The sequence below is a fragment of the Streptomyces sp. CoH27 genome (assembly GCF_020181035.1).
Taxonomy (GTDB): Bacteria; Actinomycetota; Actinomycetes; order Streptomycetales; family Streptomycetaceae; genus Streptomyces; species Streptomyces camelliae.
This window is the reverse complement of record NZ_JAIQYY010000009.1, coordinates 111,741-169,411: the sequence shown is the minus strand read 5'-3', so window position 1 is coordinate 169,411 and position 57,671 is coordinate 111,741. Positions and strand designations below refer to the sequence as shown.

Below are 57,671 nucleotides of genomic sequence, written 5' to 3'. Positions count from 1 at the left end.
GTGGCCGCCGCCCTCGCCCTGACCGTCGCCGGACCGGCGACGGCCGCCTCCGCCGCCACGGCCGCCGACGACGGCCTGCGCGAGGTGATGTTCGTCGGCAACAACTGGGACGGCACCGCCGATGTCATCAAGTCCTCCGGCGACTTCGCGAAGATCGGCCGGATCAACGTCGTCCCCGACAAGGCGGAGCGGCTCGCCGAGATCAACGCCGATCCGATCAAGTGGATCTACTACACGTCCATCCGCGACCAGGTCGGCCAGGGGCACGACCAGTACGCGGACGACATGTACTCCACGCCCGACGGCCGGTCCGTGGTCGTCTCCCGGCCGAGCTTCGCCGACGTCGTCTCCATCGACCTGGCCACCGACAAGGTCAACTGGCGCTTCCCGGTGGCCGGTTACCGCGCCGACCACATGGCGGTCTCGCCCGACGGCACCCGGGTCGCGGTGTCGGCCTCGACCGCGAACAAGGTGCAGGTGCTGGACATCGGCACCGGCAAGGAACTGGGCGAGTTCGACACCGGGGACAAGCCGCACGAGAACTTCTTCACCAATGGCGGCAAGTACATCTGGAACATGTCCATCGGCGAGGTCACCACGTCCCTCGACACGCCGGGGTGGGACTGGACCAAGGGTGACCGCCACATCACGATCGTCGACGCGACCACGTTCAAGCAGGTCAAGACCATCGACATGCGGCAGCGGCTGGACGCGATCGGGCTGAAGGACTTCTCGGACGCGGTCCGGCCCGCCGCCTTCACGCCCGACTGGTCCAAGCTGTACTTCCAGGTGTCCTTCTTCAACGGCTTCCTGGAGTACGACGTGGCCGCCGACAAGATCACCCGGGTGAAGACACTGCCGGAGAACCCGGCGACCAACCCGGACCGCACCACCTGGCTGCTGGACTCACGCCACCACGGCATCTCCATGAACCCCGAGGGCACCAAGCTGTGTGTCGCCGGGACCATGGACAACTATGCCACCGTGGTCGACCGGGCCTCCTTCGACGTCGGCCCGCTCATCACCGCATCGACGCCGTACTGGGCGACCGTCAGCGGCGACGGCAAGGACTGCATCATCTCCGAGGCCGGCGCCGACCAGGTCACGGCCATCGACTTCGCGACGGGTCAGAAGGTGCTGTCCGTTCCGGTCGGCGACCATCCGCAGCGCGTCCGGCTGGGGCACGTCCAGGCCGACTGGACGAGTCCGAGCGGGAGTTGAGCGCCGGCGGTCTCCGGGGTGCCCCCAACCCCCATCCCACCCCGGAGGCCGTACGGCTTCTTTCCGTTCAGGCGTCTTCAGAAGTGGGCCGCCGCCCACGCGGCCAGCTCCGACCGGGCCGCGCTCAGCAGGTCCGCCGAGGGCGCCGTGGCCCCGTTGGTCACCAGCGCGTAGTGCAGGGTCCCGGAGTCCGGGTCGGTGAGCAGCAGCCGGCGGCTGCCCGTGCCGCCCGGTTCGGGGGCGACGGCGACCGGTGTGGACGTGGTGTAGGCGGGCGGACCGCAGACCGTGCCCAGGTCGGAGACGACGGTGGTGGACGCGGTCGGGAAGGACGCCGGCAGGTGCAGCTCGGTGGGCGCGGTGCCGTCCCCGGAGCGCCACACCAGCAGCCCGTACTGCCCGGAGCCCACCAGCCGGGCCACGTTCGGCAGCGAGCTCGGCACCGGGTTCCAGGTGAGGGTGGTGGAGCCGTCACGGGAGCGGTCCTCGTAGGTGAAGGCCAGCGTCGTGCCGGCCGTGGCGCTCGGGTAGAGGCGGTCGAGCAGCCGGGCGTCCTGACGGAGGGTCACCTGGCCGGAACCGTCGAGGTTCACGGCGGAGAGGTCCTCGTCGTTCCAGGCGTCGCCGGCGGTGCGGACCTTGTCGGGGTTGCCGTTCATCAGCTCGTGGTGCCGGCCGTTGTACATGTCCCACTGCCACTGGGTGCCGGAGAGCACCGGGCCGGAGGCGGCCGGGTTCGACCACCAACTCGCGCCCGGCAGGCGGGAGTCGAGGGCCTGGTACATCGCCTTCAGGACGGTCGGCGCCTTGTCGGACACCGTGCCGGACAGCGGGTGCCCGAACTCGCTGACCACGGCCGCGGTACCGGCGGAGGCGGCGCGGTCGCGGACGCCGGCGAAGTCGGAGGCGTACTGGCCGTCGGCGGCCTTGCCCCACATCAGGATCCCGGAGATGGCCTTCTGGTCGTAGAAGTGGGTGTTGAAGACATAGCCCGGACCGAGGGTGCCCGCGTCCAGCAGGCCGCCCTCCTGCTTCTGGGTGGAGATGTTGGCGTTCCAGAAGAGGTTGGGCTCCACGAAGGCGGGCTTGCCCTGCCAGCCGGCCGCGTCCATCCGGGCGCGGAACTTCACGTAGAACGGCCACAGCAGATCGTGTTCCCAGGTGCGGGAGGTCTGCCCGGAGTCGTAACTGCCCGCGTACGGCTCGTTGTACGGGTCGAAGCCGGTGATGCCCGCGAACTCGGCGCTGCTCAGGTGCTGTTGGAGATAGGCCATGGTCGCCTGGGCGGTGGTGAGAAAGGCGTCCTGGAGGCCGTGGTTGTTGTGCCAGAAGTCGTACTGCGCCTGCTGCACGGCCGCGTTCTGGGTGATGTTCTGGCCCCAGAAGAGGCAGATCCCGCAGGACTCGGCAGGGTAACTCCCCGCGTCCACAGCCCACTTGGGGGCGCCGTCGCCGGTGTACCAGCTGCCCGTGTTGAACAGGTGGCGGGAGTAGAGGTCCTGGTGGAAGTCGGGGAAGACGCGGATGCCCTCGTCCAGGAAGGCGCGCATCTGCTCGGTGACGGCGGCCAGATAGGCGGTGTCCACCTGGCCTCGTACGGGTTCGGCGTGGGCCCAGGAGAGCAGGAAGCGGACCGCGTCGCCGCCGCCGAGGGCGCGTAGCGCGGTCGCGGACGTACGGGCGTCGGCGACGGAGGCGAACGGCAGCCCGCTGTTCTCCTCCAGTTTGGTCTCGCCGGAGACGTTGTAGCCGCGCAGGACGATCTCGCGCCCCTGGCCGTCGGTGAAGCGGCCGTTCTGGACTGTGAGGGAGGAGCCGTCGAACCAGAGGGAGTCGGAAGGGGTGGCGGCGGTGGCGGGCGGGGCACCCGCCACCGTCAGGAATCCGCTGAGGATGACCAGGACAACCAGCAGACGCGCCCGGATGTTCGGCATGTCCACCACAGTCCGGCCCGCCGAAAGCCACGTCAATACCACCTGACTCACAAGTAAGTTGACTCTCAGTCAGTTCTACGCATCACGTTCAGCAGATACTCCTTGCGGTTCAGCGGATTGCGGTCGGTGCGCGGCCGCTCGGGGACGGTGCCCCGGGTGACCGGCGCATAGTGGTCGAAGGCCGTCTCCAGCTCACCCTCGCCCCGGGTGAGGCCGGGCAGCCGCTGCTCCAGCTCGTGCACCCGCGCGGCGGGCACCGTGCCCTCCAGCACGGCACTCGCGCCGGGCGCGCCGGTGGTCTCCGGGACGGCGCCCAGCCGAGCGAGCACCGGCAGCAGCGCGCCCAGCGTGTCCGCCGGGGCCTGGAGGGTGAAGCGGTGCACCGGCTCGTGCACGACGGTGCCCGCGCGGCGCAGCGCCGCGGTCAGGACCAGCGGGGTCAGGCCCCGGAAGTCGTAGCCGGTGCTCGACATGCTCTTGTCGAAGCCCTGGTGGGCGTGGCTCTGCCGGGGCGAGTAGCCGCAGTGGGTCATGGTGACCGTGCAGTCGGGAATCCGCCAGCCGTGCAGCCCCTGGCCGAGCGTCTCGCAGACGGTGTCCTCGACGGCCTTGAAGAAGGCGTACGGCATCGAGCCCAGCTCCACCTCCAGCCGGAACGCGACGCCCGCGCCCGGCGGTGCGGGCTCGACGCGCAGGCCGACCGTGGCCAGGAACGGATTGGCGTCCTTCTTGTTGAACTCCACGGCGTGCCCGGTGCCCGCCGGCCGTTCGATGCACAGGGTCGTCGTCTCGCGGAAGGTGACATCCAGGCCGTACTCCTCGGCGAGGGTGGCCTGCACGACCTCCTTCTGCACCTCGCCGTAGAGCGAGACGGAGGTCTCCCCGCGCAGCTCGTCGTGGCGGACGTCGATGAGCGGGTCCTGTTCGGCGAGCTGGGTGAGCGCGAGATGCAGCGAGCGCCGGTCCGTACCGGGGCCGGGGACGACGACGGTCTCCAGGGTCGGCGGCGCGAAGTGGTGCTCGTACGCCCGTCCCGGCGCCCCGAGCGGGTCCCCGATCCGGATGCCGCCGAGGCCCTGGACCTTGACGATCCGCCCGGCGCCCGCACTGTCCCGCCGGACGTCGGCGGCGCCGCCGAAGACGCTGAGCGCGGTGACGCGGCCCTCCGGCCGGTCCGCACCGCGAGCCGCGTGCCCGAACGGGATCCGGTCGCGGACGCGCAGGGTGCCCGAGAAGACACGGGCATAGGCGATCTTCTCCCCCGCCGGGCCCCGCTCGACCTTGAAGACCGTGGCCGACAGGGTTCCGGCGGGGTCGCCGCCTGCTGCCGGCAGCAGGCGTTCGATGCCGGCGACGAGCTCCGGTACGCCCGCCCCCGTGACGGCGGAGCCGAAGTACACCGGGTGGACCTGGGACCGCCGGGCCTGGATGGCGAGGGCCGCGTGCAGCCGGCCGCGCTCGACCCGGTCGTCGACGTAGGCGGCGAGCAAGTCGTCGTCGCGGTCGGCGAGCACCTCCGCGGCGGCCGGACCGAGGCCGGGCACGAAGCGGGCGGCGCGGGTGCCGGACGCGGCGGGGCTGCCCATCGGGACGAGCGGCACGGCCAGCCTGCGGGCCATCTGGTCGAGCACGGCGGAGCCGTTCGCGCCGCGCCGGTCGATCTTGTTGACGAAGATCAGGGTGGGGATGCCCAGCCGGCGCAGGGTGCGCATCAGCACCCGGGTCTGCGCCTGGACCCCCTCGACGGCCGAGACGACCAGGACGGCGCCGTCGAGGACGCCGAGCACGCGCTCGACCTCGGCGATGAAGTCCGGGTGACCGGGGGTGTCGATGAGGTTGACGGTCACCCCGTCGAGTGGGAACGACACGACGGCGGACTTGATGGTGATGCCGCGCCGGCGCTCCAGCGCGAGGGTGTCGGTCCGGGTGTTTCCGTCGTCGACACTGCCGGCCTCGTCGATGACCCCGGCCATATGCAGCAGCCGTTCGGTCAGGCTGGTCTTACCGGCGTCGACATGCGCGAGAATTCCGAGATTGAGCAGATGCACTGAGCGTGATGTCCTTCGGCACGGGGTGGATTCCTTCCTGGGTGGACATGCACGCAGCGCGCATCGCTGGTCCTCTCTGAGTGACGTCGGATCGCCCAGCAGTGCAGCAGGGACAGCCCGGCAACGGCAATGGATTAACGTTCAACAAGCGTGCGGTCGCAGCGTTCGCCACCCCCACAGCGCGGCCATAGAGTGACGTACGTCACGATGGTGGCGGTCGGGAGGTCCCATGACCCGCATCAAGGTGAACGTGGACGGCACGGCGTACGAGGACGACGTCGAGCCCCGGCTTCTCCTGGCCCACTACCTGCGTGACCGCCTCGGTCTGACCGGCACCCCGATCGGCTGCGACACGTCCAACTGCGGGGCGTGCACAGTCGACCTGGACGGGCAGAGCGTGAAGAGCTGCGCGGTGCTGGCCGTGCAGGCCGACGGCGGCGCCGTGACCACCGTCCAGGGGCTGGCGCGGAACGGCGCGTGGACGGCGCTGCAGCGCGCCTTCCACGAGCGGCACGGCCTCCAGTGCGGTTACTGCACCCCCGGCATGATCATGGCGGCCCGGGACCTGCTGCGCGAGAACCCGCACCCCACCTCCGACGAGATCCGGCAGGCCCTGGAGGGCAACCTCTGCCGGTGCACCGGATACCAGAACATCGTCCGCGCGGTGCTCGCCGCCGCCGAGGAGGAGGACACCTCCGCCCGGCCTGAGACCCACCAGGTCACCGAGGAGGCCACGGCATGACCGGTCAGGCGGTCGAACCCGAGGTCGGGCGCGCAAGGACCCGCAAGGAGGACGCGCGGCTGATCACCGGCCAGACCACCTGGACCGACAACATCCAGATGGCCGGACTGCTGCACCTGGCCGTCCTGCGCAGCCCGATGGCCCACGCCCGCGTCACCCGCGTCGACGTCACCCCGGCGCTCCGGTGCCCCGGTGTGGTCGCCGCGTTCAGCGGCGCCGACCTCGCCGAGGGGCTCGGCTCGCTGCCCTGCGCCTGGCCGGTGACCGAGGACATCGTGCTGCCCGACCACCCGCCGATCGCCGTCGACGAGGTCCGCCACGCCGGCGATCCGGTCGCCGTGGTGGCGGCCCGCGACCGGTACGCGGCCGCCGACGCCCTGGAGGCGATCGAGGTCGACTACGACCCGCTGCCCCCGGTCCTGGACCTGGAGGCCGCGCTGGCGCCGGACGCCCCGCTGGTCCACGCGGACAAGGGCACCAACCGCTGCTACACCTGGCCGCTCGCCACCGGCGAGAGCTTCGAGGCGGTGCGCGCACGCGCCGACGTCGTCCTCAGGCGCCGCTACCACCAGCAGCGGCTGATCCCCAACGCGATGGAGCCGCGCGCGGTCGTCGTCACCCCGCTCGCCGCCTCCGGCGAGTACACGGTGTACTCGGCGACCCAGATCCCGCACATCCTGCGCATCATGCTCGCGACGATCACCGGGATCCCCGAGCAGAAGCTGCGCGTGATCGCCCCGGACGTGGGCGGCGGCTTCGGCTCCAAACTCCAGGTGTACGGCGAGGAGGCCCTCGCGCTCGCGATCGCCCGCAGGCTCGGCCGGCCGGTGAAGTGGACCGAGTCCCGCTCCGAGGGCTACCTCGCCACCCACCACGGCCGCGGGATGATCCAGGACGTCGAGGTCGCCGCCACTCGCGAGGGCAGGCTGCTCGGCCTGAAGGTCGATCTGCTCGCCGACATGGGCGCCTACCTGATGCTCGTCACCCCCGGCATCCCGATCCTCGGCGCCTTCATGTACCCGGCGATCTACAAGATGGACGCCTACGAGTTCAGCTGCACCGGCGTGTTCACCACCCGGACGCCCACCGACGCCTACCGGGGTGCCGGGCGCCCGGAGGCGACGTACGCCATCGAGCGGGTCATGGACGAGCTGGCCGCCGAACTCGGCCTGGACCCGGTCGAGTTGCGGCGCCGCAACTGGATCCGGCACGAGGAGTTCCCGTACACCACGATCGCCGGACTGACCTACGACAGCGGCGACTACGAGGCGGCGACGGCGAAGGCGCTCGAACTCTTCGGCTACGACGCCCTGCGCGCCGAACAGCGGGAGCGGAACGAGCGGGGCGATCCCGTACGGCTCGGCATCGGCGTGTCGACCTACACCGAGATGTGCGGTCTGGCGCCGAGCCGGGTCCTGCGCGATCTGCGGTACTCCGCCGGCGGCTGGGAAGCGGCGAGCATCCGCATGCTGCCCACCGGCAAGGTCGAGGTGGTCACCGGCACCAGCCCGCACGGGCAGGGCCACGAGACCTGCTGGAGCCAGATCGCGGCCGACGTGCTCGGCGTGCCCTTCGAGGACGTCGAGGTGGTGCACGGCGACACCAGGACGGCCCCGCAGGGCATGGACACCTACGGCTCGCGGTCGCTGGCCGTCGGCGGCGAGGCCGTGCACCGCGCCGCGACGACGGTCGTGGCGAAGGCCCGCAAGGTCGCCGCCCACCTGCTGGAGGCCGGCGAGCAGGACCTGGAGTTCAGCGGCGGGGTGTTCTCGGTGAAGGGCTCCCCGGAAGCCCGTAAGACCATCCAGGAGATCGCCTTCGAAGCATTCACCCACCACGACCTGCCCGACGGCGTCGAGCCCGGCATCAACGCCGAACACGTCGTGGACCCGGAGAACTTCTCCTACCCGCACGGCACCCATCTGTGCGCGGTCGAGGTCGACACCGAGACCGGGCGGACCCGGATCCGGCGTTACGTGTGCGTGGACGACGTCGGCCGGGTCGTCAACCCGATGATCGTGGAGGGGCAGGTGCACGGCGGACTGGCGCAGGGCATCGCACAGGCGCTGTACGAGGAGGCCGTGTACGACGACGAGGGCAACCTCGTCTCCGGCACCATGGCCGACTATCTCGTACCGTCGGCGGCCGACCTGCCGGACTTCGTCACCGACCGGACCGAGACACCGGCCACCTCGAACGCCCTGGGTGTCAAGGGCGTCGGGGAGGCAGGCACGATCGCCTCGACGCCCGCCGTGGTCAACGCCGTCGTGGACGCGCTGCGCCCGCTCGGTGTGCACGACGTCCGGATGCCCTGCACGCCCGAACGCGTGTGGCGCGCGCTGAAGGAGGCGTCGGGATGATTCCCCCGGCATTCGAGTACGCCCGTCCGGAGAGTGTGGAGGAGGCGGTGCGGCTGCTCGCCGACGCGGGCGAGGAGGCGAAGGTGCTGGCCGGCGGGCAGAGCCTGCTGCCGCTGCTCAGGCTCCGGCTGGCCTTCCCGGAACTGGTCGTGGACGTCGGCCGGATCCCTCGGCTGCGCGGGGTCCGCGAGGACGGCGACACGCTCGTCATCGGCGCCCTGACCACCCACCACGACGTGATCCGTGACCCGCTGGTGCGCCGGCACGCCGGTCTGCTGGCCGAGGCCACGGCCACGGTCGCCGATCCCGCCGTACGGCACCGGGGCACCCTCGGCGGGTCCCTGGCACACGCCGATCCGGCCGGGGACCTGCCCGCGGTGGTGCTGGCCCTGGACGCGGAGCTGATCGCCGCGGGGCGGGACGGCCGGCGCGCCATCCCGGCCCGGGAGTTCTTCGTGGACTACCTCCAGTCGGCGCTCGCGCCCGACGAGGTACTGGTGGAAGTACGGGTCCCCAAGACGGACGGCTGGGGCTTCCACTACGAGAAGTTCCACCGGGTCGCGCAGGCGTGGGCGATCGTCGGCGTCGCGGCGCTGGTACGGCGCGACGACGGGCAGGTGGCCGAGGCCCGCATCGGGCTGACCAACATGGGCACGACCCCGCTGCGCGCGTCGGCGGCCGAGGCGGCGCTGGCCGGTGCCGACGGTCCCGAGGCCGTGGCCCGGGCGGCCGAGCGGGCGGCCGAGGGCACCCGGCCCGCGCAGGACCTGTCCGCCACGCCCGAGTACCGGGCGCATCTGGCCCGGGTGCTGACCCGGCGGGCGGTGCTGGCCGCCGGCGGAGCGGGGTGAGCGCCGATCAACACGATGGACGACCCGGAGCGGGTGCGGGCCCGCCTGGAGGAGACGGGGTACCTCGTCGACGAAGGGCTGGCCGTCACCTGCTTCCTGGCCCTGAGGCTGCACCGGCCGCTGTTCTGCGAGGGCGACGCGGGCGTGGGCAAGACCGCGCTCGCCGCCGCCCTCGCCGAGGCGCTCGGCGCGCCGCTGATCCGGCTCCAGTGCCACGAGGGCATCGACGCCTCGCAGGCCCTGTACGACTGGGACTTCCCGCGCCAGCTGCTGCATCTGCGTGCCGCCGAGGCGGCCGGGGTGACGGACGCGGAGCGGCTGGAGAGCGAGCTGTACGACCGCCGCTTCCTCATCGCCCGGCCGCTGCTGCGGGCACTGCAGACCCAGCCGTCGGTGCTGCTGGTGGACGAGATCGACCGGGCCGACGACGAGTTCGAGGCGTTCCTGCTGGAACTGCTGTCGGAGCACTCCGTCACCATCCCCGAGCTGGGAACACTGCGCGCCGAGGAGCCGCCGGTGGCCGTCCTGACCTCGAACCGGACCCGGGAGGTGCACGACGCGCTGAAGCGGCGCTGTCTCTACCACTGGTTCGACCATCCGTCCTTCGCCCGTGAACTAGCCATCGTGCGGCGCCGGTTGCCCCGGGTGTCGGCGCGGCTGGCCGAACAGGTCACCGCGCTGGTGCAGGCCCTGCGCGGCGCGGACCTGGTCAAACCGCCCGGCGTGGCCGAGACCCTCGACTGGGCCGAGGCACTGGACGCCCTCGGCGCGAACGAGCTCGACGCCGACCTGGCGCTGGCCACGCTGGGCTCGGTCCTGAAGTACCGCGAGGACACGGAGCGCGCCCGGGGTCTGGACATCACGGCGGTCCTCGCGGCACGGGGCGGGTGAGCGGGATGGGTACGGCGGGGAGGGGGGCGGGGGCTTCCTCGGGAGGGGAGCGGGCCGGGAACGGGTGGCTGGGGGCCGATGCCGTGTTGCTCGGTTTTGTGCGGGCGTTGCGGGCGGCCGGGGTCGAGGCGAGTACCGAGCGGCTGCACGCGTTTCTGCGGGCCGTGGCCGCGCTGCGGCCCGGGGTGCGTGCGGATGTGTTCTGGGCGGGGCGGGCGACGCTGTGCGGCGGGCACGACGACCTGGAGCGGTACGAGCGAGTGTTCGCCGCGTACTTCGGGTCCGCCGGGGAGCGGGCGCCGCGCCCGGTCCGTGCCGCTGCCCCGTCCCGGCTGCGGCTCGTCGCCCGTAAGGCGCCCGTGGTTGCGGGTACGCCGGGCGACGGTGAACCGCAGGGGCCGCCCGCCGCCGTGCTCGCAAGCTCCGCCGAGGTGCTGCGGCACCGCGACGTCGCCACGCTCGACGCCGCCGAACGGGCCCAACTGCGGTGCCTGCTGGCCGCGTTCGCGCTGGAGGGTCGGACACGGCGCTCGGCCCGGCGCCGGCCCGCCCGGCGCGGCGAGGTCGATCCGCGGCGCACCGTACGGGAGTTGCTGCGCCGCGTCGGGGAACCGGCCCGGCTGCGGCGGCACGCACGGGTCGAGCGGCCCCGCCGGGTGGTGCTGCTGGTGGACGTGAGCGGCTCGATGGCGCCGTACGCCGACGCACTGCTGCGGTTCGCGCACGCGGCGGTGCGCGCGGGGCGTACGGAGGCGTTCACCATCGGCACCCGGCTGACCCGGGTGACCCGTGAACTCTCGCACCGCGACCCGGACGTGGCGATGGCGGCGGTCGCGGCGGCCGTGCCCGACTGGCGCGGCGGCACCCGGCTCGGCGAGCTGGTGCGGGAGTTCCTGAATCGGTGGGGGCAACGCGGGATGGCGCGCGGCGCGATCGTCGTCCTGCTCTCCGACGGCTGGGAGCGCGGCGATCCGGAGCTGCTCGGCCGGCAGATGCGCCGCCTGCACGCCCTGGCGCACCAGGTCATCTGGGCCAACCCCCGCAAGGCCCGCCCCGGTTACGCCCCGCTGGCCGCCGGCATGGCGGCCGCGCTGCCCAGCGTGGACGCCTTCGTCGAGGGGCACAGCCTGGCGGCACTGGAACGGCTGGCGGCGGTGGTGCGGGGCGCGGACGCCGGTGCGGAACGGGTGACGGGTGCGGGCCGGACGGCCGGCCCGGACCCGGTGAGAGGAGCCGAGCGTGCGTGAGATTCTGCCGGTGCTGGCCCGGTGGCATGGGGCCGGGGTGCCGTTCGGGCTGGCCACGGTCGTCGCGGTCAGCCGTAGCGCCCCGCGCGGGCCCGGCGCCGCCATGGCGGTGGGCCCGGACGACGAGGTCGTGGGGAGCGTGTCCGGCGGCTGTGTGGAGGGCGCGGTGTTCGAGCTGGCGCAGGAGGTCGTGGCCGGCGGTGAGGCGCGTCTGGAGACGTTCGGGTACAGCGATGCGGACGCCTTCGCGGTCGGGCTCACCTGCGGCGGCGAGATCACCCTGCTGGTACGGCCGGTGACCCCGGATTCCGACCCGGCGTTCGGCGCGGTCGCCGCGTCGGTCGCGGCGGGCGAGCCGGTGACCGTGGCCACGGTGGTGGACGGACCCGCGCCGCGCGGCGCCACGCTCGCCGTCTGGCCGGACGGGACGGACGGCACCCTCGGCGCATCCGGCCTCGACGTCGCGGTCACCGCCGACGCGCGCGGCGAACTCGCCCTCGGCGCCTCGGTGGTACGGCACTACGGGCCGCACGGCGAGCGCCGCGAGGACGCCGTGACGGTGTTCCTCCAGTCGTTCGCGCCGCCGCCGCGCATGCTGGTCTTCGGCGCCATCGACTACGCGGCCGCGGTGGCCCGCATCGGCGACTTCCTCGGCTACCGGGTGACCGTGTGCGACGCCCGCCCGGTCTTCGCCACGCCCAAGCGCTTCCCGGCGGCCGTCGAGGTCGTGGTCGACTGGCCGCACCGCTACCTCGCCGGCACCGAGACCGACGACCGCACGGTGATCTGCGTCCTCACCCACGACCCGAAGTTCGACGTGCCCCTGCTTCAGGAGGCCCTGCGCCGCCCGGCCGCCTACATCGGGGCGATGGGCAGCCGAAAGACCCACGACGAGCGGCGTGCACGGCTCACCGAGTCCGGTCTGACCGATGCCGAGCTGTCCCGGTTGCGCTCACCGCTCGGGCTCGATCTCGGTGCCCGTACCCCGGAGGAGGTCGCGGTGTCCGTCGCCGCCGAGATCGTCGCCCTGCGCTGGGGCGGCAGCGGAGCACCCCTGACCACGACCGCCGGAGCCATCCACCCGCCCGCCGTCTGACGAAGCCCGGCGTGTCCGAGAGGAGCAGGTCATGGAGCTGCACCACGAGTTCACCGTCCCCCTCCCGGTCGACGACGCCTGGCAGGCGCTGCTCGACATCGAAGGGGTCGCGCCCTGTCTGCCGGGCGCGGTGGTGGAGGACTACGACGGCACGACCGTGACCGGCTCGGTGAAGGTGAAGGTCGGCCCGGTCACCGTCACCTACCGGGGCACGGCGGTCTTCGAGGAGCAGGACGCCTCGGCCCACCGGATGGTGCTCGTGGCGAGCGGCCGGGAGACGCGGGGCCAGGGCACTGCGCGGGCGACGGTCACCGGCACGCTCAGCGAACACGACGACGGCGGCACCGCGGTGTCCGTACACACCGAACTGACGGTGACCGGGCGACCAGCACAGTTCGGGCGGGGTGTGCTGGCGGAGGTGGGCGACCGGCTGGCCAGCCAGTTCGCGGCCTGCCTGGCGGACCGGCTGACCACGCTTCCCGAACCCACTGCCGAGGAACCGGCCGCCCTCACCGACGAACAGCCCCAACCGCTGGACCTCCTGCGCACGGCCGGAGTCCCGGTGGCCAAGCGTGCGGCCCTCGCCGTAGCGGCGCTGGCCGCACTGGCGTACGCGGCGAGACGGCTGCTACGACGCGGGCGGAAGGGCCGCACCTGTCAACACCGGTGAAGAGGTGAACGCACCGATCCCGGCAGCCGGCTGGGCCATGTTTCCGAAGTGTGCTTCGCACCTTGCCCTACGCCCTGATCATCTTGGCGTGGGGCGAGGGGATCTTGCTGACGAGCAGTGGTCGGTGTCGGAGCCATTGCTGCCGGTCGCGGTGTCGGGCAGGCCGACCGTGGGCCGCCGGAGACTGATGGACGACCGGGCCTGCCTGCGAAAGCGCGGGATCCGCTGCACGATTCCGGAGTCGGCCGACCAGGCCAGGAACCGCAAGCGGCGCGGGAAGACAGACGGGCGGCCTCCGGCCTTCGACCGGGATGATGACAAGGCCCGGCATGCGGTCACGGTGCGGACGGCGGGCCGGGCCGCGCGATGCAGGAGTGTTGCCGGTGAGAAGGCCGTGCATCACGCGTACCACCCGGCACTGACAATCCCCGCGGATCCCCCGCACCCGCTCCTCGGCTACCCGGCGTCGCCCGCCACGCGCGCGTGCAGATGCTGGTCGTGCCAGCCGTCGCTGTGCAGGAGGGCGCTGCGCTGCGTGCCCTCGTAGGTGTATCCGGCCTTCTCGGCGACCCGGCAGGACGCCGGGTTTGCGACCGAGTGGCACAGGCGCAGGCGGTGCAGGCCCAGGTCGTCGAAGGCCCACTGGGTGAGCCTTCGCGTGGCCTCGACTGCGATGCCGGCGCCGCGCGCCGCGGGCAGGAGCCAGTAGAGGATCTCGGCGCTGCCGCCGTGCAGGTCGATGTCGCCCCATCCGCAGAGTCCGACGGCCGGGCCGTCCGGCCTGGCGATGGCCCATATCGCGGCGATCTCGGCCCGCCAGCGGGCGTGCATGCGCTCGATCCTGGCGCACGCCTCCTCACGGCTGCCGACGGTGAAGCGGTTCCACGTGCGGATGGCGGGATCCTGGCCGGCGGTCAGCAGCGTCTCGGCGTCGTCGGAGCGCCAGGGCCGTAGCTGGAGTCCGCCGGGCAGAGCGAGTACGGGCTGCTCGCCGCCGGCCATGCGACCCGCCGGAACGACGTCACCCGGTATGCCGTTGTCAGAGATCATCTCGGCATCCTGGCACACGGCCGCTACCGCTGCGGCAGCCGGTGCAGGGTGATCTCGGTGAGCGCGCCGCCGGTGAGGGTTGCCGTCAGGTAGGTGCAGTGGGGCTGGCGGCGCCGGTCGGTCGGGGAGCCGGGGTTGAGCAGGCGCAGGCCGTTCGGGGCGGTGGTGTCCCAGGGGATGTGGCTGTGGCCGAAGACCAGCACGTCGAGATCGGGGAAGCGGGCGGCGCAGCGGGCCTCGCGGCCCTGGGCGGGGCCGGTCTCGTGCACCACGCCGAAGCGCAGGCCGTCCAGCTCGGCGTACGCCACCTCGGGGAGCCGGGCGCGCAGTTCGGGGCCGTCGTTGTTGCCGTACACCCCGATCAGGCGGCGGCTGCGGCTCTCCAGCAGGTCCAGGGTGGCGGTGTCGACCCAGTCGCCGGCGTGGAACACCACGTTCGCGCGCGGGAGTTCGGCCAGCAGCTGCTCCGGGAGCCGCTTGGCGCGCTTGGGCAGGTGGGTGTCGGACAGCATCAGCAGACGCACAGGGTCAACGTAACCGAGAGACCGCCCCGGAACTCATCGGGCAATTAATCAGGTGAGACTGAACAGGTTGGATTGAACAGGTTGGACTGGACAGTTTCAGCTGTCGGTCCTACGCTGACCGCATGGCTGACATCTCCGACACCGCCACCCGTGCCGCGCGCGATCTGCGCGTGGTCTTCAGCAGGCTGCGGCGGCGGCTGCGCGAGGTCGCGCAGGACACCGACCTCAGTCCGTCCCAGGAGTCGGCGCTCACCCTGGTCGGCAAGCACGGCGCCGCCACGGCCAGCGCCCTCGCCGCCACCGAGGGCGTGCGCCCGCAGTCGATGGCGACCACGCTCACCGCTCTGGAGCAGCACGGCCTGATCCGGCGCGCCCCCGACCCGGCCGACGGCCGCCGCCAGCTGGTCACGCTCACCGACACCGGCAGGGCCCGCATCGAGGGCAACCGGCAGGCGCGGGAGGAGTGGCTGGCCCGCGCTTTCCAGGACCGGTACACCGAGGAGGAGCGACAGACCGTCCTCACGGCGCTGGAGCTGATGGAACGGCTGTCGCAGCCGTGATACCCAGGCTGAAGGGACGCACCGCCCGGGAGGTCGGCCGCCCCGCCCCGGCCGGATTCGACCGCCGGCTCATCGCGCCGATGGCCCTCGGCTCGGTCCTGAACCCCGTCAACTCCTCCATGATCGCCGTGGCGCTGGTGCCGATCGGCGTCGCCTTCGGTGCCCCGCCCGCCGAGACGGTGTGGCTGGTCTCGGCGCTGTACCTGGCCACGGCCGTCGGCCAGCCCGTGATCGGCCGCCTGGTCGACATGTACGGCCCGCGCAGGCTCTACCTCACGGGTACGGCCCTGGTCGGCGCCGCCGGTCTGCTGGGCGCGCTCGCGCCCTCGCTGGGCGTGCTGATCGCGGCCCGGGTCCTGCTCGGGTTCGGCACGTCGGCGGCGTACCCGGCAGCCATGCGGCTGACCCGCAGCGAGGCCGAGCGCACGGGGCGGGACAGCCCCGCCGGGGTGCTGGCCGTGCTGGCCGTCGCCAACCAGACGGTGGCCGTCGTCGGGCCCGCGCTCGGCGGCCTGCTGATCGGGGCCGGCGGCTGGCGTGCCGTGTTCACCGTCAACGTGCCGCTGTCGGCGGCCTGTCTGGTGCTCGGCGCGCTCCGGCTGCCCCGGACCGAGACCCGGCGGCGCAGCGTGGACCTGCCCGGCATGGCGCTGTTCGCGCTGATGCTGGTCGCGCTGATGCTGTTCCTGATGGACCCGCGCGCCGACCGCTGGTATCTGCCGGTACTGTCGGCCGCCGCGGCCGCCGGCTTCGCGCTGCGCGAGCTGCGGGTGCCGGACCCGTTCGTCGACCTGCGCGTCCTCGGCGGCAACGGCCCGCTGCTCGCCACCTATCTGCGCCAGCTGCTCGCCTACACCACGTCGTACACCTTCATGTACGGCTACACGCAGTGGCTGGAGCAGGGGCGCGGGCTCAGTGCCTCCACCGCCGGGCTCCTGCTGCTGCCCCAGTCGGCGGCCGCGCTGGTCGTGTCCGCGCTCAGCGGACGCCGCGAGGCGGTGCGGAGCAAGCTGCTCGTCGGCTCGGTGCTCCAGGTCGCCGGCTGCGCCCTGCTGCTCCTCGTGCGCGCCGGCAGTCCGCTGTGGCTGCTGCTCGTGGCCGGCGCGGTGCTCGGCGTCCCGCAGGGGCTGCTCGGCCTGGCCACGCAGAACGCCCTGTACCGGCAGGCCGCCCCGGAGCGGATCGCCTCCGCGGCCGGGCTCCTGCGGACCTTCGGCTATCTCGGCGCGCTGGCCGCGTCCGCCGCCACCGCGGGGTTCTACCCGCACCGCGCCGACACCGCCGGGCTGCACGGCCTGGCCCTGTTCATGCTCGCCGGCTCCGCCCTGTTGCTGGCGACGACCCTGCCCGACCGTTCCCTCGGCCGGCTCACCCCCACACCCACCAGCACCCCTGGAAAGGACTGACCGACTCATGTCGCTCACCACGCTCGACCCCCGTACCGCCCTCGTCGCGATCGACCTGCAGAACGCCATCGTGGCCATGCCGACCCAGCCGTACCCCGGCTCCGAGGTGGTGGCGCGCACGGCGGAACTCGCCGACGCCTTCCGCGCCCGGAACCTGCCGGTCGTCCTGGTCCGCGTCTCCTTCGCCGCCGACGGCGGAGACGTCGTACCCGGCCGCACCGAGCGCCAGGCCCGCGGCCTCGCCTTCCCCGAGGGCTGGGACGTCATCGTCGACGAACTGTCCGGCCACGCCGGCGACATCCGTGTCACCAAGCACAACTGGAGCGCCTTCCACGGCACCGACCTGGACGTCCAGCTGCGCCGGCGCGGCATCACGCAGATCGTGCTGACCGGCATCGCCACCAGCATCGGCGTGGAGTCCACCGCCCGGGACGCCTACGCGCACGGCTACCACGTCACCCTCGCCACCGACGCCATGGCCGACGCCGACGGCGAGGCGCACGCGGGCAGCGTCGAGCGGATCTTCCCGCGGCTCGGCGAGAGCGGTACGACCGCGGACGTCCTGGAGCTGCTGGCGAAGACCCACGCCTGACCGACGTCCTGCCGGGACATCGCCTCGCGGATGCGGGCCAGTGCCGCCCGCAGGGCCGAGCACCGGTCCCGCAACGGCGGAAGGGCGACGGCCGCCCACCGCTCGTGGCCGAGGACGCCACAGGCGGGCCGGCGCGCGCCGACCGGGCGAAGGACCGGCCATCGGCGGAGCGCACCCGGTCCGGGTCGGCGCCCGCCGGCCGGAACACCCCGACCGCCGGCTCGTACCGGCCGGCGTAGCGGAGCCGGTGGCGTGGCGCACGCCGTGCGCGCCCGTGCGGGCGGTGGCCGAGTCCGTCACGGGCCGTGCCCCGGTCGACCGAGTGGCACAGGTCGTGCCCCTTGCGCTTCTCGGGGAACTGGTGCGGGCCGTAGTTGTCGGAGCAGCGGTGACGCGGACGCCCAGGCCGTGGGTGCTGTGGCAGATGTCGCCCTGCACGAAGCCGAGGCGGGGGTGGCCGGCCGGGAGGTTGGTCACGGTGCCGGCGTAGGTGAGCTTGTCCAGCACGGTGACGCGGAGCGCGTCGACGGCGAGCGGCGCGCGCACGTGCGCGGATCCGATGAACCCGGCGCCGCCCGTGACGAGGAGATGCGCCAGAACTCCGGTTCACGGTCGGTGATCAGCCTGTCCAGCTTACGGAGTGGAGTGCGCAGGGCGTGGCGCGGACCCGCCCCCGGCCACCGCGAGTAGCTTCGCCAGGGATGACCGAACCACCCCGGATGCCCGACTCCCCCGAAGCCATCGGCGCCCCCGAGGCCGTCGGTGCTCGCGAGGCCCTCGACGCGCGTGCGGCCGCCGAGCGCTACACGGTCCCGGCCCCACGCCCCGGCCGGACCCTGCTGCGCTGGGCCGCCACGACCGACCACAAGGTGATCGGCCGGCTGTACATGGTCACGGCGTTCTGTTTCTTCCTGTTCGCCGGGCTGCTGGCCCTCGGCATGCGCGCGGAACTGGCCCGGCCGGGGCTGCAGTTCCTCAGCGAGCACGGCTACAACCAGTTCTTCACCATCCACGGCACGATCATGATGCTGCTGTTCGCGACGCCCATGTTCGCGGGCTTCGCCAACGCCGTGATGCCGTTGCAGATCGGCGCGCCGGACCTGGCGCTGCCCCGGCTGAACGCGATGTCGTACTGGATGTACCTGTTCGGGGCGCTGATGGTGGTGTCCGGCTTTGTCGTTCCGGGCGGGGCCGCCTCGTTCGGCTGGTTCGCGTACGCGCCGCTGAACAGCGCCTACTTCTCGCCTGGCGCGGGCGGTGATCTGTGGGCGATGGGCCTGGTGGTGACCGGTGTGTCGACGACACTGACCGCGGTCAACTTCATCACCACGATTCTGTGCCTGCGCGCTCCGGGCATGACCATGTTCCGGATGCCCATGTTCACCTGGAACGTGCTGTTCACCTCGATCCTGGTCCTGCCCGCGTTCCCCGTGTTCGCGGCCGCGCTGCTGGCGCTGGAGGCGGGCCGCAAGTTCGGGGCGCACGTCTTCGACGCGGCGAACGGGGGCGCGATCCTCTGGCAGCACCTGTTCTGGTTCTTCGGGCATCCGGAGGTCTACATCGTGGCGCTGCCCTTCTTCGGGATCATCTCGGAGGTCATCCCGGTGTTCTCCCGCAAGCCGCAGTTCGGCTATCTGCCGATGATCGGCGCGACCATCTCGATCACGATGCTGTCGGCGGTGGTGTGGGCGCACCACATGTTCGCCACGGGCGCGGTGCTGCTGCCGTTCTTCTCCCTGATGTCGTTCCTGATCGCGGTGCCCACCGGGATCAAGTTCTTCGCGTGGATCGGGACGATGGTCAACGGGTCGGTGTCGTTCGAGACCCCGATGCTGTGGGCCCTGGGCTTTCTGATGTCGTTCCTGCTCGGCGGGCTGAGCGGGGTGCTGATCGCCTCCCCGCCGCTGGACTTCCACGTGACCGACAGCTACTTCATCGTGGCGCACCTTCACTACGTGCTGTTCGGCACCGTCGTGTTCGCGATGTTCTCCGGGTTCTACTTCTGGTGGCCGAAGTTCACCGGGAAGATGCTGGACGAGCGGCTCGGCAAGCTGCACTTCTGGCTGCTGTTCCCGGCGTTCCAGCTGACCTTCCTGGTGCAGCACTGGCTCGGCGCGGCCGGCATGCCGCGCCGGTACGCGGACTATCTCCCGGCGGACGGCTTCACCCTGCTCAACACCCTGTCCTCGGCGGGCGCGTTCCTGCTGGGCGTCTCCACCTTGCCGTTCCTCTACAACGTCTGGCGCACCGCCGCCAAGGGCGAGAAGGTCACCCTCGACGATCCGTGGGGCTGGGGCCGGGGCCTGGAGTGGGCCACCTCCTGCCCGCCGCCCCGGCACAACTTCGTCGCCCTGCCCCGGATCCGCTCGGAGTCGCCCGCGTTCGATCTGCACCATCCGGAGGCCGGACAGACCGGGGCGGAGGCCGCGCGATGAAGACCGAGGCGATGCTGTTCGGCGGGGTGGCGCTGTTCTTCGGGGGATCCGCCGCGCTGTACGGGGTGTGGTCCGGGGACGAGACGGGCACGGTCGCGCTGGTCGTCGCGTGCGGGATGGCGGCGCTGGTGGCGTTCTTCTGCCTGATCCAGTACCGGCGCCGGGGCACCCGCGCCCAGGACCGTACGGCCGCGGAGGTGGCCGACGGAGCGGGGCCGGTGGCGTTCTTCCCGGACGAGAGCATGTTCCCGATCGTCACCGCGCTGGGCTGCGCGGTGACGGCGACCGGTGTCGTCTACGGTCTGTGGCTGTTCCTCATCGGTCTGGGCGTTCTGGCTCGTGGGGTGTTCGGGATGGCGTTCCAGTACGCGCAGCGGTGAGCTGCCGGCGCGGGGCGCCGGGCCGGAACGAGGTCACGGGTTCGTGGTCGGACTCGTAGCCGCCGGTGACGTTCTGCCGGATCTCACCGGTGGACACCCCCTCCGCCAGCCGGTGCCGTTCGGCCTCGGTGAGGGCCCGGCACAGCCACCGGGTCACCACGAACGCCAGCACGGGCGCCACGATCAGGGCGACGCGCAGCACCCAGGTGAGCGCGTTGACGGAGATACGGAAGGTCTGGGCGATGACGTCGTTGCCGCCGGCCAGCAGCAGCACGCCGTACCAGACGGTGCCCGCGACGCCTAGGCCGGTGCGGACGGGGCGTTCGCGCGGCCGGTCGCAGAAGTGCTGTTCGTCGCGCCACTCTCCCGTGATGCGCTGCTCCACGAACGGATAGGCGTAGAGCACGGCGAACAGCAGGGCGGGCAGGACCACGGCAGGCAGCAGGACGTTCCACATCAGGGTGTGCCCGGCGACGTTCGTCTCCCACGCCGGCACCAGTCGCAGCGCGCCCTCCAGGAAGCCGACGTACCAGTCGGGCTGGGAGCCGGTGGAGACCAGGTCGGGACGGTAGGGGCCGTAGTTCCAGACCGGATTGACCTGGGCGAGCGCGGACAGCAGCACCAGGACGCCGGCGACGGCGACGGACAGGCCGCCCGAGGAGGCGGTGAACTGCGGGAAGAAGGGCTTGCCGACGGCGTTGCCCACGGTGTGGCCCGGGCCGCGCCACTGGGTGTGCTTGAGGTGGAACACCAGGATCAGATGCACGGTGAGCAGGGCGATCAGGGCGCCCGGGAGCAGCAGGACGTGCACCGGGTACAGGCGGGTGATGATGTCGTGTCCCGGGAACGCGCCGCCGAAGACGAGGAAGGCGACGTAGGTACCGACCACCGGGATCGACGTCATGATGCCCTGGGCGATGCGCAGCCCGGTGCCGGAGAGCAGATCGTCGGGGAGGGAGTAGCCGGCGAAGCCTTCGGCGAGGGTGACCACGAACAGGGTCAGCCCGATCACCCAGTTCAGCTCGCGGGGGCGGCGGAAGGCCCCGGTGAAGAAGATCCGCAGCAGGTGCACGCCGATGGCGGCGACGAAGACCAGCGCGGCCCAGTGGTGGGCCTGCCGCATGAGCAGTCCGCCGCGTACGTCGAAGCTGATGCGCAGGGTGGAGTCGAACGCGGCCGACATGCGTACCCCGCGCAGCGGTGCGTAGGGGCCGGTGTAGACGACCTCGCGCATCTCGGGCGTGAAGAACAGGGTCAGCCAGACCCCGGTGAGGATGAGCACCAGCAGGCTGTACAGCGCCAGTTCGCCGAGCAGGAAGGACCAGTGGTCTGGAAACGCCTTGCGCAACAGCGGACCGCCCTCCAGCACGGGCAGCCGGGCGTCCGCGGCGCCCACGAGCCGTTCGCCACGGCGGCCGGCCCGGCCCGTGGACCCTGCGCCGCCGCTCCCGTGCCCGACGCCACCGCTCCCCTGTCCCGCGCTCCACGCCCCAGGCACTGCGGGCCCGCTCCCCTGTCCCGCGCTCCGGGGCCCCTGCCCTGCGCCGCCGCTCCCGTGCCCTGCCGTCCGGCTCCCGTGCCCTGCCGGTCCGCTCATGTGTCCTGCGGTTCCGCCGCCGCCCGGGTCACCTCGGCCTCGATGTCCCCGCGGGGCCGGCCGCTCTCCCTGGCGAACTCGCTGAGCGCGGTCTGCACCTCGCGGGCCAGGTCCTGGGAGGCGCGCAGGGCGGTCTCGTAGGTCTCCGACTGAGCGCCCGTCATCCCCCGCTCGGCCGGCGGGCCGTAGGCCTCCCGCAGCTCATCGACCGTGCGCTGCGCCGCATCGGCGGCGCGCTGCTTCTCCACCAGTTCTGCGAAGGTGTGTGCCACGCCGACCGACCCTAGGCACGCCCGGCGGGCGAACCCCTCCGACCTGCCGTGTCCGGCCGCACCCGTACCCGAGTGGCGGGTCAGCCCTCGGGGACGATGTCCGCCCACACCTGTTTGCCGCCGCTGACCGGGACCGTCCCCCAGGCCGCCGACACCGCCTCCACCAGCAGGATGCCGCGCCCGCCGGTGGCCTCCCAGCCGATGCTGGTGGGCTTGACGGGGCTGCGCGGCGAGGCGTCGGTGACCGACAGGCGCAGCCGGTGGTTGACCAGGCTGAGGTCGAGGCGGACCTGACCGTCGGTGTGCACGAGGGCGTTGGTGACGAGCTCGGAGACCACCAGCAGGGCCGTGTCCAGGATGTCCTGCGAGACGCCCCAGGTGCGCAGGGTGCGCCGGGTGAAGCGGCGGGCGTGTCCGACCGCCTGCGGGACCCGCCACACCGTCCAGCTCTCCCGCAGCGGGCGTACGGCCATCCCGTCGTAGCGCATCAGCAACAGGGCGACGTCGTCGGTGCGGTGGGCGCCGGCGAGCAGGGCGTCGGCGACCTGGCCGAGGTGCTCGGGGTCGGCGGCGGACAGCTCGCGCACGAGCCGCTCCATGCCCTCGTCGAGGTCGCAGTCCACCGACTCCACCAGGCCGTCGGTGGTCAGCGCGAGCACCGTGCCGGGCTGGAGCCTGAGCGGGGTCATCGGGAAGTCCGCCTGCCCGACAACGCCCAGCGGCGGGCCGCCCTCGGCGGCCACGATCTCGGTGCTGCCGTCCGGGTGGCGCAGCACCGGCTCGAGATGGCCGGCGCGTACGCACCAGGCGGTGCCCTCCTCCATGTCGACGTCGACGTAGGCGCAGGTGGCGAAGAGGTCGGTCTCCATGTCCAGCAGCAGCCGGTTGGCGTGCGCGACGACCACGTCCGGGGTGTGGCCCTCGGCGGCGTAGGCACGCAGGGCGGTACGCATCTGGCCCATCAGGGTGGCGGCGCCCGCGTTGTGGCCCTGGACGTCGCCGATGACGAAGGCCACGTGGTGGTCGGCGAGCGGGATCACGTCGTACCAGTCGCCGCCGACCTCCAGCCCGGCGACGGTGGGCAGATAGCGGGCGACGGCGACCGCGCCGGGCAGCCGGGGCAGCCGGCGCGGCAGCAGGGTGCGCTGGAGCATGCCGACGAGTTCGTGCTCGGCGTCGAAGGCGTGGGCGCGCAGCAGGGCCTGGCCGGTCAGACCGGCGCAGGCGGTGAGCAGGGCCCGTTCTTCGGGGCCGAAGTCGTGCGGCCGGTCCCAGCCGATCAGGCAGGCGCCGGCCACCCGGCCGCCGGCGGGCAGCGGCAGCACCGCGAGGCCGCCGGGGCCGACGCCGGCGAGGGCGGGCTCCAGCCGGCTGCCGGCGGGCCAGATCCGGATGCGGCCCTCGCGCAGCGCGGCGGCCAGGGTGGGCATGGCGCGCACCGGTGCGTCGGGCCACTCGGTGCGCCATTCGGTACGCCACAGCTCGGGCCAGGCCTCGGGTTCGGGCGGGTCGAGGACGGTGACGACGAGGCGGTCGTTCTCCAGTTCGGCGAGGGCGATCCGGTCGGCCTGCAGCGGTGCCCGCAGGGCGGCGACGACGGCCCCGCCGACGTCCTTGACCGTGCCGGCGGTGGCGAGGGCGGCGGCCAGGCGCTGCACCCGGGCCACGTCGGTGACGTCGGAGCGCAGCGTGGAGGCGTCGGCGACGGTGCCGGCCAGCCGGGCCGGGCGGCCCTCCCCGCCGGGCACCAGCCGGCCGCACAGCCGCAGCCACAGCGGCTCGCCGGAGGGCTGGAGGATGCGGAACTCCAGTTCGCGTTCGCCGATGGTCATGTGGTCGGCCTCGACCACGGACATCAGCGCGGGCAGGTCCTCGGGCACGGTCCGGGCGAGCAGGGTCTCCACCCGGCCGTCGAAGGTGTCCCTGGTGAGCCCGAACAGCCGCAGGATGGCGTCGCCGACCTCGGCCCGGCCGGTGTCCATGGCCAGGCTGAAGGCGTTCGCGGGCAGCTCGCCGGTCTCCCCCTCGGCGGCCGGGACCGGTACGGCGACCGCGCGGGCGATCAGCTCCAGGCAGGCCCGTTCGTCGCCGCCGAAGCCGCCGGGATGCTCGCTGACGGCCAGCAGGGCGCCCGCGCCCGCCGGGCCGAGCGGCAGGGCGGCCACGGAGAAGTCCTGGGACGGGGTGCGCTGCGCCTCGGAACGGCCGGCCGGCTGTTCCGGGCCCAGCCACTGCGGGCGGCCGGTGCGGTGGGCCTCGGCGACCGGGGAGCCGCCGGCCGCCGGATAGGCGTCCCGGAGCCCGTACAGGGTGCGCGGCAGGCCCGCCGACTCGACGAGGCACAGCTGATCGGGGTCGTCGCCGGGCGTGTACAACCCGGCGAAGGCCGCGCCGGAGAACACCAGCGCCTGTTCGAGGACCCGGTGGAGCCGGTCCGGGAGGCCCTCGGACACGCCGAGGGCGTCGAGGGCGGCCTCGGCGCGCTCCGGCCCCGTCCTCGTTCCGCCGACCGCAGCGCCGTCCCTCACCACGTTCGCCATTACAGCGCGTGTGAGCCTCCTGCGCAGCCCCTGTGAACGCTCCGGACGTCTCGGTGAACGCTCCGGGTGTACCGCGCGCCCGTCCGCTCGAAAGCCGCCGAACACATCTTGACCCATGAGTTCCGCACGCCGACCTCGTGACAGACGTGACTGTCCGCAGCCGTGTGACGCCTGCGAGTGTCTGTTCCGGTCACCGGGATTCCGGTCGCCGAGGACGAGGGCGGGAGGGGCATGGACAAGCGGTACGAGGTGTACGCGCTGGCCGACCGGCATTTCTACGACACCCCCGACCGGCTCTCGGCGGACGGACGGGAGCCCGCGCCGCTGTTCGCCACGGCGCGCCGCACCGTCCCGGCCGGCTGGCACGCGGCACGCTCCGGCGACTGGCTGACACTGACCCCGCTCGGCGCGGAGGGCGCGCCGCTGCCGTCGCCGGCCCAGGGCTGGAAGATCCACTCCTCGGCGACCGCGGCGAACGCCGACCGGATCGCCGCCGTCGTCTGGGACTACTGCGTACCGCGCCGCATCCCGTTCAAGTTCGTGCCCGGCCCGCATCTGCTGCACCTGCGCAACGCCAAGTACGCGGGCCGCGACACCAGCGGCAAGTTCGTCACGCTCTACCCGGCGGACGAGGAGCAACTCCACCGGGTGCTGCGTGAGCTGGGTGCGCTGCTGGAGGGCTTCGAGGGGCCGTACATCCTCACCGACCTGCGCTGGCACGACGGCCCCCTCTACGTCCGCTACGGCGCCTTCGCCCGCCGGTACGTCGTCGACGAGCGCGGCACCCTGGTCCCGGCGGTGGCCGACGGCACGGGCACGCTGGTGCCGGACCGGCGGGCGCCGTCCTTCCAGGTGCCCGACTGGGTGACGCTGCCGGAGTTCCTGCGGCCGCACCTCCAGGCCCGCAACACCACGACGGTCGGCGAGCTGCCGTACCGCATCGAGAAGGCGCTGCACTTCTCGAACGGCGGCGGGGTGTACACCGGGACCGACACCCGGGACGGGCGCCCGGTGGTGCTGAAGGAGGCCCGGCCGTACGCGGGGCTGGCCGCCGACGGCGCGGACGCGGTGGCCCGGCTGGAGCGGGAGAAGGCGGCGCTGGAGCGGGTCGCCGGGACCGGTGTGGTGCCCGAGGTACGGGACTGGTTCCTGCTCGGCGAGCACCGGTTCCTGGTCATGGACCACGTGGTGGGCCGCCCGCTCAACTCCTTCTTCGCCGAGCGGCATCCGCTGCTCACCGCCGATCCCGACCCGGCGAAGGTCGCCGCGTACACGGCGTGGGCGCTGCGCATCAACGCGGCGGTGGAGCGGGCGGTCGCGGCGATACACGCGCGCGGGCTGGTCTTCAACGACCTGCACGTGTTCAACATCATGGTGGCCGAGGACGAACAGTCCGTGTATCTCATCGACTTCGAGGCCGCCGCTCCCGCCGAGGCGGGCGCCCGGCAGACGGTCGCCCACCCCGGCTTCTTCGCCCCGCCGGACCGCCGGGGCGCCGACATCGACCGCTACGCACTGGCGTGTCTGCGCCTGGCCCTGTTCCTGCCGGTGACCACGCTGTTCGTGGTGGACCGCGGCAAGGCGGCGCATCTGGCGGAGGTGATCGCCGAGCAGTTCCCGGACGTGCCGCGGGCCTTCCTGGACGAGGCGGTCGCGGAGATCACCCGGGACACGGCAGGCGGCCGGCGCGCCCGGCCGGCCCCGCCGACGGTGCCCGGCGACTGGCCGTACAGCCGGGACTCGATGGTGAAGGCGATCCTCGCCTCCGCCACCCCCGAACGCGACGACCGGCTCTTCCCCGGCGACATCGCCCAGTTCTCCGACGGCGGCGGCCTGGGTCTCGCGCACGGCGCGGCCGGGGTGCTGTACGCCCTGGAGGTGTCCGGGGCCGGCCGCTACGACGAGGGCGAGCGCTGGCTGCTCGACCGCACCGCCCCGCCGCCGCCCGGCACCCCGCTCGGCCTGTACGACGGCCTCGCGGGCGTCGCCCTGGTGCTGGACCGGCTCGGGCACCGGCAGCGGGCGCTGGACCTGATCGGATGCGTCCTGCGGGAGAACTGGCGGGGCCTCGCCGCCGATCTCCAGGGCGGACTCGCCGGCCTCGGCCTGGTCCTCGCCCGGCTCGCGGACACCACGGGCGAGCCGGAGTTGCGCCGCCACGCGGCCGAGGCCGCCGAGATCCTCGTACGCCGTCTGGCCGAACCGGTCCCGGACACCCCGCTGCGGCGCGCCGGCCTGCTGCGCGGCGCGACCGGTCCGGCGCTCTTCCTGATCCGGCGCTACGAGGAGACCGGCGAGGACCGCTTCCTGGACGCGGCGGCCGAGGCGCTCCGGCGTGACCTGGACCGCTGTGTGACCCAGCAGGCGGGCGGCGGCCTGGAGGTGGACGAGGGCCGGCGGACACTGCCGTACCTCGGCGACGGCAGCGCGGGCATCGGGCTGGTCCTGGACGACTTCCTGGCGCACCGGGAGACTCCGGAGTTCGAGCACGCCCGGACCGGCATCCTCACGGCCGCCACCGCACGCTTCTACGCCCAGCCCGGCCTCTTCCAGGGCCGTGCCGGAATGATCCTGCACCTCGCCCGCTCCTCCGCCCCGGGCGCCACGGAGGAACGGCTGGCGCAGCAGATCACCGGACTCGGCTGGTTCGCGATGGCCTACCAGGGTCAACTCGCCTTCCCCGGGCACCAGATGATGCGCCTGTCCATGGACCTCGCCACCGGTACGGCAGGCTGCCTGCTCGCGCTCGCCGCGGCCCGCGACGACGCCGGCACCGCGCACCTGCCCTTCCTGCCGCCGCTCCCGGCGGCCCGCACACGCGGCTCCGCACCGACGGAGCCGTGATCCAACCCCCGTCCCCGAGAAGGAAAGGACACCGTCATGGCACTGCTCGACCTGCAGACCCTCCAGTCCGAGGAGCACGACGGCGGCGCGAGCACCGTGAGCCTGCTCTCCTGCGTCTCCGCCGCGAGCGTTCTGCTCTGTCTCTGACCGAGCGCGCGACACCCCGGCTCCGGACGGCCCCCCCTCCGCGTGGGAGGGGCCGCCCGGGGCCTCCACCGCCACGCTGCGGCGGTGGGCCGCCCGGGGACACCTGGACGGTGGTCCGGGAGAGGGCGTTCGCGGGTGCCCGCTCCCGCGCAGGCCTCGGTGAGGAGCCACCCGGAGCCGAGAAGGCGTTCGCCGGCACCCGGTCCCCCGCAGCCCTTGGCGCGAAGCCGACCGGAACCGAGAAAGCGCTCGCAGGCGCCCGGCCCCCCATACGCCCCGGCAGGCAGCCGCCCATGGCCTAAGGAGCGGTCTCAGGTCCCCGCCCCACACACGCCCCGGCAGAAAACCGCCCATGGCCAAGCGGCCGGTCGGAGGTGCCCGTTGCCGGCACACACCCGCAGGGAACCGGATGGGGCCACCGCTGCCGTCACCGTGAAAAGGGCGTCCGCAGGCGCCTGTTCCCCCCTCCGGCCGAGCGAATGAGGCGGTGGACGATGAACTCACCTCCCGGCAGCGCCGCTTCGGCGGCCGGCCGTGCCCTGACCCGGGCGGTGCTGCGGCAGAGCCGCGCCCGCTGTGCCGCGCTGTGCGCCGTGAGTACGGCGGCCGCGGCGGCCGGGCTGCTGCTGCCGGCCCTCCTCGGCCACACCCTCGACCTCCTCCTGGCCCATGCCCCGGCCGGCCGCTGGGTCGGCGCCTGCGCCGGCGTGATCCTGCTGCTCGCCCTGCTGGACGGCTGCGGTGGCGTGCTCACCGGCACGGCCGGCGCGCACGCCACCGCATCGCTGCGCCGCAGCCTCACCGGGCACGTCCTGGCACTCGGCCCGCGCGCGACGGCCCGGTTCGGTGCCGGGGACCTGGTGGCGCGCTGGGTGGGCAACGCCGCACAGGCCGGCACGGCGCCGGGCGCGCTGGCCGCGCTGGTCTCCGCGCTCGCCGGGCCGGTCGGCGGCGTCGTGGCGCTCGGCCTCATCGACCCGTGGCTGGCGGCCGTGTTCCTCGCCGGGGCACCGGTCCTGGCCCTGCTGCTGCGCGCCTTCGCCCGGGACACGACGGCCTGCGTGGCCGACTACCAGCGGGTGCAGGGCCGGATCGCCACGGCCCTCGCGGAGGCGATCGGCGGCTCCCGGACGATCCGGGCGGCGGGCGTGGCGGACCGGGAGACGGCGCGGATCCTGGCGCCGCTGCCCGAGCTGTCGCGCGCCGGACACCGCATGTGGCGGGTGCAGGGGCGGGCCGCGGCACAGGCGGTCACGGTGGCACCGCTGCTGAACCTGGGCGTGCTGGCGGTGGCCGGGCTGCTGCTGGCCCGGCACCGGCTGTCGGTGGGCGACCTGCTGGCCGCCTCCCGGTACGCGGTGCTCGCGACCGGCGTCGGCGCGCTGGTCGGGCAGCTCGCCGCGCTCGCCCGGGCCCGAGCGGCGACCGCCCGTCTGGCCGAGGTGACGGCCGAGCCGGCCCCGGAACACGGCATCCGTCGCCTGCCCCCGGGCCCCGGCCGGCTGGAGCTGCGCGCGGTGACCGCGAGCCGCGCCGGCCGTGCCGTCCTGGACGGGCTGGACCTGACCGTCCCGGGCGGCACGACCCTGGCCCTCGTCGGCCGCTCGGGCGCCGGGAAGTCTCTGCTCGCCGAGGTGGCCGGCCGGCTCGCCGACCCGGACGCGGGCAAGGTCCTGCTCGACGGCGTCCCGCTGCGCGACCTCACCCACGACGAGCTGCGCCGCGCGGTCGCCTACGCCTTCGAACGCCCCGTCCTGCTGGGTACGACGATCGAGGACAGCCTCTCCTTCGGGCTCACCGTCCGCTCGCCGGCCGCCGTCGGCCCGGCCGCGCGACGGGCCCAGGCCGACGACTACATCCGCCGCCTTCCCGACGGCTACGCGACCCGAACCGCCGACGCGCCCCGCTCCGGCGGCGAGTCCCAACGCCTGGGCCTGGCCCGCGCGTTCGCCCGCGGCGGCCGCCTCCTGATCCTCGACGACGCCCTGTCCAGCCTGGACACGGTCACGGAACACCGCATCACCCGGACCCTGTTCACTCCGGCCCCGGCCGAGACCCGCCTCCTGATCGCCCACCGCCCGGCAACCGCGGCCCACGCGGACCTCGTCGCCTGGCTGGACGCCGGCCGCATCCGCGCCCTGGGCACCCACGAGGAGCTGTGGCGGGACGCGGAGTACCGGGCGGTGTTCGGGGGTGAGCGGGAGGGCGAGGCGGGTGGCGAGGTGGTGAGGGGCGACGCCGGAGCCGAGGCCGGGACGAAGGCGCGCGGCAGATGACGGTGACCGGGCCGAGGCGAAAGGAACCGGGCTGATGGACAAACCGGGAGCGCTGGACGGGCACCCGGGGCGCGTACGGACCCGCGCGGCCCGGTTCCTGCGGGAACGGTGGCGGGTACTGCTGCGTCTCGGTGCCTGGTCGGCGGTGGAGACGGGGCAGACCTTTCTCACCGGATACGCCCTCGCGCGGGCCCTGGACGCCGGGTTCCTGGCCGGTGAGGTACGGACCGGCCTGCTGTGGCTGGGCGCGGCGGGGCTCGCCGTCTGTGCCGGGGCGTACGGGACCGGGCGGGTGTACGGCGTGGTCGCCGCGCTGGTCGAGCCGGCCCGGGACCAGCTGGTGACGGCGGTGGTCGGGCGCGGCGTGCGGGAGGCGGACCCGGGTGCGCTGTCGGGGCTCACCCAGCAGGTGGAGCTGGCCCGGGACACGCTCGCGGGTGTGGTCATGGTGTCGCGTGCGTTTCTGTTCACCGCCGCCGGCGCGCTGATCGGACTGTTCTCGCTGGCCCCGCTGCTCCTGGCCGTGGTCCTGCCCCCGCTGCTGGCCGGGGTGACCCTGTTCGCGGCCACGCTCCGCCCGCTGGCCCGCCGTCAGGAGGCGTTCCTCACGGCCGACGAGGCGCTGGCCCAGGAACTGGGCACCCTGTGCCCGGGACTCAGGGACGTCACGGCGTCCGGTGCCGAGGAGCGGGTGGCGGCGGACGTGGGGCGACGGATCGACGCCGAGCTGCGCACCGCCCGCGCCCTGGCCCGCTGGAGCCTGGCCCGCACGACGGCACTGACCGTCGGCGGCGAGCTGCCCGTGGTTCTGCTCCTGCTGACCGCACCCTGGCTCCTGGGCCACGGTGTGACCCCGGGCGCCCTGGTCGGCGCCCTGGCCTACATCACCCAGTCCCTGCTCCCCGCCCTCCAGAACCTGATCCACGGCCTGGGCACGAGCGGCTCCCGCCTGACGGTCGTCCTGCGCCGACTGACCCGCCCGACGCCGTACACCTCTCAACACCCGGAGGGCCGCCAGGCCCGGGGGCGCGGGGCTGTATCCATCGGCGGCTCCGCCGCGGGGCGCGACCAGCCACAACGAATCCGCACCCGCCGACCGGCCGCAACGCCCCCCACCTCACGCGCCCTCGCCCTCACCCTCACCTCCCTCACCTTCGCCTACGGCCCGGCGAGCGAACCGATCCTCGACGGCCTCGACCTCGCCCTCCCCTCCGGCGCCCACCTGGCCGTCGTAGGCCCCAGCGGAATCGGCAAATCGACACTCACCGCACTGATCACCGGACTGCTCACGCCCGGCAGCGGCACCATCCAGGTGTACGGCCACCCGGCCCCCGCGCCGCGGGCGACCGTGCTCATCCCTCAGGAGGCCTACGTCCACGGCGGCACCCTCGCCGAGAACCTGTCCCTCCTGCGCGAGGACCCGGTACCGGAGGCCGAACTGCTGGACGCGGTCGAGACGGTCGGTCTGGCCCCCTTGCTGCACCGGCTGGGCGGACCCGACGCACCGGTCGATCCGGCGGCGCTCTCCGCCGGCGAGCGGCAGCTCATCGCGCTGACCAGGGCGTATCTCTCGCCCGCCCCGCTCGCCCTGCTGGACGAGGCGACGTGCCATCTCGACCCGCAGGCGGAGGCGCGCGCCGAGCGGGCCTTCGCCGCGCGGCCGGGCGGCACCCTGGTGGTCGTCGCGCACCGCATCAGCTCCGCCCTGCGCGCCGAGCGGATCCTGGTCATGGACGGCGCGCGCACCGCCTGCGGCACCCACGACGACCTGCTGCGCACCTCGGTCCTCTACCGGCAGCTGACCGCCGGCCGGGCACCACGACGCAGGGCCCTTCACTAGTCACACCCACCCCTCCCCCCGCGATATGCGAATGGCGTCGATCCGGTTCCGGGCGCCGGTCTTGCGGGTGATGGACGCCATGTAGTTGCGGACCGTGCCGTGGGACAGATGCAGGCTCCCGGCGATCTCCGCGATCGAGGCGCCGCCGGCCGCGAGCGAGAGCACGCTCAGTTCGCGTCTCGTCAGGGGCATCTGCGCGGCCTTGAGGAAGCCGAAGCCCAGCGAGGCATCGACGAAACGTTCCCTCGCTGCGACGCTGCGGATGGCGCGCAGCAGCCGGTCCGGCGAGCCGGCCTTGTCGACGAAGCCGAGGGCGCCCGCCTCGGCGGCCCGCTTCAGCTGGCCCGGCCGGTCCGCGTGGGCCATCACCACCAGCGCCGGCGGCCGGGTCCCGGCACGCGCCCGGGACAGTTCGCCGAGCGGGGGTATGCCGTGGCCGTCGGCACAGTCCAGGTCCGCCGCGCACACGTCCGGCGAGACCGACCGTATCCGCGCCGCCGCGCCCCGCCACGGCGTGTCGTCCACGTCCAGCCCGGGTTCCCGGCCCAGCCACTCCGCCAGGACCGATCGCACCAGACACGCGTCGTGCACCAGAAGTAACCGGATCACTGCCTGCCCCCTCGTAAGCTCGTCCTTGCTCGTTCCGCGCCGCTCTGCGCGGCTCGTTCCCGTGCTTCCCGCCGCCCGTGCCGTCGTGCCCGGTGCGGCCGGCCCGGTGGTCACCGTCGCGGCCCTCCCCCTCGTCCGCCCTCGGCCGCCCTCGCCCCCTCGTCCCGTGCGCCGTCCGCGCGGTGGTCCACGGCCCGGAATGCGCCTGCCCATTCTTGGGCGCGTCCGGCGATCGCAGGCGCGGAGAATCGGCCATCAGGGTGCGCGGGGGCGCACATGGGGCACTCGTACGCCGCCCGCGCTTCCGATACCTCCGGCCGCAGGTCCCGTACGGCCGGGGCGCTCGCCGTGCACGGCGGGCCCCCGCGAGGGAGTCTGGTCCCCGGGGTGCGACGCGCGGCCGGGCGAGGAGGTGGTGGCGTGTCCGAGGGGCCAGGGCCAGGATCCGGACCGGCACCGCCGGCCGACGGGGCAGTGGCTGCCCGGCCGGTGCTGTCGCTCGAACTGGCCTCGATGATCGAGGAGGTGCAGGCGCACTCCGGCGCGGTGTATCTGCTGCGCGCCGACGAGCCGGTCCTGGAGATGGCGGTGCACGCGGGCATGCCCCGGGCGTTCGCGGCGCCCTGGGAGCGGGTCGGGCTGAGCGCGCCGATCCCGGTCGCCGACGCGGCGCGCGAGCGGCGGCTGGTGTGGGTGGGCGGCGAGGAGGAGATGGCCAGCCGCTATCCGCGGATCGCGGTGGTGCTGCCGTACCCGTTCGCGCTGGCCGCGATGCCCGTGGCGACCGAGAGCCGGGTGTACGGCGCGGCGTACGTGACCTGGCCGGGCGCGCATCCGCCGGAGCTGTCGGACAGGGAGCGCGCGCATCTGACGGCGGCCTGCGACCGGCTGGCGCTGCGGCTGGAACGGGCCGCCGCGGAGAACCGGCCGCTCGGCCCCGAGGCCGATGTGCTGGCGGTGCCGCCGTCGGGCGTGGCGGACACGCTGGGCGCGGTCGAGGCGACGCGGATGGTGGCCCGGCTGCCGTACGGGCTGATGTCGCTGGATCTGCACGGCCGGATCACGTTCGTCAACGCGGCCGCCGTCGAGCTGCTAGACAGACCGCCCGGGGAGCTGCTCGGGACGCTGCCGTGGGTGTCGGTGTCCTGGCTCAACGACCCGATGTACGAGGACCGTTACCGGGCGGCGCTGCTCAGTCAGCAGGTGACGTCGTTCGTGGCGCTGCGCCCGCCGGGCGAGTGGCTGTCGTTCCGGATGTACCCGAGCACGAACGGGCTGAGCGTGCGCGTCACCCGGGCCCACGCGATGGCGGACATGACGCCCGGGACCGTGCGGAGCGGTCCGGCGCCGTCCCGGCTGGTGACGATCTCGCAGGTGCTGAGCCTCGCGGGCGCGCTGACCGAGGCGGTGGGCGTGCAGGACGTGGTGCAGCTGGTGTGGGAAGAGGTGACCCCGGCGGTCGGCGGGCAGGCGATGGTGATCCTCGGCTCGCAGGGCGGGCGGCTGCATGTGCTGGGGCACCGGGGGTACGACGACCCGCATGTCGTGGAGCGGTTCGACGGGCTGCCGCTGACCGAGCGCACCCCGGGCACCCACGCTCTGACCAGCGGGGTGCCCGCGTTCTTCGACTCGCGGGAGCAGCTGGAGCGGCTGTATCCGGGCCGGCACGAGACCCCGGACGGCTTCGCGGCCTGGGCGTATCTGCCGCTGATCGCGTCCGGGCGGCCGGTGGGCACGTGTGTGCTGGCATACGCCGAGCCGCACGCCTTCCCCGCCGACGAACGCGCCGTGCTGACCTCCCTCGGCGGGCTGATCGCGCAGGCGCTGGAGCGGGCCCAGCTCTACGACGCCAAGCACCGCCTGGCGCACGGCCTCCAGCAGGCGCTGCTGCCCAGTTCGCTGGCGCCGCCGCCCGGCATCGAGGCCGCCGCGCGCTATCTGCCGGCCATGCACGGCATGGACATCGGCGGCGACTTCTACGACCTGGTGCCGACGCTGCCGCTGACGGCGGCCGTGATCGGGGACGTGCAGGGGCACAACGTGACAGCGGCGGGCCTGATGGGGCAGATCCGTACCGGGGTGCGGGCGTACACCACGGTCGGGCAGGCGCCGCACGAGGTGATGAGCAGCACCAACCGGCTGCTGATCGACCTCGGTGCCGAACTGTTCGCCAGCTGTCTGTACCTGCAGCTGGATCCGGCGCGCGGGCGGGCCGTGATGGCGCGGGCGGGGCATCCGCCGCCGCTGCTGAGACGGCCGGACGGGCGGGTGCGGGTGCTGGACCTGGCCGGCGGCCCGCTGCTCGGGATCGACGCGGCGGCCGTGTATCCGACGACCGAGGTGTCCCTCGCGCCCGGCTCGGTGCTGGTCCTGTACACCGACGGCCTGGTGGAGTCCCCCGGCATCGACATCGAGGACGCGCTGGTCGACCTCGGCGGGCTGCTGTCGGAGGCCGGCGACCAGCCGCTGGAGCGGCTCGCGGACGAGGTCGTACGGCACAACCCCGCCGCGCGGGGGCGGGTGGACGATGTGGCGGTGCTGCTGCTGCGGGCCTGTGCCAGGCCGTGAGGCGGGCAGCGGGTCCGGCCCTCCCGCCGGAGGGCCGGACCGTGTCCCCGCCGGCCGGGAACCGCGGGTGAGGCCGGTCGGGGAGCGCGGGGTGAGCCGCTCGGCTCAGCGTGTGCCGGTCAGGGACGACGACCCGTCCTGCGCGGAACCGTTGCCGGACTGAGCGCTGCCGTTGCCGGACTGGTCACCGGTGCCGGCACCGGACGGGGCGCTGCCGCTGCCCGTGCCCGACTGGTCACCGGCGCCGTTGCCGGAGGGGTCGGTGGCCGAGGCGGAGGGGTCGGCGCTGCCGCCGATCTGGTCGCCGCCGGCGCCGGCCGGGTCGCTCGCCGAGGCCGACGGCGCGGCGGAGCCGGACTGGTCGCCCGCGCCGTTGCCCGCGTTACCGTTGCCCGCGTTGCCGTTGCCGGCGTTTCCGCCGTTGCCCGCGTTGCCGTTGCCGAGCGTCGCGCCGGTGGCCTGGAGGGCGGCGGTGACCGGCTGGAAGAAGGTCTCGCCGCCGCTGGTGCAGTCGCCGCTGCCGCCGGAGGTAAGGCCGACCGCGCCGCCGTCCTGGGTGAACAGGGAGCCGCCGCTGTCACCGGCCTCCGCGCACACATTGGTCTGGATGAGGCCGTTGACGGTGTCGGTGCCGCCCGGGACGGTCTCGCTCGCGAAGTTCACGGTGGCGTCCAGGCCGGTGACCTGGCCGTTGTGCAGTCCGGTGGTGGAGCCCATGCGGAAGACGGTCTCGCCGACGGTGGCGTCGGCGGCCTGGGTGATCTGCACGGTCTGGCCGTTGCCGGCATTGACCGTGCTGGACGTCTGTGTGGTCTTGTCGTTGTACTTGACGAGCGAGAAGTCGTTGCCGGGGAACTTGGCCTGGTCGACGGTGGCGATGGGCTGGCCGTTCTGGGAGTCGGACCAGTCCTTGGCGGCGACTCCGCAGTGACCGGCCGTCAGGAAGGCGGGGCTGCCGTCGGCGGCGGTGACGTTGAAGCCGAGGGAGCAGCGCACGCCGCCCTGCTGGGTCTGGGCGAAGATGGCGTCGCCGCCCGCGACGAAGGTCTTGAAGGTGCCGGAGGACCTCTTCAGCGTCGCCATGCCGGAGCCGAGGCTCTGCACGGTCGACTGCAGTCTGTTCCACTTGGCGCCGGTGACGGTGGAGTCGGCGGTGACGAGGACCTTGTTGGTGCGCGGGTCGACGGCCCAGGAGGTGCCGGGGATCGTCGCCTTGGTCTTCAGCGTCCCGGCGGCGGCCTTGAGCGCGCTGGTGCTGTTCTGCACCTGACGGACGACCGCGCCCGCGTTCTTGACCTGGGCGATCACGTTGTTGTCGCCGTTGACCACGTTCACGACCAGCTGCTGCTTGCCGCTGTCGAAGTACGCTCCGGCGAAGGCCTGGCCGAGGATCTTCTGGAGCTGGGCGGAAAGACCCGAGGCCTGCGAGGCCTTCAGGGTCCGGGCGGAGCCGAGGGTGCCCGCCGCGTTGGTGTCGTTCTTGTCCTGGGAGGCGTTGGCGTTGGGCAGCAGGAGAGCCGCCGCTCCGAGCGCCGCGACACCGCCCACCGCTATCGCGGCCTTGCGCTTGGGCATTCGCTTGTGACTCAACTTCTCGACCTCCTGGGGACGGGGGTCTGCCGCTCATCGGCAGTTCGGGATCGGGGCGCCTGGATGGCCGTACGTACGCACCGGGCGCGCGCCGTGTTCAAAGCGGTGGCGCAACTTCCGCGCGGGGCGGGCGAATCGGCCACGCGACGCGTGTCGCGGCGGGCGGCCGGGAACAATCCCCCATATGACGATGACCACCGCCGAAGCCGACAAGATCCTCTCCGCCAACTTCGCACCCTGGGTGCTGGATCTCGGGTTGCTGGTCGAGGACGTCGGCGAGGACCGGGCCGTGCTGCGTCTGCCCTGGTCCGAGCGGCTGGCCCGGGAGGGTGGCGGGCTGTCGGGGCAGGCGCTGATGGCGGCCGCCGACACGGCGACGGTGCTCGCGGTGTCGGCCGCGCGGGGTGCCTTCGTGCCGATGACGACGGTGCAGCAGTCGACGTCGTTCCTGCGGCCGGTGACCGGTGCGGATGTCCTGATCGAAGCGGTCCTGACGAAGCTGGGCCGCCGGACGGCGTTCGCGGACATCACACTGAGCGATGCCGGCTCGGGCCTGCCTGCCGCCCGGGCGAGCACGGTGTATGCGATTCCGGGCTGACACGGTCCGCTACTGATCAGTAACGGTCTGTTCCCGACGCTGAGCGGAATCCCGGCTTCAGGGAATCTCCACATCGAATACCCAGACGGGTCACCGCCGACAGTGGATCTGCACAACCGCGCGCCCCCGGCCACACGTTTGGCGCGGAGTGCCGGATTCGCCGGTCGCGGCACAAGGGGCGGGACGCGGCGATGCCGCGCGGCTTGTGAAGGAGTCGCCGACAAGCCGTGCGCACGCCTGCACGGATGAGCCCGTTCCGCGGCCAAGTGCCCAGGTGAGCGTGTTGGTTGATTGGAAGCCCGCCCCGCGTGCGTGCTTTGATCCATCGCACCGCAGGGTCGCTGCGGGCTCCCGGGCCATGGGAGCCGGCCGCCCGCGGTCGCGGCCGTCCGTCTGTCCCCAGAGGGGGCCGCTCCCCCCTTGTGAAATATCCATCAGGAAGGGAAGTTCCATCATGAACTCCACCCCCCAGGTTGAGACCACCGAGATCTCGGACGCCGAGCTGGACAACGTCTCCGGCGGTCTTTCCGTGAACACCCTCAACACCGTGACCGGCGCCGTCAACGGCATCGCCCCGGTTTCCGGCCTGGTCAACACCGTCATCGGCACCGCCGAGGGTGTCACCGGCCTGAACGTCGCGCCGGTCACCAACCTGGTCGCCGGTCTCTGATCGCACCCAGGTGTCACCGAAGTCCCGGAGCCGTTTCCCCGCTCCGGGACTCTCGGGTGCCCGCGTCTGTAGTCGTCACGCTGTCTGTCCTCGGGTGAGGGAAGTCCCGTGCAATTCCGCCAACAGGCCCTCGCCAAGCTCCAGTCGCCGGAAGAGCTGGACCTTCCGGTGCGCCTGGCCCGTCCCCAGGGCTGGCTCGCGCTGGGGGTCACCGTCGTCGTCATGGCGGCGGCCTCCGTCTGGGCGGTGACCGGTTCGGTCGCCTCCACGGTGAGCGCACCTGCCATCCTCACGCACGGGCAGGGCAGTTACCTCCTGCAGAGCCCGGTGTCCGGCCAGGTCACGGCCGTCCTCGCACAGCAGGGCGAACAGCTGCCGGCGAACGCCCCGGTCCTCAAGGTCCGTACCACGCAGGGCGATTCGGTCGTCCGCACGGTCGCCGCGGGCCGTGTCACCGCGCTCGCCGCCACCATCGGGCAGATCATCCAGACCGGCACGAACGTCGCCGCCGTCGAGAAGGTCACCCACGCCTCCGACCCGCTGTACGCGACCGTGTACGTCCCCGCCGAGAACGCCGCCGCCATCCCCGCGCACGCCTCCGTCGACCTCACCGTGTCCTCCGTGCCGACGCAGACGTACGGCGTCCTGCGCGGCGAGGTGAAGTCGGTGGACCGCGAGGCGCAGTCGGCCCAGTCGATCGCCGCGTTCCTCGGCGACAGCCAGCTTGGCCAGCAGTTCACCCGGGGCGGCCGCCCGGTGGCCGTCACGGTCGCGCTGGACACGTCGGCGACGAAGAGCGGCTACCGCTGGTCCACCTCCGACGGGCCGCCGTTCGGGCTCGACTCGATGACCCTCGCCTCCGCCTCGGTCAAGCTGGCCGACCAGCGTCCGATCGATTGGCTGCTGCCGTGAGCACCCAGACGGGAAATGGCCCGAACACCCGCGGCCGCAGACGGGCCGCCCCGGCCAAGCGGCCGGTCCCCAAGCCCCGCGGCGGCACGGTCCGTACCCCCACCGTGCTCCAGATGGAGGCCGTCGAGTGCGGCGCCGCCTCCCTCGCGATGGTCCTCGGCCACTACGGCCGGCACGTCCCGCTGGAGGAGCTGCGCATCGCCTGCGGTGTCTCCCGCGACGGCTCGCGCGCCTCCAACCTCCTGAAGGCCGCCCGCAGTTACGGCCTGACGGCCAAGGGCATGCAGATGGACCTGGCCGCCCTCGCGGACGTCGCGGCACCGGCCATCCTCTTCTGGGAGTTCAACCACTACGTCGTCTTCGACGGCATGGGCCGCCGCTTCGGCCGGCGCGGGGTGTACATCAACGACCCAGCCAAGGGCCGCCGGTTCGTGCCCATGGAGGAGTTCGACGGCAGCTTCACCGGTGTGGTGCTGGTGCTGGAGCCCGGCGACGGCTTCAGCAAGGGCGGACGCAAACCGGGCGTGCTCGGCGCGATGCCGGCCCGGCTGCGCGGCACCGCGGGCACCCTGCCCGCCGCCGTCCTGGCCAGCCTGCTGCTGGTCGCGGTCGGCGCCGCCGTGCCCGCGCTCAGCCGCACCTACATCGACATGTTCCTCATCGGCGGCCGGACCTCGCTGCTCGGCACGCTGTTCGCGTCGATGGGCACCTGTGTGCTGCTCACCCTGGTGCTGACCTGGCTCCAGCAGGCCAATCTGCTGCACGGCCGGATCATCTCCTCCACCCTGTCCAGCGCCCGCTTCCTGCGCCATCTGCTGCGGCTGCCGGTCACGTTCTTCGCCCAGCGCTCCCCCGCCGACCTGGTGCAGCGCCTGCAGTCCAACGACCAGGTCGCCGAGACCCTGGCCCGCGACCTCGCGGCGGCCGGCGTGGACGCGATCGTCGTCGTCCTGTACGCCGTGCTCCTCTACAGCTACGACCCGCAGCTGACCTTCGTCGGCATCGGCGTGGCCCTGCTCAACGTGGTCGCCATGCGGCTGGTCGTACGGCTGCGCGCGACGCGTACGGCGAAGCTGCGCGCGGACACGGCACGGCTCACCAACACCTCGTACACCGGCCTTCAGCTGATCGAGACGATGAAGGCGACCGGCGGCGAGGACGGCTACTTCCGCAAGTGGGCCGGGCAGCACGCCACCACCCTGGAAGAGGAACAGCGGCTCGGGGTGCCGAGCGCGTGGCTCGGGGTGGTCGCGCCGACGCTGGCCACGTTCAACAGCGCGCTGATCCTGTGGATCGGCGGGCTCCGGGCGGTCGAGGGGCACATCTCGGTCGGTCTGCTGGTCGCGTTCCAGGCGCTGGTGGCCCGCTTCACCGCCCCGCTCACCCGGCTCAACGGCGTCGCGGGCCGCATCCAGGACTTCGCCGCCGACGTGGCCCGGCTGAAGGACGTGGAGAACTTCCAGGCCGACCCGCTCTACGCCCGCCCCGGCGGCGCCGACTCCACACGCCGGCTCCAGGGGCACGTCGAGCTGGAGAACGTCACCTTCGGCTACAGCCCGCTGGACAAGCCACTGCTCAGCGGCTTCGACCTGACCGTGGGTCCGGGGCAGCAGGTCGCGCTGGTCGGCGGCTCGGGCAGCGGCAAGTCGACGGTGTCCCGGCTGATCTCGGGCCTGTACGCCCCGTGGGACGGCGTGATCCGGATCGACGGCCGCCGGCTGGAGGACATTCCGCGCGGGGCGCTGGCCTCCTCCGTCTCCTTCGTCGACCAGGACGTGTTCCTCTTCGAGGGCTCGGTCCGCGACAACGTGGCCCTGTGGGATCCGTCGATCCCGGACGAGGCCGTGGTGGAGGCGCTGAAGGACGCGGCCCTGTACGACGTCGTCATGCGCCGGCCCGGCGGCATTCACAGCACGGTCGAGCAGGACGGCCACAACTTCTCCGGCGGCCAGCGCCAGCGCCTGGAGATCGCGCGGGCGCTGGTGCGCCGGCCGAGCATCCTCGTGCTGGACGAGGTGACGAGCGCGCTGGACGCGGAGACCGAGCTGATCGTGATGGACAACCTGCGCCGGCGCGGCTGTGCCTGTGTGGTGATCGCCCACCGGCTGAGCACGGTCCGCGACAGCGACGAGATCGTGGTGCTCCAGCACGGCACGGTCGTCGAACGCGGCCGGCACGAGGAACTGGTGGCGCACGGCGGCACGTACGCGGCGCTGGTCAGGGAGCGGTGAGATGACGACGGTCCAGGAGGGATACGAGGGATACGACGGCGACCTCGTGCTCGGCGCGCTGGGGTCCATGGGCACCCGCATCGACTGTGCCGGCTTCAACCGCGTCGACCTGGAAGGCCCGCAGGTGCTGTGGCTGGTCGCGGCCGGCGCCCTGGACCTGTTCGCGGTGGACGCCGCCCAGCAGGGCCACTGGCACCACCTCGGCCGGCTGGAGGCGGGCACGCTGCTGCTCGGCCCGGTCGCGGGGCCCCAGCACACCCTGGTGGCCCGCCCGGTGCGCGACTGCGTGCTGCACCGGATCAGCCTGCGCGAGCTGTACCAGCCCGCCAACACCCAGACCTGGTCGTACGACGAGTACGGCAACCCGCAGTACGTCCCGCCCGCCACCAGCCCGCTGGAGTACGCGGTCGCGCTCGGCGTCGGCCGCGGCCTGTCCGTCCTGTTCCAGGCCCCGATGGCCGAGGACCGCTCCCAGGCGCCCACCGACGACGACGTGTTCTGGATGCAGGTCCCGCCGGGCAGCGTGCAGTACGGCTCGCTCTACGGCGCGGAGGCCGCCGCCGATCTGCTGATGGACCCGGCGCTGTGGCAGTCGATGGTGGACCAGCAGTACCGGCTGCTGACCGCGCTGGACCGGTGGATCGAGCAGCTGGAGCGCACCCACGAGACCCGCGCGGCCGCCGGTATCAAGGCCGGTGAGGAGATCCGCGCCCAGGCCGACCGGACGCTGCTCGCCTCCATCGGCAAGCGCTCGGCCCGCCGGACCACGGCCGCCGACGCGGATGCCGGGTACGCGGCCTGCAAGCTGGTCGCCGAGGCGGCCGAGATCAAGCTCGCCGAGCCCGCGCAGAGCGGCACCGAGAGCGAACGCCTCGACCCGGTGGAGCGGGTCGCCCTCGCCTCCCGGGTACGCACCCGGACCGTACGGCTCCAGGGGCGCTGGTGGCGGGAGAACGTGGGCCCGCTGGTCGGGCACCGGGCGCTGTCCGGGGCGCCGGTCGCGCTGCTGTGGCGGCGCGGCGGCTATGTGGCCGTCCATCCGGGCACCGGGCGCGAGACGCCGGTCGAGAAGGCGAACGCGGAGGAGTTCGAGCCGCGCGGGGTGATGTTCTACCGGCCGCTGCCGGACAAGGCGCTCACGCCGCTCGGTCTGCTGCGGTTCAGCCTCCAGGGCACCCGCGGCGATCTGCTCAACCTGCTGCTCGCGGGGCTGGTGACGGTGGCGATCGGCGCGCTGGTGCCGGTCGCGACCGGCAAGGTGCTCGGCGAGTACGTGCCGAAGGCGCAAGCAGGCCTGATCGCCCAGGTGTGCCTGGCCGTGATGGTGAGCGGGGTGGTGGCGGCGGCGTTCACGCTGCTGGAGAACCTGTCCATTCTGCGCCTGGAGGGCCGTATCGAAGCGGCGCTCCAGCCCGCCGTCTGGGACCGGCTGCTGCGGCTGCCCACCCGGTTCTTCACCCAGCGCTCCACCGGTGAGCTGGCCAGCGCCGCGATGGGCATCAGCGCGATCCGCCGGCTGCTGGCGGGCGTCGGCCCGGTCGTCGCGCAGTCGGTGACGGTCGGCGCGATGAACCTCGGCATGCTGTTCTGGTACAGCCCGGCGCTGGCGCTGGCGGCGCTCGGCATGCTCGTCGTCATCGCGGCCGTGTTCCTCGGCCTCGGACTGTGGCAGGTGCGCTGGCAGCGGCGGCTGGTGACACTCGGCAACAAGCTGAACAACCAAGCCTTCCAGACCCTGCGCGGCCTGCCCAAGCTGCGGGTGGCGGCGGCCGAGAACTACGCGTACGCCGCCTGGGCGCGGGAATTCGCGCGCAGCCGGGAGCTGCAGCAGAAGGTCGGCCGGATCAAGAACCTCACGACGGTGCTGGGCGCGGTCTATCTGCCGATCGTCACGCTGCTGATGTTCATGCTGCTGGCGGGCCCGGCGAAGGGCGCGATGTCGGCGGCGGACTTCCTCACCTTCAACACCTCGGTGACGATGGTGCTGACCTCGGTCACCCAGCTGACCGGCTCCTTCGTCTCCGCGGTGGCCGCGCTGCCGCTGTTCGAGGAGATCAAGCCGGTCTTCGAGGCGATGCCCGAGGTGCGCACGTCGAGCACCCGGCCGGGCCCGCTGTCGGGTGCGCTGGAGGCCCGGCGCCTGTCCTTCCGGTACGCCGACGACGGCCCGCTCGTCCTCGACGACGTGTCCTTCGCCGTCCGGCCGGGCGAGTTCGTCGCGGTCGTCGGCCCGAGCGGCTGCGGCAAGTCCACCCTGCTGCGGCTGCTGATCGGCTTCGACAAGCCGGTCTCCGGCAGCGTCCTGTACGACGGCCAGGACCTGGCGGCGCTCGACCAGTCGGCGGTGCGCCGGCAGTGCGGAGTGGTCCTCCAGCACGCCCAGCCCTTCACCGGCTCCATCCTGGACGTGATCTGCGGCACCGAGCCGTACACGCCGGAGGAGGCGATGGCGGCGGCCGAGATGGCGGGGCTCGCGGAGGACATCAAGCGGATGCCGATGGGCCTGCACACCATCGTGGCGGCGGGCGGCGCGATCTCCGGCGGCCAGCGCCAGCGCCTGATGATCGCCCAGGCCCTGATCCGGCGCCCGCGCATCCTCTTCTTCGACGAGGCCACCAGCGCCCTGGACAACGACACCCAGCGCATCGTCATCGACAGCACCCGCAAGCTGAACGCCACCCGCATCGTCATCGCGCACCGGCTCTCGACCGTCCTGGACGCCGACCGGGTGATCGTGATGGAGGACGGCAAGGTCGTCCAGCAGGGCAACCCGGCCGAGCTGCTCGCCGACACCGGCGGCCGGCTGCACGAGCTGGTGCGCAGGCAGCTGGCCTAGGGCTAGGGCTCCTCGCACTCGTCCTCGGGCAGCTGGTGGTGGGACGGAAGCCAGTGGTGCTCGACGAACCAGCGGCCGAACAGGGCACCGCCGTAGATGACGAACCCGACGCCGATCAGCCAGGACTCGACCACGAGGACGGTGCCGACGGCGCCGTAGCTGAGCGCGTTGGTGACGATCAGCGGGGTGAAGACGAGGTAGGAGAACGCGCGCAGGCCGACCAGGCCGAGGACGGTGGCGACGGCGCCCGGCAGCAGGGAACGCCAGTGGACCTGGCCGCCCAGCAGGAAGCGCTGCCCCCACCAGAAGAAGACCACGCCCGTCACGGCTGACAGCACGACCCGCTGGCTGCCGGGCACTGCGGCCTTCGTGGCCGCCTCCTGGTAGAGGTAGGCGGTGAGCACCAGCAGCCAGGTCGCCTGCCGCCACAACCGGTGCCAGGGTCCGGCGGCCACGCCCCAGATCCGCTCGTAGGCGTTCTGCACACTGCCGCCGAAGGTCACGCCGAACACGCCGAGCAGGACGAGGCCGAAGGCGCTGGTCGTGCCGACGACGTTGCGCGGCGGGCTGATGACGTCGGTGAGCGCGTGGGCGGACGTCCCGGACAAACCCATGCCGTCGGTGAGCCAGGAGGCGAAACCGCCCCGCGCCAGGGGGTCGGCGGCAGCGACCACGATCAGCAGCGGTGCCAGCGTCACCAGGGCGAGCGTGGCGAATCCCATGGCCCGGTGCATCAGTTCCAGCTCCCGGCCGTGCTCGATCAGGGCCCGCACCCTGAGCCACTCCCAGGCGCGGTGCAGGCCGCGCCGCCACCGCTTCACGGCTCCTCCCGGGCTCGCTGCCGCCACGCTCTCCTGAGGCGATTCATCCATCCTGGCGCGCTCCGGGCAACTCGCCGCCGCCGTGGCACACCCGGCCGGGGCACTCCATGGAATCCAGCGAAACGTTGCCGTTTCGCTGAAAGTATTCTACGCTCGATGTGTACGAAACAGTTTCGTTTATGTGCCGTTCACTTCCGCACCCCGGACGACTTCCCTGGAGTGGTTCATGTCCCAGAAGACCCTGGCCGAGGGCTCCCGCGCCGGAGCCGAGGCGATCGACAAGGCCGAAGTGAGCGCGGCCCCGGCGAAGCGGTGGTGGATCCTCGCGGTCGTCGCCGTCGCGCAGCTGATGGTCGTCCTCGACGCCACGATCGTGAACATCGCCCTGCCGTCCGCCCAGACCGACCTCGGCTTCTCCGACGGCAGCCGGCAGTGGATCGTGACGGCGTACGCGCTGGCCTTCGCCTCCTTGCTGCTGCTCGGCGGACGCATCGCCGACCTCTTCGGCCGCAAGCCCGCCTTCCTCGTCGGTGTCGTCGGCTTCGCCGGAGCCTCCGCGCTCGGCGGCGCCGCGAACGGCTTCACCATGCTGGTGATCGCCCGCGCCCTCCAGGGAGCCTTCGGCGCCCTGCTCGCGCCCGCCGCGCTGTCGCTGCTCAACACCACCTTCACGGACGCCCGGGAGCGGGCCCGCGCCTTCAGCGTGTACGGCGCGATCGCCGGCGCCGGCGGCGCGGTGGGCCTGCTGCTCGGCGGTGTGCTGACCGACGCGTTCGACTGGCGCTGGACCCTGTACGTGAACGTGGCCATCGCCGTCGTCGCCTTCGCGGGCGGCTGGCTCCTGCTGAGCAACCACCGTGACGCCGCCGGCGCCAAGCTCGACGTGCCGGGCACGGTCCTGGTCGCCGCCGGACTGTTCGCCCTGGTCTACGGCTTCTCCAACGCCGAGACGCACGACTGGGGTTCGCCGCTCACCTGGGGCTTCCTGATCGCCGGCGGTCTGCTGCTCGCCGCCTTCGCCTGGTGGCAGACCCGGACCGCGCACCCGCTGCTGCCGCTGCGCATCCTGCTGGACCGCAACCGCGCCGCCTCCTACCTCGCGGTGCTGATCAGCGGCGCGGGCATGTTCGGCGTGTTCCTCTTCCTGACCTACTACCTCCAGCTCAACCTCGGCTTCAGCCCCACGAAGACGGGCGTGGCGTTCCTGCCGATGGTCGGCGCGCTGATGGTGACCGCGCAGGCCGGCAGCACCATGCTGCTGCCCCGGATCGGCCCGAAGGCGGTCATCCCGCTGGGCTTCGCGATCGCCGCGGCCGGCATGGCCTGGCTGACCGGCATCAGCCTCGGCGCGCACTACGCGAGCGCGGTGCTGCCCCAGCTGATCGTGATCGGCGTCGGCCTCGGCCTGGTCATGCCGACGGCCATGCAGCTGGCCACCGGCGGGGTCGCGGCGGAGGACGCGGGCGTGGCCTCCGCCACCGTCAACGCCATGCAGCAGGTGGGCGGTTCGATCGGAACGGCGCTGCTGAACACCCTCGCCTCGACGGCCGCCGCGAACTACCTGTCCGGCAAGGACGCCACCAGCAAACTGGTGCAGGCGCAGGCGACCATCGAGAGCTACACGACCGCCTTCTGGTGGTCCGCGGGCCTCTTCGCGGCAGGCGCGCTGATCGCCTTCCTGCTCTACCGGCGCGGGGTGCCGCAGCAGGACGCGGGAGCCGCTCCGGTCGTCCACATGTGACCGCCGGAACCATGAGCCCGAGGGGCCGCCGTCAGCAGGGAGACGGCGGCCCCTCGGCCCGTCACGGCGGCGGTCCCCGCGGGACGGCTGCGCCGTGTCGCTCTGTGTGCCCGCCGCGTCCCGGCGTCCGACACGAGTCATCGGCACAGGGCGGACGGCATCGGTTGAAACCGGTGTTTTTTCGCCGCTCCCCGGGTCGGGCCCCCCACGGGCCTTCCCCGGGGAGCGGCTGTGTGCCCGGAAGCCGGCGGGCGGCCCCACTCCGCCCGTCGGTCCCGGTGCGAGATCGCTCGTCCCCCGCCGCAGTGGCCGCACTCCCCAGTCACGGACCTGTTCCGGCGCGTACGGGGCCGGGCGATCCCGGTCCTGGACGGCGAACTCCTAGAAGGAGAAGACGCCGTCGCCCACGGAGTCCTTCATGCAGGCGTTGCCGAAGGTCCGGTCGTAGGAGACGCGTTGGCCCTGCCAGACGCCCTGGACGGTGACGACGACCGGGTCGTACAGCTTGGAGCACCACACGCCCTCGGCCGGCCGCAGCGCGTTGAAGTCCCCGCCGGTGCCGCGCAGTTCGGCGCAGGCTCGGGCCGCATCGGGGTGGGTGCCGGAGGGCGTGGGCTCGCAGGCGAGGGTGACGGCGCGCTCGGGGGTGGCCGTGGCCGCGTCGTTGCCGTGGCCCACGGTGAGGACCAGCGCCGAGGGGGCGTAGAGCGACGACGGGGCGACGCCCGGCGCAGCGACGGCGGCCCCGGCCAGGGGTCCGCAGACGGCGGCGGCCGTGAGGCCGAGGGCCGCTGCCCAGCGCGCGGTGTTCCGCATTGTGTGCATCCTTCCGCTCGAACAGACGAGGTGCCGGCCCGGGCCCAGGTGGGGCGCCGGAGCGGCGAGCGCCACTCTGCCGAGTCCACCGGGGAAACACACATCCAACGCATGGATTTCGGTAACCTTTCGTGTTGAATCAGTGGCGTGATGTCACGGAATTCGCACACCGTGACCCAGGAACAGAGCGGGTTCCGCCCGGTCTAAGCGATTCAATGGCCGGAAATCAGCGCCTCGTTAATCGTCCTGAAACATTCCGACCTTGCCCCCTTCAAGCCCCTTCATGACTCCTTGTGTTCATGAAGTGATCACGTATCGTCGGTCTGCACGCACGCTCAGCTCCTCAGCTCCTCAGCTCCTCAGCTCCTCAGCGACGAGAGGCGGACGACCGGATGGCGAAGCACTGGGCCGACTTCCAGTACGAGATCTATCTGAACGGGATGACGGGTGCCGTGCCGCGTCTGCCCACCGATCTGACCCGGTTGGAGGAGCTGGCCGAACACCGGCTCGCCCCGGGCCCGATGGGGTATGTGGCGGGCAGTGCGGGCGACGGGAGCACGGCCCGCGCCAACCGGGCCGCGCTCGCCCGGCGCCGGATCGTGCCCCGCATGCTGCGGGACGTCGGCGAGCGGGAGCTGTCCGTCGAGGTGCTCGGGCGCTCCCTGCCGGCGCCGCTGGCGCTGGCACCCGTCGGCGTGCTGGGCATCATGCATCCGGACGCCGAACTGGCCGCCGCCCGGGCCGCCGCCGCGCAGGGCGTGCCGTACATCCTGTCGTCGGCGTCGAGCACGCCGATGGAGCGGGTGGCCGAGGCGATGGGGGACGCCGAGCGGTGGTTCCAGCTGTACTGGGGCAAGGACCGCGAGGTGACCCGGAGTTTCCTCGACCGGGCGAAGGCGGCCGGGTTCTCGGTGCTGGTCGTCACCCTGGACACCCAGCTGCTGGCGTGGCGGCCCCGCGACCTGGACCAGGCGTATCTGCCGTTCCTGCACGGGGTGGGCACCGCCAACTACTTCACCGACCCGGCCTTCCGGGCGGGGCTGGAGCGGTCCGTGGAGGAGGATCCGAACGCGGCGGTGCTGCGCTTCCTCGGGCTGTTCGGGGATCCGGGCAAGACCTGGCCGGACCTGGCCTTCCTGCGCGCGCACTGGGACGGTCCGATCCTCCTCAAGGGTGTGCTGCACCCGGACGACGCCCGGCAGGCCGCCGACGCCGGGATGGACGGCGTGGTGGTCTCCAACCACGGCGGCCGGCAGGTGGCCGGCTCGGTCGCCGCGGCCGACGCACTGCCCCGGGTCGCGGACGCGGTCGGCGACCGGCTGACGGTGCTGTTCGACAGCGGGGTGCGCACCGGCGACGACGTGTTCAAGGCGCTGGCCCTGGGCGCGCGGGCGGTGCTGGTCGGCCGGCCGTACGTCTACGGGCTCGGGCTGGACGGCCAGGCGGGCGTGGAGCACGTCATCCGGTGTCTGCTCGCCGAGTTCGACCTCACGCTCGCGCTGTCCGGGCACCGCGCCCCGGGGACGGTGTCGGCGGCCGACCTCGTCGAGGAGCCTGTCTGAGCCTGCCGTGGCCGGTGGCGGTCGGCCCGCCACCGGCGGTGTCTCAGGTGTCCTTCTCCGGCAGCCCGGCCGGCTGCGGGGACGGCCCGCCCGTTCCCGCGATGGACAGGGAGCCGGGGCTCGCCGCCGGCGCGTCGGTGACCCAGCGCTGGCCGGCCGAGTGGTCCCGGACCTTGACGACGAGGTCGGCGCCCGGGGTGGCGCCCGCGGCGGCGAGGGCGAGGGTGCGGTCCCAGCGGGGCAGCAACTCGCCCTCGGCGCTGCGGTCGTAGCGCACGTCGTTCGCCCGCGCGGAGCCCGCACCGGCGCAGCTGCCGAGGATCACCACCCCGGCGTCGGCGTGCGAGTCCAGGCACAGGTCCGGACCGGCCGCGCTGCGCAGCAGCCCGTCGGCGTCGTACGTCCACTGCTGGGTGGCCGCCGAGGAGCACACGGCCAGCACCGCACCCGCCCCGGCGCGCGGGGTGCCCTTGACGTCCAGGCACAGGTCGGCGTCGGCGTTGCGTAGCCGGGCGGGCCGTCCGGACGTGGGCAGACCGGCGGTACCGGGGGCGGTGGCGGAGGTGGGCGCGGACGGGCCGCCGGGAACGGCGCTGGTGGAGGCGACCGGGTCGGTGCCGTCGCCGCCGTCCGGCCACATGCTGATCGCCAGCACGGTCGCGAGCAGCCCGGCCGAGGCCACGCCGACGCCGGTGAGCAGCGTCCGGGACGACAGCGCGGTGACGGGTGCGCGCAGTACGGCCGCCGGGATCCGGGCGAGCGGTCCGGGCTCGTCGCCGCCGCGCCGCCGGCCGCGGGACACCCGGCCGTGCCCGTCGCCGCGCCCCGCGGAGCCGCTCCCGGTGGCGCGCGCGAACAGCCCGGGCTTGTCTCCGCCGCGCCGCCGGCCGCCGGAGCGCCGGGAGCCGCCGCGGGCGGGACCGGGGCGGCGGCCGGGGCGGGAGTCGAGGTAGCGGCGGGCACCCCAGCCGAGCACGGCCTCGGCGAGCAGCACGCCCAGGGCCGCGTCGGCGTGGCCGAGTTGCTCGGCGGCGTGCCGGCAGTAGGCACAGGCGGCCAGATGTTCCTGGACGTCGGGCAGCAGGGCACCGCCCCGGCGGATCGGGACGTCGAGCAGGCGGTTGTAGTAGCGGCAGTCCTTGCCGGGGGCGAGTTCCCGGTGGGCGCGGACCAGGCCTTCGCGGAACTTGTCCCGCGCCTGCTCCAGCGCGGCCGTCGCGCTGTCGGCGTCCAGGCCGAGCAGCGCGGCGGGCACGGTGACCGGCTCGGCCTCGACCTCGGTGTGCCACAGCAGCGCCTGCTCCAGCCGGGGAAGGGCGTGGAAGGAGCGGTCGGACAGGGCTCGGTTCTCCGGTATGAGCGTCTTGGCGGCGCGCATACCGCGGCCCCCGGCGGGCTTGCCGAGTCCGGGCAGTACGGCGGTGATCCGGTCGGTGCCGGACCAGTTGACGACCGTGTCGCGGACGGTGACCAGCAGGCGGGGCCGCAGTGCCTCGGCGGGTTCGCCGAGCGCGAGACGGCCGAGGACCTGGTGGAAGGCGGTGGCGGTGACCATGTGGGCGAGGGGCCCGGGCATGGCCAGGCAGATGACCGCGTACTCGTGCGCCGGCTGCCAGTGCCGGGCCATCAGCAGGGCGGTGGACCGCGAGCCTTCCGCGTCGGAGCCGGCCCGCAGCGGACCGGCGAGCAACTCGTCCGGTTCCCCGGGATCTCCGCCGGGCGGCGGATAGGGGGGACGAGGAGGGTGGGGGGTGGGCACTGAGCGGGTTCCTTTGGTGCGTGATGCGTCGTTGCGTATCTCAGGGGCGCGCACGGGGAGGGGAATTCTCCGGTCCTCGGCCGGTGAACGATCCGCAACTGCCGGAAGAACCCCGGACTTTACCCCCCGCACGGGCGCGTCAACCCTTGCACAACTTCCACACGAGCAACAAGGCGCCCGCACAACTCGACCGGTTTGAAGGAAAGTCAGGAATTACGCCGTCCCCACCGTTGGCCGGCCATCGGTATTCGGTGGACCGAGCACCCCGTGTGAACCGTGCGCACACACCATCCGGCCGCGCGCGTTCCGGGCCCGTGCCGCCCCGTGGTGGACTGGGGCCGGCCCTCTCGGAAGGCCCCGCACGGGGTGGGGGTCCCCCGGTTCGACCGAAGTCGGGAACTGGGGGAAGCTCTCCCGTGCGAGATGGGCCGCCGGCCCCCTTCCTCCTGCCCTCGGCCGGCGGCCCCGGCGGGCTTCCCCCTGCCGGCCGGGGCGGGTGCGGACCGGCGCCACCCGCCTCTCAGATCTGCCAGGAACGCAGCCGGTCGGCCGCGCCGTACACGTCCGCCTTGCCGGAGATCAGGTCGCGGGCGAGGTCGACGAGGGCGCCGTAGGGCGGGTCGATGCCGACGCCGCTGACGAACATGTAGGCCACGGCGGTCGCGCAGGCGAAACGGGCGTTGGCGGCGGGCAGCGGCTTGAGCACGGCGAGGGTGTGCAGCAGGGCGGCGGCCCGCCAGGCGGGGTCGGAGTCCACGCCGAGCCGGGGCGGGTCCACGCGGTGCCGGGCGACGGCGGCGACCAGTGCGGAGAAGTCGTCGACCGAGGGCTGGTCGGGCAGGACCTCCTCATGGCGCTGGAGCAGCCAGGGGACGTCGATATGGATGACGGAGGGCATCGCTCAGGCGGCCTCGTCCTTCGCCGGGGGCTCGTCGTCGGGAAAGGCGGCCGCGAACTCCTCGGCGTGCGCGGCGAAGAACTGCCGGAAGGCCTGGGCGCCCTCCTGCAGCGCCCGGTGCCGGGCGATGTCGGCGGCGGCGGCCTCGCGCACGAGGGCCTTCATCGACGTACCGCGCTCCTTGGCGATCTGCCGCAGGTCCTCTAGTTCCCGGTCGCTGAACTCCACATTGAGAGCTGGCATGCCCCTCACGGTACCGCGAGGGTACTTACCCGTAAATACCACCAGGTCAGACGCTATACCGCACGGTACCTTCGAGGCCCGAGGGCGATGTCCGATTCCCGCCGGTCCCCAGGCGCCCGGCGCAGCAGACTCGGCAGTGGAAGGCAGGGAACGAAAACGACCGAAGGAAACGGAAGGAGCGGCGATGAACACGCGCACCGTCCACACCGTCCACCCGAGCCCGCTGGGCGACCTGCTGCTGACCGGCACGGTTTCAGGGGCCGGCGTCACGCTCACCTCGCTGACCCTGCCCGGACAGCGCGGCGCGCCCACGGTACGCGCCGAGGACCGCGACGACGCACCGTTCGCCGAGGCGCACCGGCAGCTGGACGCCTACTTCGCGCGCCGCCGAATCCGCTTCGACCTGCCGCTCGCGCCGACGGGTACGGCATTCCAGCGGGCGGTGTGGCGGGCCCTGGACGACATCCCCTACGGCACGACGACCACGTACGGCGAGCTGGCCACCCGGCTGGGCGTGCCGCGCAGCGAACTGCGCGCGGTCGGCCGGGCCCTCGGCGCCAACCCGGTGCTCCTCGTCCGCCCCTGCCACCGGGTGATCGGCGCGGACGGCTCGATGCGCGGGTACGCGGGCGGTGTCGAGAACAAGGTGTGGCTGCTGACGCACGAGGGCGCGCTGCAGCCGGCGCTGGTGTGAGGGAGGCGGGCATGCGCTTCACCCAGACGGAGGCCCGGCGCCGGGTGGCCGGCACGGGCTGGGCCGCGCTCGCGGCCGAGCTGGACGAGCACGGCGGCGCGCCCACCGGCCCGCTGCCGACGCCCGCGGAGTGCGCCCAGCCGGCCGCCCTGTACGACCGGCAGGTCCGGGCGGGACTGACGGGGAGTGACGGGGAGTGATACGAGAACCCCGCCCGGACCGTCGTACCCCCGCTACACGTCGAGGCGGCTGATGCGCACCGCCCCCTTCGCCTCGCCCGGGTAGGCGCTCGTGAGCGTCAGCCGCAGCCGCGAGCCGCGCACCGCGTCGAAGGTGATCACGGTCGGGCTGTCCGAGCCGGTGGCCCACTGCGTCTTCGCGCCGGTCACCGGCACATAGGCGCGGCCGTCCCACACCGCCACCTCGGCCCGTGCGGGCAGCGTGTGGCCGGCGTCCACCGTGAAGGAGACCGCCACCCAGTCGAAGGTCCGGATCCGCCCGGCGTCGACGGACACCCAGTCCGTCGCACGGGCTCCGCCGAAGGCGGGCAGCAGCGCGGTGGCCGACTTGGTGAAGGCGTTGGACCAGCCGGTGGCCGGATCGCCGTCGAGCATGGCGGCAGGGAGTGTGTCCTCGCGTCCGGAGTAACTGGCGTCCGCGTACGGGTGGTCGAGCGGCTCGGGGTGATCCGGCCGGAAACCGGCCGCCGGGGTGCGGGACACCTCGCGTGCCGCCGTCGCACGCACGCTCACCGTGCCCGTGCGCAGCCCGTCCACGCGCGCGGTGACCTTCAGCTCGCCGGGATCGGTGCCGGAGCGGACGATGGCGAGGGCCTTGCCGTGGAACGCGGTGCGGGTGCTCGCCTGGTAGCGCTCGGCACTCTCCTCTCGGCCGTTGTCGACCCCGGCGAGCGAACCGCCGCGGACGTCGAAGGTGATGAGGTGCTCGGCGTCCGGCACCACCACTCCGCGCGCGTCGACGATGTCGGCGGTGACGAAGACCAGCGAACGGCCGTCGGCGGCAAGGGAGTCGCGGTCGGCGGTGAGGCGTACGGCGCGCGGGTCCCCGGCGGTGCGCAGTACATCGGTGGCGACGATCCTGCCGTCTCGCCGGGCCACCGCCCGCAACTCGCCCGGCTGGTACGGCACTTTCCAGGTCAGGTGGAGTTTGCCCGCGCTGCCGTTGGGGCTGGTGTAACTGCCCGGGTAGGGGCCGTCGGTGAAGGTCTTGTCGTCGCCGGTGGCCTCGGTGGTCTCCAGATAGGCGCGGCCGTCGGTGGTCTTCTTGGCGTCGAACTCCCGTACCCCGAGGGACCTTCCGTTGAGGAACAGCTCGACGGAGGGCACGTTGGCGTACGCCCAGACCTCGACCGTGTCGCCCTCCTCGTGGTTCCAGGTCATCGGCAGCAGATGGACCATCGGCTCGGCCGTCCACTGGCTCCGGAAGAGGTGGTACATGTCCTTCGGGAAGCCGGCGGTGTCCACCGCGCCGAAGAAGGACGCCTTGACCGGGAAGACGTCGTACGGGGTGGGCTCGCCGATGTAGTCGATGCCGGACCACAGGAACTGGCCCGCGAACCACCTGCGGTCCCGGTCCTTCTTGTGGCCGTACTCGCCGCTCATCGTCCAGGAGGCGAGGTTGTTGTCGTAGGAGGAGGTCTCCCGCCGGCCGGGGGTGTGGTTCTCGCCGGTGTTGAGGTGCTCGGGCTCCTGGTAGGCGCCGCGGGTCGAGGTCTCCGAGGAGGACTCGGACTCGAAGAGGAACAGGTGCGGGTACTTCGCGTGCAGGGCGTCGACCGACTTCGCGGTGTTGTAGTTGAGGCCGAGGCCGTCGAGCTTGGCGAGCATCAGGTCGGCCGGCGAGCCGGTGGCGGGCACACCGTGGTACTTGTTGGACCCGATCACCACCGGGCGGGTGCCGTCGGCGGCCTTGATCGCGCCTATGATCCGGTCGGCCATGGCGAGCCCGGCCGTGGAGGTGGAGTCGGGGATCTCGTTGCCTATGGACCACAGGACGACAGCCGGTGAGTTGCGGGCGGCGAGTACCATCTCGGTGGCGTCCTTCTCGCACCACTCGTCGAAGAACCGGCCGTAGTCGTACGTCGTCTTCCCGGTCCGCCAGCAGTCGAAGGCCTCGACCATCATCACGATGCCCAGTTCCTCGCAGACCTGGATCATCTGCGGCGAGGGTGGGTTGTGCGAGGTGCGGAAGGCGTTGACGCCCATCGACTTCATGATCCGCATCTGTCTGCGGACCGCGTCGAGGCTGATCGCCGCGCCGAGGGCGCCCTGGTCGTGGTGGAGGTCGACGCCCTTGATCTTGGTGTAGGTGCCGTTGAGGGAGAAGCCCTCGTCGGGGTCGAAGCGGTAGGCGCGGATGCCGAAGGGCGTGCGGAAGGTGTCGGTGGTGCGGCCGCCGGCCCGCAGTTCGGTGTGCAGGGTGTACCGGTTGCCGGGGGTGTCGAAGTCCCACAGCCGCGGCTCGGGGACGGTCAGTTCGTGGGTCTCGGTGGCCTGATCGGACACGGCGACCGTGGTGGCGGCGCGGGCGACGGTACGGCCGTCGGGGCCGACGATCCGGGACAGGACCTGGACGTCGGTGCCGGTGCCGGACTCGTTCAGCACGGTCGTCGCCACCCGGACCAGGGCGCTGTCGGCCGAGATCCGCGGGGTGGTGACACAGGTGCCCCAGCGGGCCACGTGCACCGGCTCGGTGATCACGAGGCGGGCCTCCCGGTAGATGCCGCTGCCGGAGTACCAGCGGCTGCTCGGCAGCCGGTTCTGCACCTTGACCGCGAGGACGTTCGGCGTGCTGCCGTCGGTGTGCACGAGGCCGGTGAGATCGAGGGCGAAGCCGGTGTAGCCGTAGGGGTGGTGGCCGACTTCCGTGCCGTTGCAGTAGACGTAGGAGTCCATGTAGACGCCGTCGAACTCCACCGAGATCCGCTTGCCGGCGTACCCGGGCGGCAGGGTGAAAGCGAGCCGGTACCAGCCGAGGCCGCCGGGCAGGAAGCCGGTGCCGCTGGTGGTGCCGTTGTCGGTGCTGGGGGTCTGCTCGATGCTCCAGTCGTGCGGCACGGCGACCTCGCGCCAGGCCGAGTCGTCGTACCCGGCATCGGCGGCTCGGCCGTAGGCGCCGGTCGGGTCGGTGATGCCGCCCGGGTTGACCAGCGCGAAGCGCCAGCCGTCCCGCAGCGGCACGGTGTGGCGGCCGCCGGGGCCCGGGGGCGCGTCGGCGGCGAGGGCGGCCGGAGCCGCCGTGGTGTTCAGCAGTGCTCCGGCCGCGGGCGTTGCCGTGGCTGCGACCAGTACCGCTCGGCGCGTGACCGTCATGGCGGCTCTCCCTCATCAGGGCCCAGAAATCATCACAACTGATCGTGAACAAACAGATTCTGACGGCCTGCCACGCGCGATCGTCAAGGGTGCGGCACGCGGTGTCCGCACCCCGATGACACATCGGCCGGATTTTCCCCTTGACCGTGTTCGACGGACCGGTCAGTCGGCCGGAGGCGCGGGTTCGCGGGCGGGCGTGACGCACTAGGCTGGGAACGGAAGTGGAGCCACCTGTTCACTGTGAGTGTGCGCTGGGAGCGGCGACGATGAGCCGGGTCTATCCGTTCGACGATGCGATGACGGCCCGGGCCGTCATCGACGACGACGGAACGCTGGTGGAGTGGAACGAGGGCGCCCGGCGCCTGCTCGGCCACCCCGCCGAGGCGGTCCTGGGCCGCCCCGCCGCCCGGCTGCTCGCCGGGGACGCCGGGACGGCCGTCCCTCCGGGCCCTCGCTGGGACGGTACGGTCGGATTGCGCCACCGGGACGGCCGTATGATCCCGGTCTGGCTGCTCGCCCACCGCCGCCCGCCCCGCGACGGACACCGCGGCGACTGGCTGGTGGTCACCCCGCTGACCGGCGCGGAGCCGCCCACCGCGGACGACCCGCTCGTCGACGCGGGCCTGATCCAGTCGCCGTGCGCGCTCGCCGTGTACGACGACGCGCTCCGGCTGCGCCGGATGAACGACGCCATGGCCGAGGTCGCCGGCCTGCCGGAGGAGCGGCTCCGGGGTCTCAGGCTCGCGGAGATCGGCGGGAAGCAGGAGAGCGAGGACCTGGAGCAGGCCATGCTCCAGGTGCTGACCAGCGGTGAGCCGCTGGACGTGCAGACCTATCTGCGCACGGGCGGCGAGCAGCGCGCCCACGCCTGGCTCGCCCGGATGGCCCCGGTCCGGGACGGCGCGGGCCGGGTGCGCGGGGTGTGTCTGGCAGCGCACGACATCACCGACAACTACCGGGCCCGGCAGCGGCTACAGCTGGTGAACGAAGCGAGTGTGCGCATCGGCAGCACCCTCGACGTCACCCGGACGGCCCAGGAGCTGGCGGACGTGTGCGTGCCCGCCCTCGCCGACTTCGTCACCATCGACCTGCTCGACCCGCATGAGCACGGCGGCGAGCCCCCGGCCCGCATCACGGCACCGGTGCTGCTGCGCCGGATCGCCCACTGCTCGGTGCACCCCGAGGTGCCGGAGGCGGTGATCAGCCCCGGGCAGACCGAGGAGTACCCGGCGGGCTCCCCGCAGGCCGACTCGCTGACCGCGGGGCACACCATCGTCGCCTCGGTGACCGAGGGTGACATCGACGACCGGCTGACCTGGCACACCGCGCGCGCCCAGCGGGTGCGGGAGTTCGGCATGCACTCCTCGATGTCGGTGCCGATCCAGGCGCGCGGGCTGACCCTCGGGGTCGCGGTCCTCACTCGCTACCGGCGCCCGGACCCGTTCACCGCGGACGACGTGCTGCTGGCAGAGGAGATCACCGCCCGCGCCGCCGTCTGTATCGACAACGCCCGCCGCTACTCCCGCGAGCGGGAGACCGCGCTCGCCCTCCAGCGCAGTCTGCTGCCCCGCTCCCTGCCGCGCACGGCCGCGCTGGAGGTGTCCTCGCGCTATCTGCCGGCCGCGCGGGCCGGGGTGGGCGGCGACTGGTTCGACGTCATCCCGCTGTCCGGGATGCGGGTCGCGATGGTCGTCGGGGACGTCGTCGGGCACGGTGTCGAGGCCTCGGCCACGATGGGCCGCCTACGGACGGCCGTACGCACCCTCGCCGACATCGACCTGGCCCCGGACGAACTGCTCACCCACCTGGACGACCTGGTGGTCCGGCTGTCGGAGGAGTCGGGCGCCGACAGCCCCGGCGAGGTCGGCGCGACCTGCCTGTACGCCGTCTACGACCCGGTGTCGCGGCGCTGCACTGCGGCCCGCGCCGGACATCCGCCGCCGGTGCTGATCCGGCCGGGCGGCGCGCCGCGGGCGCTGGACCTGCCGGGCGGTCCCCCGCTCGGGGTGGGCGGGCTGCCCTTCGAGGCCATCGAGGTGGACCTGCCCGAGGGCACCGTCCTCGCGCTGTACACGGACGGGCTCGTGGCGTCCCGGGAGCGGGACCCGGAGACGAGCCGGGCGTTGCTCCACGAGGCGCTCGGTGCGCACTCCGGTCCGCTGGACAAGACCTGCGACCGCGTCCTGCACACCCTGCTGCCCCCGGGCGGCTCCGCGGACGACGTGGCACTGCTGCTCGCCCGCACCCGGGGCCTGCCCGCCGCGCAGG

43 protein-coding genes and 1 pseudogene (2 of these 44 cut by a window edge) are annotated in these 57,671 nt (G+C 73.1%); 28 read left to right on the top strand and 16 right to left on the bottom strand.

Going from position 1 to position 57,671, the window contains the following annotated elements; genetic code table 11:
• On the top strand, nucleotides 1-1,221 hold the 3' portion of the coding sequence (locus LE548_RS16590; protein ID WP_225097620.1) for a YncE family protein. Its footprint begins 33 nt before the window's first position; only the last 1,221 of its 1,254 coding nucleotides appear in the window; the start codon falls outside the window, past its left edge; its stop codon occupies nucleotides 1,219-1,221.
• Between the two features lie 77 nt (nucleotides 1,222-1,298).
• Here the strand turns inward: LE548_RS16590 and LE548_RS16585 are convergent, their stop codons facing one another.
• Complete coding sequence (locus LE548_RS16585) at nucleotides 1,299-3,155, bottom strand: cellulase family glycosylhydrolase (RefSeq protein WP_225097619.1); 1,857 nt, start codon at nucleotides 3,153-3,155, stop codon at nucleotides 1,299-1,301.
• Nucleotides 3,156-3,220: 65 nt separating this feature from the next.
• Nucleotides 3,221-5,203: a translation factor GTPase family protein gene (locus LE548_RS16580; RefSeq protein ID WP_225097618.1), complete on the bottom strand. Its 1,983-nt coding sequence runs from the start codon at nucleotides 5,201-5,203 to the stop codon at nucleotides 3,221-3,223.
• A gap of 229 nt (nucleotides 5,204-5,432) precedes the next feature.
• Here LE548_RS16580 and LE548_RS16575 point away from each other — a divergent pair, with 229 nt between their 5' ends.
• From LE548_RS16575 to LE548_RS16545, 7 genes are read left to right on the top strand one after another with little or no spacing between them, the layout of a single operon-like run.
• Entirely contained in the window at nucleotides 5,433-5,945 is a 513-nt protein-coding gene (locus LE548_RS16575; protein ID WP_225097617.1) for a (2Fe-2S)-binding protein, read from the top strand.
• A complete protein-coding gene (locus LE548_RS16570; RefSeq protein ID WP_225097616.1) occupies nucleotides 5,942-8,305 on the top strand; it encodes a xanthine dehydrogenase family protein molybdopterin-binding subunit in 2,364 nt (787 codons plus the stop codon). Before LE548_RS16575 ends, LE548_RS16570 begins: the two co-directional genes overlap by 4 nt.
• Nucleotides 8,302-9,156: a xanthine dehydrogenase family protein subunit M gene (locus LE548_RS16565; protein WP_225097615.1), complete on the top strand. Its 855-nt coding sequence runs from the start codon at nucleotides 8,302-8,304 to the stop codon at nucleotides 9,154-9,156. Before LE548_RS16570 ends, LE548_RS16565 begins: the two co-directional genes overlap by 4 nt.
• 15 nt (nucleotides 9,157-9,171) lie before the next feature.
• Nucleotides 9,172-10,047, top strand: a complete 876-nt coding sequence (locus LE548_RS16560; protein ID WP_225097614.1) for a MoxR family ATPase — start codon at nucleotides 9,172-9,174, stop codon at nucleotides 10,045-10,047.
• 5 nt (nucleotides 10,048-10,052) lie between these two features.
• On the top strand, nucleotides 10,053-11,294 hold the full coding sequence (locus tag LE548_RS16555; protein ID WP_263636177.1) for a VWA domain-containing protein: 1,242 nt from the start codon (nucleotides 10,053-10,055) through the stop codon (nucleotides 11,292-11,294).
• Nucleotides 11,287-12,390 (top strand): XdhC/CoxI family protein, encoded by a 1,104-nt coding sequence (locus tag LE548_RS16550; RefSeq protein ID WP_225097612.1) that lies wholly within the window; start codon nucleotides 11,287-11,289, stop codon nucleotides 12,388-12,390. The genes LE548_RS16555 and LE548_RS16550 overlap by 8 nt, the downstream gene beginning before the upstream one ends.
• A 31-nt stretch (nucleotides 12,391-12,421) precedes the next feature.
• Nucleotides 12,422-13,060: an SRPBCC family protein gene (locus tag LE548_RS16545; RefSeq protein WP_225097611.1), complete on the top strand. Its 639-nt coding sequence runs from the start codon at nucleotides 12,422-12,424 to the stop codon at nucleotides 13,058-13,060.
• A 456-nt stretch (nucleotides 13,061-13,516) separates the two neighbouring features.
• Here the strand turns inward: LE548_RS16545 and LE548_RS16535 are convergent, their stop codons facing one another.
• The gene (locus tag LE548_RS16535; protein ID WP_225097610.1) at nucleotides 13,517-14,110 is read right to left on the bottom strand and encodes a GNAT family N-acetyltransferase; all 594 of its coding nucleotides are present in this window, start codon (nucleotides 14,108-14,110) and stop codon (nucleotides 13,517-13,519) included.
• A gap of 23 nt (nucleotides 14,111-14,133) precedes the next feature.
• Nucleotides 14,134-14,634 carry a metallophosphoesterase gene (locus LE548_RS16530; RefSeq protein WP_225097609.1) on the bottom strand — a complete coding sequence of 167 codons (501 nt, stop codon included), beginning with the start codon at nucleotides 14,632-14,634 and terminating at the stop codon, nucleotides 14,134-14,136.
• Between the two features lie 122 nt (nucleotides 14,635-14,756).
• Here LE548_RS16530 and LE548_RS16525 point away from each other — a divergent pair, with 122 nt between their 5' ends.
• Genes LE548_RS16525 through LE548_RS16515 form a run of 3 tightly spaced genes read left to right on the top strand, consistent with a single transcriptional unit; the run spans nucleotide 14,757 to nucleotide 17,192 of the window.
• Complete coding sequence (locus LE548_RS16525) at nucleotides 14,757-15,194, top strand: MarR family winged helix-turn-helix transcriptional regulator (protein WP_225097608.1); 438 nt, start codon at nucleotides 14,757-14,759, stop codon at nucleotides 15,192-15,194.
• Nucleotides 15,191-16,600 (top strand): MFS transporter, encoded by a 1,410-nt coding sequence (locus LE548_RS16520; RefSeq protein ID WP_225097607.1) that lies wholly within the window; start codon nucleotides 15,191-15,193, stop codon nucleotides 16,598-16,600. Before LE548_RS16525 ends, LE548_RS16520 begins: the two co-directional genes overlap by 4 nt.
• A gap of 7 nt (nucleotides 16,601-16,607) precedes the next feature.
• Nucleotides 16,608-17,192: an isochorismatase family protein gene (locus tag LE548_RS16515; RefSeq protein WP_225097606.1), complete on the top strand. Its 585-nt coding sequence runs from the start codon at nucleotides 16,608-16,610 to the stop codon at nucleotides 17,190-17,192.
• 420 nt (nucleotides 17,193-17,612) lie between these two features.
• Here the strand turns inward: LE548_RS16515 and LE548_RS16510 are convergent.
• Nucleotides 17,613-17,789: pseudogene (locus LE548_RS16510) on the bottom strand (NAD-dependent epimerase/dehydratase family protein); the annotation flags it as partial.
• A 122-nt stretch (nucleotides 17,790-17,911) separates the two neighbouring features.
• Between LE548_RS16510 and ctaD the strand changes: the two are divergent.
• Together ctaD and LE548_RS16500 are read left to right on the top strand one after the other, a co-directional pair.
• The gene (ctaD, locus tag LE548_RS16505) at nucleotides 17,912-19,627 is read left to right on the top strand and encodes a cytochrome c oxidase subunit I (protein WP_225097780.1); all 1,716 of its coding nucleotides are present in this window, start codon (nucleotides 17,912-17,914) and stop codon (nucleotides 19,625-19,627) included.
• Nucleotides 19,624-20,007 (top strand): cytochrome c oxidase subunit 4, encoded by a 384-nt coding sequence (locus LE548_RS16500; RefSeq protein ID WP_225097605.1) that lies wholly within the window; start codon nucleotides 19,624-19,626, stop codon nucleotides 20,005-20,007. The genes ctaD and LE548_RS16500 overlap by 4 nt, the downstream gene beginning before the upstream one ends.
• On the opposite strand, the gene LE548_RS16495 is transcribed toward LE548_RS16500, so the two are convergent.
• From LE548_RS16495 to LE548_RS16485, 3 genes are all read right to left on the bottom strand, one after another.
• Nucleotides 19,943-21,403, bottom strand: coding sequence for a ubiquinol-cytochrome c reductase cytochrome b subunit (locus LE548_RS16495; protein ID WP_225097604.1), 1,461 nt, complete (start codon nucleotides 21,401-21,403; stop codon nucleotides 19,943-19,945). The genes LE548_RS16500 and LE548_RS16495 overlap by 65 nt on opposite strands.
• A gap of 197 nt (nucleotides 21,404-21,600) precedes the next feature.
• The gene (locus LE548_RS16490; RefSeq protein ID WP_225097603.1) at nucleotides 21,601-21,876 is read right to left on the bottom strand and encodes a hypothetical protein; all 276 of its coding nucleotides are present in this window, start codon (nucleotides 21,874-21,876) and stop codon (nucleotides 21,601-21,603) included.
• 80 nt (nucleotides 21,877-21,956) lie between these two features.
• Nucleotides 21,957-24,416 carry a SpoIIE family protein phosphatase gene (locus LE548_RS16485; protein ID WP_225097602.1) on the bottom strand — a complete coding sequence of 820 codons (2,460 nt, stop codon included), beginning with the start codon at nucleotides 24,414-24,416 and terminating at the stop codon, nucleotides 21,957-21,959.
• 231 nt (nucleotides 24,417-24,647) lie between these two features.
• Between LE548_RS16485 and lanKC the strand changes: the two genes are divergently transcribed.
• From lanKC to LE548_RS16465, 4 genes are all read left to right on the top strand, one after another.
• A complete protein-coding gene (gene lanKC, locus LE548_RS16480; RefSeq protein WP_225097601.1) occupies nucleotides 24,648-27,260 on the top strand; it encodes a class III lanthionine synthetase LanKC in 2,613 nt (870 codons plus the stop codon).
• A gap of 36 nt (nucleotides 27,261-27,296) precedes the next feature.
• Nucleotides 27,297-27,407 carry a SapB/AmfS family lanthipeptide gene (locus LE548_RS16475; RefSeq protein WP_225097600.1) on the top strand — a complete coding sequence of 37 codons (111 nt, stop codon included), beginning with the start codon at nucleotides 27,297-27,299 and terminating at the stop codon, nucleotides 27,405-27,407.
• Nucleotides 27,408-27,901: 494 nt separating this feature from the next.
• Nucleotides 27,902-29,683 carry an ABC transporter ATP-binding protein gene (locus tag LE548_RS16470; RefSeq protein WP_225097599.1) on the top strand — a complete coding sequence of 594 codons (1,782 nt, stop codon included), beginning with the start codon at nucleotides 27,902-27,904 and terminating at the stop codon, nucleotides 29,681-29,683.
• A gap of 34 nt (nucleotides 29,684-29,717) precedes the next feature.
• Nucleotides 29,718-31,523: an ABC transporter ATP-binding protein gene (locus LE548_RS16465; protein ID WP_225097598.1), complete on the top strand. Its 1,806-nt coding sequence runs from the start codon at nucleotides 29,718-29,720 to the stop codon at nucleotides 31,521-31,523.
• Here LE548_RS16465 and LE548_RS16460 read toward each other — a convergent pair whose 3' ends face one another.
• Nucleotides 31,524-32,132, bottom strand: a complete 609-nt coding sequence (locus tag LE548_RS16460) for a response regulator transcription factor (RefSeq protein WP_225097597.1) — start codon at nucleotides 32,130-32,132, stop codon at nucleotides 31,524-31,526.
• 420 nt (nucleotides 32,133-32,552) lie between these two features.
• On the opposite strand from LE548_RS16460, the gene LE548_RS16455 reads away from it, so the two are divergent.
• A complete protein-coding gene (locus LE548_RS16455; protein WP_225097596.1) occupies nucleotides 32,553-34,700 on the top strand; it encodes a SpoIIE family protein phosphatase in 2,148 nt (715 codons plus the stop codon).
• Nucleotides 34,701-34,805: 105 nt separating this feature from the next.
• Here the strand turns inward: LE548_RS16455 and LE548_RS16450 are convergent, their stop codons facing one another.
• On the bottom strand, nucleotides 34,806-36,275 hold the full coding sequence (locus LE548_RS16450; protein ID WP_225097779.1) for a S1 family peptidase: 1,470 nt from the start codon (nucleotides 36,273-36,275) through the stop codon (nucleotides 34,806-34,808).
• A gap of 199 nt (nucleotides 36,276-36,474) precedes the next feature.
• On the opposite strand from LE548_RS16450, the gene LE548_RS16445 reads away from it, so the two are divergent.
• The 5 genes from LE548_RS16445 (at nucleotide 36,475) to LE548_RS16425 (ending at nucleotide 43,537) form a co-directional block, all read left to right on the top strand.
• The gene (locus LE548_RS16445; RefSeq protein WP_225097595.1) at nucleotides 36,475-36,888 is read left to right on the top strand and encodes a PaaI family thioesterase; all 414 of its coding nucleotides are present in this window, start codon (nucleotides 36,475-36,477) and stop codon (nucleotides 36,886-36,888) included.
• Nucleotides 36,889-37,342: 454 nt separating this feature from the next.
• The gene (locus LE548_RS16440) at nucleotides 37,343-37,558 is read left to right on the top strand and encodes a type A2 lantipeptide (RefSeq protein WP_225097594.1); all 216 of its coding nucleotides are present in this window, start codon (nucleotides 37,343-37,345) and stop codon (nucleotides 37,556-37,558) included.
• 108 nt (nucleotides 37,559-37,666) lie between these two features.
• Nucleotides 37,667-38,470 carry an HlyD family efflux transporter periplasmic adaptor subunit gene (locus LE548_RS16435; protein ID WP_225097593.1) on the top strand — a complete coding sequence of 268 codons (804 nt, stop codon included), beginning with the start codon at nucleotides 37,667-37,669 and terminating at the stop codon, nucleotides 38,468-38,470.
• Nucleotides 38,467-40,701, top strand: a complete 2,235-nt coding sequence (locus LE548_RS16430) for an NHLP family bacteriocin export ABC transporter peptidase/permease/ATPase subunit (RefSeq protein WP_308030184.1) — start codon at nucleotides 38,467-38,469, stop codon at nucleotides 40,699-40,701. The genes LE548_RS16435 and LE548_RS16430 overlap by 4 nt, the downstream gene beginning before the upstream one ends.
• A 1-nt stretch (nucleotide 40,702) precedes the next feature.
• The gene (locus tag LE548_RS16425) at nucleotides 40,703-43,537 is read left to right on the top strand and encodes an NHLP bacteriocin export ABC transporter permease/ATPase subunit (protein WP_225097592.1); all 2,835 of its coding nucleotides are present in this window, start codon (nucleotides 40,703-40,705) and stop codon (nucleotides 43,535-43,537) included.
• Nucleotides 43,538-43,539: 2 nt separating this feature from the next.
• Here the strand turns inward: LE548_RS16425 and LE548_RS16420 are convergent, their stop codons facing one another.
• Nucleotides 43,540-44,358, bottom strand: a complete 819-nt coding sequence (locus LE548_RS16420; protein WP_225097591.1) for a ribonuclease BN — start codon at nucleotides 44,356-44,358, stop codon at nucleotides 43,540-43,542.
• A gap of 226 nt (nucleotides 44,359-44,584) precedes the next feature.
• On the opposite strand from LE548_RS16420, the gene LE548_RS16415 reads away from it, so the two are divergent.
• Entirely contained in the window at nucleotides 44,585-46,099 is a 1,515-nt protein-coding gene (locus LE548_RS16415) for an MFS transporter (protein WP_225097590.1), read from the top strand.
• Nucleotides 46,100-46,480: 381 nt separating this feature from the next.
• On the opposite strand, the gene LE548_RS16410 is transcribed toward LE548_RS16415, so the two are convergent.
• A complete protein-coding gene (locus LE548_RS16410) occupies nucleotides 46,481-46,915 on the bottom strand; it encodes a subtilase-type protease inhibitor (RefSeq protein ID WP_225097589.1) in 435 nt (144 codons plus the stop codon).
• 392 nt (nucleotides 46,916-47,307) lie between these two features.
• Between LE548_RS16410 and LE548_RS16405 the strand changes: the two genes are divergently transcribed.
• A complete protein-coding gene (locus LE548_RS16405; RefSeq protein WP_225097588.1) occupies nucleotides 47,308-48,477 on the top strand; it encodes a lactate 2-monooxygenase in 1,170 nt (389 codons plus the stop codon).
• 43 nt (nucleotides 48,478-48,520) lie between these two features.
• Here the strand turns inward: LE548_RS16405 and LE548_RS16400 are convergent, their stop codons facing one another.
• From LE548_RS16400 to LE548_RS16390, 3 genes are all read right to left on the bottom strand, one after another.
• A complete protein-coding gene (locus tag LE548_RS16400) occupies nucleotides 48,521-50,236 on the bottom strand; it encodes an RICIN domain-containing protein (protein WP_225097587.1) in 1,716 nt (571 codons plus the stop codon).
• Nucleotides 50,237-50,756: 520 nt separating this feature from the next.
• Nucleotides 50,757-51,134: a toxin Doc gene (locus LE548_RS16395; RefSeq protein WP_067044164.1), complete on the bottom strand. Its 378-nt coding sequence runs from the start codon at nucleotides 51,132-51,134 to the stop codon at nucleotides 50,757-50,759.
• Between the two features lie 3 nt (nucleotides 51,135-51,137).
• The gene (locus tag LE548_RS16390; protein ID WP_225097586.1) at nucleotides 51,138-51,377 is read right to left on the bottom strand and encodes a hypothetical protein; all 240 of its coding nucleotides are present in this window, start codon (nucleotides 51,375-51,377) and stop codon (nucleotides 51,138-51,140) included.
• A 184-nt stretch (nucleotides 51,378-51,561) separates the two neighbouring features.
• Between LE548_RS16390 and LE548_RS16385 the strand changes: the two genes are divergently transcribed.
• Together LE548_RS16385 and LE548_RS16380 are read left to right on the top strand one after the other, a co-directional pair.
• A complete protein-coding gene (locus LE548_RS16385) occupies nucleotides 51,562-52,071 on the top strand; it encodes a methylated-DNA--[protein]-cysteine S-methyltransferase (RefSeq protein WP_225097585.1) in 510 nt (169 codons plus the stop codon).
• Nucleotides 52,072-52,082: 11 nt separating this feature from the next.
• On the top strand, nucleotides 52,083-52,271 hold the full coding sequence (locus LE548_RS16380; RefSeq protein ID WP_225097584.1) for a hypothetical protein: 189 nt from the start codon (nucleotides 52,083-52,085) through the stop codon (nucleotides 52,269-52,271).
• A 33-nt stretch (nucleotides 52,272-52,304) separates the two neighbouring features.
• Here LE548_RS16380 and LE548_RS16375 read toward each other — a convergent pair whose 3' ends face one another.
• Nucleotides 52,305-55,403, bottom strand: a complete 3,099-nt coding sequence (locus LE548_RS16375) for a glycoside hydrolase family 2 TIM barrel-domain containing protein (protein WP_225097583.1) — start codon at nucleotides 55,401-55,403, stop codon at nucleotides 52,305-52,307.
• A 266-nt stretch (nucleotides 55,404-55,669) separates the two neighbouring features.
• Between LE548_RS16375 and LE548_RS16370 the strand changes: the two genes are divergently transcribed.
• A protein-coding gene (locus tag LE548_RS16370) for a SpoIIE family protein phosphatase (RefSeq protein WP_225097582.1) crosses the window boundary here: on the top strand, nucleotides 55,670-57,671 show its 5' portion. 377 nt of this gene lie beyond the right edge of the window; 2,002 of the gene's 2,379 nt are visible here — the first part of the coding sequence; its start codon is at nucleotides 55,670-55,672; its stop codon lies off the right edge, out of view.

Excerpts from the sequence above, each read along its gene's own strand:
- LE548_RS16515 (WP_225097606.1), top strand. The coding sequence starts at position 16,608 with ATGTCGCTCACCACGCTCGACCCCCGTACCGCCCTCGTCGCGATCGAC.
- LE548_RS16380 (WP_225097584.1), top strand. The coding sequence starts at position 52,083 with ATGCGCTTCACCCAGACGGAGGCCCGGCGCCGGGTGGCCGGCACGGGC.
- LE548_RS16470 (WP_225097599.1), top strand. The coding sequence starts at position 27,902 with ATGAACTCACCTCCCGGCAGCGCCGCTTCGGCGGCCGGCCGTGCCCTG.
- LE548_RS16485 (WP_225097602.1), bottom strand. The coding sequence starts at position 24,416 with ATGGCGAACGTGGTGAGGGACGGCGCTGCGGTCGGCGGAACGAGGACG.
- LE548_RS16465 (WP_225097598.1), top strand. The coding sequence starts at position 29,718 with ATGGACAAACCGGGAGCGCTGGACGGGCACCCGGGGCGCGTACGGACC.
- LE548_RS16585 (WP_225097619.1), bottom strand. The coding sequence starts at position 3,155 with ATGCCGAACATCCGGGCGCGTCTGCTGGTTGTCCTGGTCATCCTCAGC.
- LE548_RS16440 (WP_225097594.1), top strand. The coding sequence starts at position 37,343 with ATGAACTCCACCCCCCAGGTTGAGACCACCGAGATCTCGGACGCCGAG.
- LE548_RS16570 (WP_225097616.1), top strand. The coding sequence starts at position 5,942 with ATGACCGGTCAGGCGGTCGAACCCGAGGTCGGGCGCGCAAGGACCCGC.
- lanKC (WP_225097601.1), top strand. The coding sequence starts at position 24,648 with ATGGACAAGCGGTACGAGGTGTACGCGCTGGCCGACCGGCATTTCTAC.
- LE548_RS16425 (WP_225097592.1), top strand. The coding sequence starts at position 40,703 with ATGACGACGGTCCAGGAGGGATACGAGGGATACGACGGCGACCTCGTG.
- LE548_RS16565 (WP_225097615.1), top strand. The coding sequence starts at position 8,302 with ATGATTCCCCCGGCATTCGAGTACGCCCGTCCGGAGAGTGTGGAGGAG.
- ctaD (WP_225097780.1), top strand. The coding sequence starts at position 17,912 with ATGCCCGACTCCCCCGAAGCCATCGGCGCCCCCGAGGCCGTCGGTGCT.
- LE548_RS16450 (WP_225097779.1), bottom strand. The coding sequence starts at position 36,275 with ATGCCCAAGCGCAAGGCCGCGATAGCGGTGGGCGGTGTCGCGGCGCTC.
- LE548_RS16410 (WP_225097589.1), bottom strand. The coding sequence starts at position 46,915 with ATGCGGAACACCGCGCGCTGGGCAGCGGCCCTCGGCCTCACGGCCGCC.
- LE548_RS16575 (WP_225097617.1), top strand. The coding sequence starts at position 5,433 with ATGACCCGCATCAAGGTGAACGTGGACGGCACGGCGTACGAGGACGAC.
- LE548_RS16395 (WP_067044164.1), bottom strand. The coding sequence starts at position 51,134 with ATGCCCTCCGTCATCCATATCGACGTCCCCTGGCTGCTCCAGCGCCAT.
- LE548_RS16390 (WP_225097586.1), bottom strand. The coding sequence starts at position 51,377 with ATGCCAGCTCTCAATGTGGAGTTCAGCGACCGGGAACTAGAGGACCTG.
- LE548_RS16385 (WP_225097585.1), top strand. The coding sequence starts at position 51,562 with ATGAACACGCGCACCGTCCACACCGTCCACCCGAGCCCGCTGGGCGAC.
- LE548_RS16405 (WP_225097588.1), top strand. The coding sequence starts at position 47,308 with ATGGCGAAGCACTGGGCCGACTTCCAGTACGAGATCTATCTGAACGGG.
- LE548_RS16545 (WP_225097611.1), top strand. The coding sequence starts at position 12,422 with ATGGAGCTGCACCACGAGTTCACCGTCCCCCTCCCGGTCGACGACGCC.
- LE548_RS16525 (WP_225097608.1), top strand. The coding sequence starts at position 14,757 with ATGGCTGACATCTCCGACACCGCCACCCGTGCCGCGCGCGATCTGCGC.
- LE548_RS16535 (WP_225097610.1), bottom strand. The coding sequence starts at position 14,110 with ATGATCTCTGACAACGGCATACCGGGTGACGTCGTTCCGGCGGGTCGC.
- LE548_RS16475 (WP_225097600.1), top strand. The coding sequence starts at position 27,297 with ATGGCACTGCTCGACCTGCAGACCCTCCAGTCCGAGGAGCACGACGGC.
- LE548_RS16500 (WP_225097605.1), top strand. The coding sequence starts at position 19,624 with ATGAAGACCGAGGCGATGCTGTTCGGCGGGGTGGCGCTGTTCTTCGGG.
- LE548_RS16555 (WP_263636177.1), top strand. The coding sequence starts at position 10,053 with ATGGGTACGGCGGGGAGGGGGGCGGGGGCTTCCTCGGGAGGGGAGCGG.
- LE548_RS16445 (WP_225097595.1), top strand. The coding sequence starts at position 36,475 with ATGACGATGACCACCGCCGAAGCCGACAAGATCCTCTCCGCCAACTTC.
- LE548_RS16375 (WP_225097583.1), bottom strand. The coding sequence starts at position 55,403 with ATGACGGTCACGCGCCGAGCGGTACTGGTCGCAGCCACGGCAACGCCC.
- LE548_RS16560 (WP_225097614.1), top strand. The coding sequence starts at position 9,172 with ATGGACGACCCGGAGCGGGTGCGGGCCCGCCTGGAGGAGACGGGGTAC.
- LE548_RS16415 (WP_225097590.1), top strand. The coding sequence starts at position 44,585 with ATGTCCCAGAAGACCCTGGCCGAGGGCTCCCGCGCCGGAGCCGAGGCG.